The following is a 45,419-nucleotide window of genomic DNA, read 5'->3' as shown; positions in this document are numbered from 1 at the left end:
GGGCTCGGAGCGGTACCCGGGGGCGGCGGTCCTGGCCACGGCCGGGGCGCTGCACGGCGTGTGCGCACGTTCCGCGCCTATTTGGACTGGGGGGCGCTCCCCGGCGTGCGGATGCCCAGGGCGCGTGTGGTCGCCGGATTGACGAGCAGCACCAGGGCGGCGATCGCCACGGCGGCGAGGGCGATGCCGCCGGGGATGGCCACGCTGTTGGCCTGCAGCAACGTGTAGGCGACCGGCAGCGCCATGATCTGGGTGATGATCGCGGGTCCGCGGCTCCAGCTCCTGCGGGCCAGCAGGCCGCGTGCGGCCAGCAGCGGCAGCAGGGCGAGCACGAGCAGGGTCACGCCACCGGTGATCGCCTGCTCCGGGTCGTCGGGGTTCCCGGTGAGCCCGGCGACGAGCATGGAGGCACCGCCCGCGACGAGCGCGACGCCTTCGAGTCCGGCCAGGGCCGCCGCGGCGGTCAGCCGGCCGGGGCGCGGCCCGGTCTCTTCGGGGGTCTCGGGGGCGGGATTCTGCGCTGAGGTCACCTTGGCAGCGTAACGCCCGGCGCGCGCGACCCGGCAGGCCGCGTCCCGGGCCGGGGCCCGCCGGCGCCTGCCCGAGCCCTACCTCGGTCTGGGTTCGGTCCGAGGCGCTAGGTACCCTGCATCGCATGCGTGCACTTCTTGTGGTCAATCCGGCGGCAACCACCACCAGTGCGCGCACGCGCGATGTGCTGATCCACGCGCTGGCGAGCGAGATGAAGCTCGAGGCCGTCACCACGGAGTACCGCGGTCACGCCCGCGACCTGGGCCGGCAGGCCGCCGAGAGCAAGGACATCGAGCTGGTCGTCGCCCTGGGCGGCGACGGCACGGTCAACGAGGTCGTGAACGGGCTGCTGCACCACGGCCCCGACCTCGACCGGCTGCCGGGCCTGGCCGTGGTCCCCGGCGGTTCGACGAACGTCTTCGCCCGCGCCCTGGGCCTGCCGAACGAGCCCGTGGAGGCCACAGGACAGCTCCTGGACGCCCTGCGCGAGGGCCGCGAGCGCACGGTCGGTCTCGGTCTCGCCGAGGGCACTCCGGGCACGGAGGACGAGGCGGTGCCGTCCCGCTGGTTCACGTTCAGCGCCGGGCTCGGCTTCGACGCCGGGGTGGTGGGGCGGGTGGAGCAGCAGAGAGAACGGGGCAAGCGTTCGACGCATGCCCTGTACGTGCGGCAGGTCGTCCGGCAGTTCCTCGGTGAGGCCGACCGCCGGCACGGCACGATCACGCTCGAACGGCCGGGCGAGAACCCGGTCACGGATCTGGTCGTCTCCATAGTCAGCAACACGTCGCCGTGGTCCTTCTTGGGCAACCGTCCGCTGTATCCGACGCCCCAGGCGTCCTTCGACACCGGCCTTGACGTGCTCGGACTCAAGAAACTCTCCACCCCCGCGGTGGCCCGGTACGGCACCCAGCTCCTCACCTCCTCACCCGAGCGCGGACCGCACGGTAAGAACGCGGTTACGCTCCATGACCTCACCGACTTCACCTTGCATTCGAAGGCGCCCCTGCCCCTTCAGATGGACGGTGACCACCTGGGGCTGCGGACCAGCGTGGCGTTCACAGGCGTACGCCGTGCACTGCGTGTGATTGTGTGAGTGGAAGGGTCCAAAGTCCTTCATCTCGAACGTTTGGGCCAGGATCCACCCCATGGAAGTACGGCTGTGACCTAGCCGACACCGAGGAATCAAAAAAAACTTTCCAGAAGGGGTTGTATCCGCCGCCGAGGTTTGCGAATCTCTACATGGCGCTCGGGACGGCCCGCAACATCGGCCCCACAGAGAGCCCGAATCCCCTCCTCAAAGCAACGGACACTCGTCGCAGATGTGACGTTCGTCCCTACATTTGTTGAGGGATTCGTGAAAGCGTTCACATTCACAAGCAACCTGCACGTAATACCAAGGAGAGGTAGCAGCCATGGACTGGCGTCACAACGCCGTTTGTCGCGAGGAAGACCCCGAGCTGTTCTTCCCCATCGGCAACACCGGTCCCGCGCTGCTGCAGATCGAGGAAGCCAAGGCCGTCTGCCGCCGCTGCCCCGTCATGGAGCAGTGCCTGCAGTGGGCGCTCGAGTCCGGCCAGGACTCCGGCGTCTGGGGTGGCCTCAGCGAGGACGAGCGCCGCGCGATGAAGCGCCGCGCCGCTCGCAACCGGGCACGTCAGGCCTCCGCCTGATCCCCCACCCCGTTCGAGCCTGAGCCCGGCGGCGCGTACAGCGAGTACGCATCCCCCCGCCCCCCGAGCCGCAGCGCGCAGTACCCCCGATGCTCCCCAGGCTCAGCCCGGGACATGACCCGAGCAACGCGAGCAGTGAGCCCCGGACCGTACAACGGTCCGGGGCTCACTGCTGTGTGCGTCCACCCGGCGTCTACTTGTGGGAGCGCACCGGAATGTCGAGGACGACCTGTGTACCGCGTTCGGGAGCCGGCACCATGTCGAACGTTCCGCCCAACTCACCTTCCACCAAGGTTCGTACGATCTGCAGCCCCAGGTTGCCGGTGGACTTTGGGTCGAAGTTCGGGGGCAGGCCCACGCCGTCGTCCTGGACGGTGATCAGCAGCCGCACATCCTTGCTGGTGCCGCCCCGTACGGCGGAGACCTCCACGGTGCCGGTGTCCCCCTGCCGGTAACCGTGCTCCAGCGCGTTCTGCAACACCTCGGTCAGGACCATGGACAGCGGGGTCGCCACCTCCGCGTCCAAGATGCCGAAGCGGCCGGTGCGCCGGCCGGTCACCTGTCCGGGTGAGATCTCGGCGACCATGGCGAGCACCCGGTCGGCGATCTCGTCGAACTCCACCCGCTCGTCCAGGTTCTGCGAGAGCGTCTCGTGCACGATGGCGATGGAACCGACGCGCCGGACCGCCTCTTCGAGCGCCTCGCGCCCCCGGTCCGACCCGATGCGCCGGGCCTGGAGGCGCAGCAGCGCGGCCACGGTCTGCAAGTTGTTCTTCACCCGGTGGTGGATCTCCCGGATGGTGGCGTCCTTGGTGATCAACTCACGCTCTCGGCGCCGCAGTTCGGTGACGTCGCGCAGCAGGACCAGCGAACCGATCCGCACGCCCTTGGGCTTGAGCGGGATCGCGCGCAGCTGGATCGATCCTTCCTCGCCCTCGATCTCGAACTCGCGCGGCGCCCATCCGCTGGCCACCTTGGCGAGGGCTTCGTCCACCGGTCCGCGCGAGGGGGCGAGTTCGGCCGTGGTCCGGCCCAGGTCGTGCCCGACCAGATCGGCCGAGAAGCCCAACCGGTGGTAAGCGGACAGCGCGTTGGGGGACGCGTACTGGACGATGCCGTCGGCGTCGAGCCGGATCAGCCCGTCCCCCACGCGCGGGGAGGCGTCCATGTCGACCTGCTGCCCCGGGAAGGGGAACGAACCGGCGGCGATCATCTGCGCCAGGTCGGACGCGGACTGCAGATAGGTCAGCTCGAGGCGTGAGGGCGTACGGACGGTCAGCAGGTTCGTGTTGCGGGCGATGACTCCGAGGACCCGGCCCTCCCGGCGTACGGGGATGGACTCGACCCGCACCGGGACCTCTTCGCGCCACTCGGGGTCGCCCTCGCGCACGATGCGGCCCTCGTCCAGCGCGGCGTCCAGCATGGGGCGGCGGCCGCGCGGCACCAGGTGACCGACCATGTCGTCCTGGTAGGAGGTCGGACCGGTGTTCGGACGCATCTGCGCGACGGAGACGTACCGCGTGCCGTCGCGCGTGGGGACCCACAGGACGAGGTCGGCGAAGGAGAGGTCGGAGAGCAGCTGCCACTCCGAGACCAGCAGGTGCAGCCACTCGAGGTCGGAGTCGCCGAGGGCGGTGTGCTGGCGGACGAGATCGTTCATGGAGGGCACGGGGCTGAGCGTACCCGCCGGTCGGCGCGGCCCCGAAAAGACCGACGGGCCGCGGCGCCGGGGGGAGGGACCCTCGACCCTTTCCCTGGCACCGCAGCCCTTCAGGTGCATCGGCTGCCAGGTGTGCGGTGCCCGGCTGCCGATCGAGGAACCGCAGCAGTCAGGGCAGAGAGCGCGGTTCCTCTGTCCGTCCTCCTGTGCGGGGAGGGCGGAGGTCTGCAGTACGCATTGTGGACTAGACCATTCTCCCGTGTCTACGCGTCGGACCGGGTTTGTTGTCGTCTCTTCATCCAACCCCATAATGCGCCGCGACAGTGTCCGGCTCTACCCGCGGACGCCGGAGCGGGCCGATTCTCCGCCGGGCCAGGCGGTCATCGCGAGGCCGGCGATCTCCTCCAGCTCTCGCCGGCCGGCACCGTCCCGCGACTGCTGCGACATGCCCTGGAAGACCGCGCCCACGAAACGCGCGAAGGCCGCGGTGTCCAGGGATTCCGGCAGCTCCCCCGCGGCCACCCCCTGGCGCAGCCGGTCCTCGATGGCGGCGAGGCTGGCGCCACGCTGCTCGCGCAGGGCCTGCTCGACCTCGGGCGTCGTGCAGTTCGTCGCGGCGTGGATGACGAGGCAGCCGCGCGGGTGGCCGGGGTCGGTGAACTCGTCGGCCGCCTCCCGCAGCAGCCGCTCGACGGCGCCGCGAGCGGTGGGCTCCTCGGTCAGGGCGCGGGCGGGGCCTGCGCCGTGCGTCGTGCCGTAGACCCGCACGACCTCCTCGAACAGCGAGCGCTTGTCGCCGAACGCGGCGTACAGGCTGGGGGCGCCGATGCCCATCTCGCGGGTCAGCTCGGAGACCGAGGTCCCCTCGTACCCGTTCTCCCAGAAGGCCCGCATGGCCTTCTCCAGAGCGGTCTCCCGGTCGAAGGAGCGGGGCCGCCCGCGCTGCTTGGTCGCCATGAGGATGAATTCTATAACGCCCACTAGAAAACCGGCCCCGGCGTGCGCTACGGTCATTTCCATAACGACCGCTACAGATTTCGGGAGAGGTGTCACCATGAGCATCACGGGCGTACGAACTGGGGTACTCGCAGGCAAGACCGCACTGGTCACGGGCGCGAGCCGGGGCATCGGGCGGGGCATCGCCGAGCGGCTCGGAAGGGACGGCGCGCGCGTCGCCGTGCATTACGGCACGAACCACGCGGCGGCGCGGGAGACGGTGGCAGCGATCGAGGCGGCGGGCGGTTCGGCGTTCGCCCTCGGCGCGGAGCTAGGTGCGCCGGGCGCGGCGCAGGAGCTGTGGGAGAAGTTCGACGCGCGGGCGGACGGCGTGGACATCCTGGTGAACAACGCGGGCATCGGCACGTCGAGCGCCTTCGAGGAGATCGAGGAAGCGGAGTTCGACCGCCTCCTCACGGTCAACACCAAGTCCCCGTTCTTCCTCGCCCAGCTCGCGGTCCCGCGGCTGCGTGACGGCGGCCGCATCATCAACATCTCCTCCGGCGCCGCACGCACGGCGGTCCTGCCGGACCTCATGCCGTACGCGATGACGAAGGGCGCGCTCGATGTACTGACCCAGTACCTGGCGAAGGTGCTCGGCCCGCGTGGCATCACGGCGAACACGGTGGCGCCCGGCATCGTCGACACGGATGTCAACGCGGAGTGGCTGCGCGCTAGCGACGAGGCCTGGGAGGAGGCGGCGGCGCTGTCGACCTTCGGCAAGGTGGGGACGCCGGCGGAGATAGCCGACGTGGTGGCGTTCCTGGCGTCGCCGGACGGGCGGTGGGTGACGGGGCAGTGGGTAGATGCGACGGGGGGCTCTTTGCTCTGACGCGGGCCCGGGCCATGGGTCGGGGCGGCGGGGAGTATCCGTACGGGGGGGCGTTGGAGGCTTAGGCAGGTCTTGGTCGGAGGGGCCCGGGGCTGGGGGCTCGGGGCTCGGGGCTCGGGGTCTTGAAGGCTTCAGGGCTTGCGGGCCGGGGGCCTACAAGGGCCCGGCGGCACAGGGGCCCGCGGGCTCGGCGGCACAGGGGTCGGCAGGCTCGGGACCCGGCGCCTCGGAGGCCCGGGGGCCCGGCCCGGCGGGCTCGGGAACCCGGCGGGCTCAGGGGCCCGCGGGCCCGGCGGCTCGGCGGCACAGGGGTCGACAGGCTCGGCGGGCTCGGGGGAGTCAATGCCATCGGTTGCGGCGATCGGCTCGATCAGGCGCCCAACATGCCGAGACCTCGCCCACCCCCGAGCATGGACGACAGGGGACTCCGCCAATCGCGGGCTTACAGCCTGGGTCAGGGCAAGGCTCGCGGTCGGACCAGGGTGCTGGACCGGCTCAAGGCCGGGCCCGCTCAGCCCCTGCCCCGCAGGGACTCGCTCTGCTAGATTGGTCTATACCACATACAGCTAAGTTCCCTTTGACCAGAACGGCAGGCCCAGCGTGGAAGTTGTGATCGTTCCGGATGCCGCGGCAGGTGGCGAGCTGATCGCCGAGGCCATGGCCCAGCTGCTGCGGCGCAAGCCCGACGCGTTGCTCGGCGTGGCCACCGGCTCGACCCCGCTGCCCATCTACCAGGCGCTGTCGGCCAAGGTGCGCGCCGGTGAGGTCGACGCGTCGAGGGCCCGCATCGCGCAGCTCGACGAGTACGTCGGGCTGCCGACCGGGCACCCCGAGTCCTACCGCGCGACGGTGCTGCGCGAGGTCGTGGAGCCGCTCGGGCTGAACGCGGCGGCGTTCATGGGCCCGGACGGCAGTGCCGCGGACGTGCAGGCTGCGTGCGAGGAGTACGACAAGGCGCTGGCCGACGCGGGCGGGGTCGATCTGCAGCTGCTCGGGATCGGGACGGACGGGCACATCGGGTTCAACGAGCCGTGTTCCTCGATCGCGTCGCGGACCCGGATCAAGACGCTGACCGAGCAGACGATCACGGACAACGCGCGGTTCTTCGACGGTGACCTGAGCCAGGTGCCGCGGCACGTCATCACGCAGGGCATCGGCACGATCCTGGAGGCCAGGCACCTGGTGCTGCTCGCCACGGGTGAGGGCAAGGCGGACGCCGTGGCGGCGACCGTCGAGGGGCCGATCGCCTCGGTCGTACCGGCGTCGGCGCTCCAGCTGCACCCGCACGCGACGGTCGTCGTGGACGAGGCCGCAGCGTCCAAGCTGAAGCTCGCGGACTACTTCCGGCACACGTACGTCAACAAGCCGGAGTGGCAGGGACTGTAAGCACGGAGGTGCGGGCCCGCAGCCGGATCGGGCCGAGTCCGGCCAGCCGCCCTCAGCACCCAGCACCCAGCACCCAGCACCCAGCACCCAGACATGACGATGCCGGTCACCCCCGCTCGGGGCGACCGGCATTTTCATCTCTGAGCAACAACCAACCGCGCCGCAACCATCCGCGCGGCCGGCCGCCGCCCAGCACCTCTACCCGGCACCTCTATCCCCCGGCGATGACCTCCGCGGCAGCGACCCCGCATACCCGGGCCGCGCCGTGCGTGGCGATGTGGAGGGCGCCGCGCGGTGCGGCCCCCGGTACGCCCATCTCCACGATCACGGTGTCCGGGCGCGCCGCGAGCAGGGTGTCGAGGGCCTCGGACATCCAGGCGTGGCGGTGTTCGTCGCGGACGACGGCCACGACGCGGCGTTCGCCCGCCTCGGCCAGCGCGGTCGCGCCGGCGTCCGGGCCCGTGTAGGAACCGGTGGTGGTGCCGGGGAGCAGGCGTGCGAGTTCGGGGCCGACGCCCCAGGGGGTCTCGTCGCCGACCGCGATGTTGGCGACCGGGGAGAAGGCCGCGACGTGCACGGGGCCGGTCACCGCCGGGGCGTACTCACCCCGCGTGACCCTGAGGGCCCGACGGGCGGCGACCAGGCCGATCTCGGCACCGCCGACACCACCCGCACCACCGGCACCTCCAACACCCGCAACCGAGCCGACCTCAGCACCACCGGCACTACCAGCACCTCGCACCTCGATCCTCGCCCCCGGAGCCGGCATCGGCCCCGCCGACGTCCACTCCCCCAGCGCGCGGACCCGGGCCGCCGCGTCCGCGAGGCGTTCCTCGGGGAGTTCGCCGGAGCGGACCGCGGCGACGAGGGCGTCCCGCAGGCGGGTCACGGTTCCGTCGTCGTTGAGGCCGCCGCCGACGCAGATGGCGTCGGCCCCGGCGGCGATGGCGAGGACGCTGCCGCGCTCGATGCCGTAGGTCGCGGAGATGGCCTGCATCTCCATGCCGTCGGTGACGATGAGGCCGTCGTAACCGAGTTCCTCGCGGAGCAGGCCGGTGAGGATGCGGCGGGACAGGGTCGCCGGGCGCTCCGGGTCGAGGGCGGGGACAAGGATGTGGGCGCTCATCACGGCGCGGGTGCCGGCCGCGATGGCGGCGCGGAACGGGGCGAGGTCGCGGCTGCGCAGCACATCGAGGCCGACGTCGATCAGCGGCAGGTCGTGGTGCGAGTCGACCCCGGTGTCGCCGTGCCCGGGGAAGTGCTTGGCGCAGGCGGCGACGCCGGCGGCCTGCATGCCGTCGACGTAGGCGGCCGTGTGCCGGGCGACGAGCGCGGTGTCGGCGCCGAAGGAGCGGACGCCGATGACCGGGTTGTCGGGGTTGGCGTTGACGTCGGCGGAGGGCGCCCAGTTGAGGTTGACGCCGCACGCGGCGAGGCGGCGGCCGAGTTCGAGGGCGACGGCCCGGGTGAGTTCCACGTCGTCCACGGCGCCGAGCGCGTGGTTGCCGGGGAACGAGGAGCCCGTCCGCACTTCCAGGCGGGTGACGTCGCCGCTCTCCTCGTCGATGGCGACGAGGACGTCACCGTACTCGGCCCGCAACTGCGCGGTGAGGGCGGCCAGTTGTTCGGGCGACTGGACGTTGCGGCCGAACAGGCCGACGGAGGCGAGACCTTCGCCGAGCCGGCGCAGCAGCCAGTCCGGGGCGGTGGTGCCGTCGAAGCCGGGTTGCAGGACGGTGAGCGCGTCGCGGGTGAGCGTGGAGGAGGCGCGGGTGACAGTGGTCATCGGGTGGCGTTATCCCTTCACGGCGCCGGCGGTCAGACCCGCGGCCATCTTGCGCTGGACGAAGAGGAAGAGGATGACGATCGGCACGGCCATCATCGTGGAACCGGCCATCATCGGGGCGTACTCGGTGCCGTGCTTGGTCGTGAAATTGGCGAGCCAGACGGTGGCCGTCTGGTGCTTCTGACTCATCAGCATGAGGGCGTACAGGTATTCGTTCCAGGCCTGGATGAAGCCGTAGACCGAAGTGGCGACCATGCCGGGGGCGAGCAGCGGGAAGACGACGCGGATGAAGGCGCCGGTGCGGGTGCAGCCGTCGACCTGGGCGGCCTCCTCCAGCTCCTTGGGGATGTTGACGATGAAGCCGCGCAGCGTCCACACGGTGAAGGGGAGGATGAAGGTCAGGTACGTGATGATGAGGCCGGTGAGCTTGTCGTACTGACCGAGGTCGTTCAGGAGCAGGAAGACCGGGATGATCATGGCGACGAGCGGCACCATCTGCACGGCGAGGATGGCGACGATGACGATCTTGCGGCCGCGGAAGGCGAACCGGGAGATCGCGAGCGCGGCCAGCATGCCGACGGCGATGCCGATCACGACGACGACGAGCGAGACGACGAGGCTGCGGGCGACCGGGCCCCAGAAGTCCGCGATGTCCAGGGCGCGCCGGAAGTTGTCGAGGGTGAACCCGGTCGGCAGCAGGCTCGGATCGGGGTCGATGGCGTCCTTGGCGGGCTTGAACGCCGTGTTCACCATCCAGTAGACGGGGAAGCCGACGATCAGGAAGACGAGCAGGCCGAGGAGGTTCCAGCCGGCCCGGGGCCTGCGGGGCCGGCGCACGGGCGCGGCGGGCGCGCCGGTCGCGGCGGGGACCTTGGCGGGGGCGGTGGTGGCGGGGGCGCTCACTCGACCTCTCCGATCTTGAGCATCTGGCGCATGTAGACGGCGACGACGCCGAGCAGCAGGATCACCGTGAGCAGCGCGATGGCCGAGCCCTGGCTGTAGTCGTTGACCTGGAACGCCCGGTCGTAGGAGTAGGTGGTCAGCAGCTGGAACTCGTCCTCGGGGTGACCGTTGCGCATGACGAACACCTGCGGGAAGACCCCCATGTCCCAGATGACCGAGAGCGTCGCGAGCATGACGATGATGGGTTTGAGGATCGGCAGGGTGACGTAGCGGAAGACCTTCCAGGCGCCGGAGCCGTCCAGGCGCGCGGCCTCCTCCAACTCCTTGGGCACCTGGGTCAGGCCCGCGCTCAGGGTGATGACGACGAAGGGCACCGCTCCCCAGATCACCAGGAGCATGATGACGGCGAGCCCCTGGGTGCCGCTGGCGAACCAGTTGTGGCCGACCATCTCGACGCCGGGCAGTTTGCTCAGCAGCGCGTTGAGGACGCCGTAGTCGGAGTCGAAGAGCCACTTGAAGACGGTGGTCGCCACGATGATGGGCATGCCCCAGGTCGCCACCAGGGCGACGTTGATGAGCATCTTCACCCAGCCGGAGACCTTCTGCAGCAGCAGCGCGATCAGCATGCCGATGACCATGGTCAGGATCACCGCGCCGGCGGCGAAGACGATGGTGCGGACGACGACCTGCCAGAACTGGCTGTCGCCGAGGATCGCGGAGAAGTTGTCGAAGCCGACCGACTCGGGGTCCTGGAAGCCCCACAGCTGCGCCTGGCCGAACTTCTGGAAGGAGAGCGTGACCAGCCGGACCAGGGGGTAGCCGAGCACGAGGACGAGGATCAGCAGGCAGGGCGCGAGCAGCGCCCAGGGCGTCGCGGCCGAGCCGGCCGCCCGCTTCTTGCGTGGCATCTGCGGGGGCACGCCTCCCCCATCGGACGACGGGGCCGGCCGCGCCGGCGGCGTCTTGGCGGTCGTCGTGTCAGCGGCACTCATCCGCGCACTCCTCAGCGGTCCCTCAGGTTGTGCAAAGCAGCAAAGCCGAACGGGCGGCGGGACCCCGGCCCGGTGGGCGGGGTCCCGCTCTCAGGTCACTTGGTGTTGATGACCTTGTCGATCTTGGCGTCCGCTTCCTTCGCGGCGTCCGCGACCGACTTCTTGCCGGTGCCGATCGCCTGCAGCATGGTCTGCAGGACCTGGGCCTTCTCGACCTGGCCCCAGCCGGGGGCCATGGGGACGAACCAGTTGGACTCGGCGGCGGTGGCCGGGACCTCCGTCGCGGGGTCCGACTTCATCGTCGCGAGGTCCGTCTTGTTGTTGGGCAGGTTGCCCTTGGCCATCAGGCCCTTCTGGCCCTTTGCGCCGGTGAAGGCGTTGATCCACTCGGCGCTGAGCGCCTGCGCGTCGGACTTGACCGGGATCGCGAGGTCGGAGCCGCCGAGGAAGACGGGCATCGCCTTGCCGGACGGACCCGGCATGACGAAGTTCTCCAGGTTGTCCTTGAGCTTGCCGGTCTTGTCGTTCTTCGGGTCGGCGGAGGTCGCGCCCTCCCATGCCGCGGCGAAGATCATGTTCGACTTGCCCTGGCCGTAGACGATGTAGCGGTCGGCCTCGTCCTTGGTCTTGTCACCGTGCATGTACTTGTCGATGACGTTCTTGAACTCGGTCAGCCCCTTCTGGGACTCCGGCGAGGAGAGGTTGGCCTTCCATGTGCCGCCCTCCTCCTTGGCGATGGAGCCGCCGGCGTCGTAGACGAAGGACATGCCCGCGTACCAGTCACGGGTGGGCTGGAACCAGGCGTTGAACTTGTCGCCCTGCTTCTTCTGGACCTTGTCCAGGTCGGCGGTGAGCTCCTTGTACGTCTTCGGCGTCGTCTTGACCCCGGAGGCGGACGCGATGTCCTTGCGCCAGGTGGCGATGCGGCCACCGGCGTAGTACGGCACGCCGTAGACCTTGCCGTCGTACGTCACCGAGGTCTTGAGGCCGTCGAGCCACTGGCCGGAGTTGTCGAACTTGGCCGGGTCGACGGGGGCGAGCGCGCCCTTGACCATGTAGCTGAGCATCTCGGAGTTGCCCATCTCGACCACGTCCGGCACCTTGTCGGTGGCGAGGACGGCGTCGAGCTTGGCGGGCTTGTCCGGCCAGCCGTAGTACTCGTGGTTGATCTTCACGCCCGGGTGCTTCTTGGTGACCGCCGCGTCCGCGGCCTTGACCAGCTCGGGCCAGTTGTTCTGGGCGTCGACCGTCAGCCAGACGGTCAGCTCCTTGGCGTCCGCCCCCGCGTTGCCGGACTTGTCGTCACTGTCGCCCCCACACGCCGCGACCGAGACCATCATGCCCGCGATACCCATCGCCGCTATCAGCTTGCGCTTCACGCCACCCTCCTCAGGGATGCCAGCAACCCCCCTGCCCACCGGGTGACTTGAGACGAGTACGACCTGTGGGGCTGGGACCTGGTCGTTAATGGTGTAGACCAGTACGGGGAGCTTGGCCCAGACCAATAGAGGTGTCAAGGGCGGCCGAGAAGGGACCGTGCGTCCGTTATCGGAACGACACCCGCCCGGTGGCACACGGGTGTTGGGCCCCGCGCGGAAGCGCTCCCATGACCGGGCGCGTGGACTAGACCAGACCGTCACCGGGCGGTATAAGAAGGGATCACGGAGCGTATGGGGAGTGCCCCGGAGCGAGCCGTGCCACGATGTGAGCCGGGGCCGATGGGTAGGTCGGCCGCATCGGCACCGAAGCCGGGAAGGCGGAGCATGAGCACCGATGTGAGCAGTGCGGAGAACGAGAGCGGGGCACCCGTCCGCACCGCACGCGTGCCCAAGTACTACCGCCTCAAGAAGCATCTGCTCGACATGACGGAGACGCTGCCGCCGGGCACCCCGGTGCCGCCGGAGCGCACGCTCGCCGCCGAGTTCGACACCTCGCGCACCACCGTCCGCCAGGCCCTCCAGGAGCTGGTCGTCGAGGGCCGCCTGGAACGGATCCAGGGCAAGGGCACCTTCGTCGCCAAGCCCAAGGTCTCGCAGGCGCTGCAACTGACCTCGTACACCGAGGACATGCGGGCGCAGGGCCTGGAGCCGACCTCGCAGCTGCTCGACATCGGGTACGTCACCGCGGACGACACCCTCGCCGGGCTGCTCGACATCTCCGCGGGCGGCCGCGTGCTGCGCATCGAGCGGCTCCGGCTGGCCAGCGGTGAGCCGATGGCGATCGAGACCACGCACCTCTCGGCCAAGCGCTTCCCGGCCCTGCGCCGCTCGCTCGTCAAGTACACCTCTCTCTATACGGCGCTGGCCGAGGTCTACGGCGTCCACCTCGCCGAGGCCGAGGAGACCATCGAGACGTCGCTGGCCACGCCACGCGAGGCCGGGCTGCTCGGCACCGACGTGGGCCTGCCGATGCTGATGCTCTCGCGCCACTCGATCGACGGTTCGGCCCAGCCGGTGGAGTGGGTCCGCTCGGTCTACCGGGGCGACCGCTACAAGTTCGTGGCGCGGCTCAAGCGCCCGATGGACTGAGCCAGGGGCCGGACAACCGGAAGTAGCCCGTCCGTTATCCGGACAGGGGTTCCATAGATCAAGACTCTCGCCTAGATTTCCCGCACGTTAAACGTGAGATAAGTGGGACCAGCGAGGGGACGGAGCCCGACATGTCCGATGCGCCAACAGGTGCGCCACGCGCGCAAGAAGTGGGCAGACCGGTGGTGACACCGGTCCGCGTCGTGATCGGGCTCTGCCTGGTCGCCCCGTTCGTGGCCATGCTCTGGGTCGGCTCCTACGCCAAGATCGATCCGACCTTCATCGGCATCCCGTTCTTCTACTGGTACCAGATGCTCTGGGTGCTCATCTCGACCGGCCTGACGATGATCGCGTACAAGCTGTGGCAGCGCGACCAGCGCGCCCGTAAGGCTGCGGCCACGGCCCCGGGGAGCGCGCGATGAACGGTGGCGTCAACGGTGTCGCGCTCACCGTCTTCATCGTCTTCTTCCTGGCCGTCACGGTCATGGGCTTCCTCGCCGCGCGCTGGCGCCGCTCCGAGAGCGACTCGCTCGACGAATGGGGCCTGGGCGGCCGCTCGTTCGGCACCTGGATCACCTGGTTCCTGCTCGGCGGCGACCTCTACACGGCGTACACCTTCGTCGCCGTGCCCGCGGCGATCTACGCGGCCGGCGCGTCCGGCTTCTTCGCCGTGCCGTACACGATCCTGGTCTACCCGCTCATCTTCACGTTCCTGCCGCGCCTGTGGTCCGTCTCGCACAAGCACGGGTACGTGACCACGTCCGACTTCGTACGCGGCCGCTTCGGCTCCAAGGGCCTCTCGCTGGCCGTCGCGATCACCGGCATCCTCGCCACGATGCCCTACATCGCGCTCCAACTGGTCGGCATCCAGGCCGTGCTCGACGTGATGGGCGTCGGCGGCGGCGAGAACACGAACTGGTTCGTCAAGGACCTGCCGCTGCTCATCGCCTTCGGCGTGCTCGCGGCGTACACGTACTCCTCGGGGCTGCGGGCACCGGCGCTGATCGCGTTCGTCAAGGACGGCCTGATCTACCTGGTGATCCTGGTCGCCATCATCTACATCCCGATCAAACTCGGCGGCTTCGACGACATCTTCGCCGCGGCCGGCAAGAAGTTCGAGCAGCTGAATCCGGCGACCGGGAAACCCGTCGGCGCCCTCGCGCCCGGTGAGGCCGGGCACTGGACGTACGCGACGCTGGCGCTCGGCTCGGCCCTCGCGCTGTTCATGTACCCGCACTCGATCACGGCGACGCTCTCGTCCAAGAGCCGCAACGTGATCCGCCGCAACACCACGATCCTGCCGCTCTACTCGCTGATGCTGGGCCTGCTGGCGCTGCTCGGGTTCATGGCGATCGCGGCCGGGATCAAGGTGCAGAACGGGCAGCTGGCGATCCCGCAGCTCTTCGAGGACATGTTCCCCGACTGGTTCACCGGCGTCGCGTTCGCCGCCATCGGCATCGGCGCGCTGGTCCCGGCGGCGATCATGTCCATCGCCGCGGCGAACCTCTTCACGCGCAACATCTACAAGGACTTCATCAAGCCCGACGCGACCCCGGCGCAGGAGACCAAGGTCTCCAAGCTGGTCTCGCTGCTCGTGAAGGTCGGCGCGCTCGTCTTCGTCCTCACCATGGACAAGACCGTCGCCATCAACTTCCAGCTGCTCGGCGGCATCTGGATCCTCCAGACCATGCCGGCCCTGGTCGGCGGTTTGTTCACGCGCTGGTTCCACCGGTGGGCGCTGCTCGCCGGCTGGGCGGTCGGCATGGTCTACGGCACGCTCGCCGCGTACGGGGTGGCATCGCCGACCCAGAAGCACTTCGGCGGCTCCTCGAAGGAGATCCCTGGCATCGGGGAGATCGGTTACATCGGTCTGACCGCGTTCGTGATGAACGTGGTCGTGACCGTGGTCCTCACCTTCGTCCTGAACGCCGTGAAGGCCCCCGCGGGCGTCGACGAGACGTCCCCCGGGGACTACACCGCCGACGCCGGCGACAAGGGGGTCCAGCAGGACCTGCCCGTCGTCGGAGCGGGCGGTCACTAGCCGCACGCGTGGCACAACGGACGGGCCCCTCCCGCGCGGAGGGGCCCGTCCCTGTCTTCGGGCACCCCGTCGGAGACGCGGTCTCGACACCCGGCCGACACAAGATATGGGGCTGCCTCGCACACCCGGCACAACATGTATGCTCGCTCTCGCTGCCGCCGCAGGGGAATCCGGTGCAAATCCGGAACTGTCCCGCAACGGTGAACGTATGCGCCCATAGCGGCGCCCGCGTGAGTCCGACGACCTGCCGCAGCCCACCCGGACCGTCCGGCCCGGGTGGACAGACGTCCGGGCCTCGCGGAATGGGCCGGTGACGACGGCGCCCCCGTGTGCGCGCCCGAGCCACTCCTCCCCGCGGGCCTCGAGCCGAGCGAGGGAGAGCCCCCACGTGACCATCGCGCCGCCCGCCGAACCGGTTGCCGCCGCACCGGACGACGCTCCGGGCACCGCCCTGCTGCGCACCCTGACCGAGCTGACCGCCGATCTCCCCGGCACCGACGCCGGCCGGGTCGCCGCCGCCGCGCTGCGCGGCCGCAGCGCCCACGCCGACCTCGCCGAGCTGCGCGAACTCGCCACCGAGGCCGCGGCCGGCCTGATCTCCGACGACCCGGTCCACTCCCGGCTCGCCGCCCGCCTCCTCACGCTCTCCATCGCCGCCGAGGCCGCCTCGCAGGGCGTCACCTCCTTCACCGGCTCCGTCGCGACCGGCCATCGCGAGGGCCTGATCGCCGACCGCACCGCCGCCTTCGTGCGCACGCACGCGGCCCGGCTCGACGCGCTCATCGACCCCGCGGCCGACGACCGGTTCGGTTACTTCGGCCTGCGCACGCTGCACAGTCGCTACCTGCTGCGCCACCCGATCACCCGGCAGGTCATCGAGACCCCGCAGCACTTCATGCTGCGCGTCGCGGCGGGTCTCGCCGAGGACGACAGCGTCCGCGCGCTGGACGAAGTGGCGGCGCTCTACGGCCTGATGAGCCGCCTGGACTACCTGCCCTCCTCCCCCACCCTCTTCAACTCCGGCACCCGCCACCCGCAGATGTCGAGCTGCTACCTGCTCGACTCCCCGCTCGACGAGCTCGACTCGATCTACGACCGCTACCACCAGGTGGCCCGCCTCTCCAAGCACGCCGGCGGCATCGGCCTCTCGTACTCCCGCATCCGCAGCCGGGGCTCGCTGATCCGCGGCACGAACGGGCACTCCAACGGGATCGTGCCGTTCCTGAAGACGCTCGACGCGTCGGTCGCCGCGGTGAACCAGGGCGGACGCCGTAAGGGCGCGGCCGCCGTCTACCTGGAGACGTGGCACTCCGACATCGAGGAGTTCCTGGAGCTGCGCGACAACACCGGCGAGGACGCGCGCCGCACCCACAACCTGAACCTCGCGCACTGGATCCCCGACGAGTTCATGCGCCGCGTCGCCGAGGGCGCCGACTGGTCGCTGTTCTCCCCGGCCGACGTGCCCGAACTCGTCGACCTCTACGGCGCGGAGTTCGAGGACGCGTACCGCAGGGCGGAGGCCGCGGGCAAGGCGCAGAAAACCCTCCCCGCCCGGGACCTGTACGGCCGCATGATGCGCACCCTCGCCCAGACCGGCAACGGCTGGATGACCTTCAAGGACGCCGCCAACCGCACCGCCAACCAGACCGCGGAGCCCGGCCACACCGTCCACTCCTCGAACCTGTGCACCGAGATCCTGGAGGTCACGGACGACGGCGAGACGGCCGTCTGCAACCTCGGCTCGGTCAACCTCGGGGCCTTCGTGGTCTCCGACGCCCGCGACGGTCAGGACGCCATCGACTGGGAGCGGCTCGACGCGGCCGTGCGCACCGCCGTCACCTTCCTCGACCGCGTCGTCGACATCAACTTCTACCCGACCGAGCAGGCGGGCCGCTCCAACGCCCGCTGGCGCCCGGTCGGCCTCGGCGCGATGGGCCTGCAAGACGTCTTCTTCAAGCTGCGGCTGCCCTTCGACTCCCCCGCGGCCCTGGCCCTGTCCACGCGGATCCAGGAGCGCATCATGCTCGCCGCGTACGAGGCCTCCGCCGGCCTCGCCGAACGCAACGGCCCGCTGCCCGCCTGGGAGAAGACCCGTACCGCGCGCGGCGTCCTGCACCCCGACCACTACCCGGACGCCCAGGTGACCTGGCCCGAGCGGTGGGCCGCGCTGCGGGAACGTATCGCCGCGGTCGGCCTGCGCAACTCGCTGCTGCTCGCCATCGCGCCGACCGCGACGATCGCCTCGATCGCGGGCGTCTACGAGTGCATCGAGCCGCAGGTCTCCAACCTCTTCAAGCGCGAGACGCTGTCGGGCGAGTTCCTCCAGGTCAACGCCTACCTGGTCGACGACTTGAAGCGGCTCGGCGTCTGGGACGCGCAGACCCGGGAGGCGCTGCGCGAGGCCAACGGCTCGGTGCAGGGCTTCACCTGGGTGCCCGAGGAGGTCCGCGCCCTGTACCGCACGGCGTGGGAGCTGCCGCAGCGCGGCCTCATCGACATGGCGGCGGCCCGCACCCCCTTCCTCGACCAGGCCCAGTCCCTCAACCTGTTCCTGGAGACGCCGACCATCGGCAAGCTCTCCTCGATGTACGCGTACGCCTGGAAGTCGGGGCTGAAGACGACGTACTACCTGCGTTCGCGCCCCGCGACACGCATCGCCCGCGCCGCGCACCGCGCCACCGTCCCCGCCCAGAGCGCGCCGGAGACCGACGCGGTCGCCTGTTCCCTGGAAAACCCCGAGTCCTGCGAGGCCTGCCAGTAATGACGACTCCCGCCACGGAAAAGAACCTGCTCGACCCGGGCTTCGAGCTCACCCTGCGTCCCATGCGCTACCCGGACTTCTACGAGCGCTACCGGGACGCCATCAAGAACACCTGGACCGTCGAGGAGGTCGACCTGCACTCGGACGTCGCCGACCTCGCGAAGCTGTCGGCCGGCGAGCAGCACATGATCGGCCGCCTCGTCGCGTTCTTCGCGACCGGCGACTCCATCGTCGCCAACAACCTGGTCCTCACCCTGTACAAGCACATCAACTCCCCCGAGGCGCGGCTGTACCTCTCGCGCCAACTCTTCGAGGAGGCCGTGCACGTCCAGTTCTATCTGACGCTGCTCGACACCTATCTGCCCGATCCCGAGGACCGGGCGGCGGCGTTCGCGGCGGTCGAGAACATCCCCTCGATCCGCGACAAGGCCGAGTTCTGCTTCACGTGGATGGACTCGGTCGAGTCCATGGACCGCCTGGAGACCCAGGCGGACCGCCGCCGCTTCCTGCTCAACCTGATCTGCTTCGCGGCCTGCATCGAGGGCCTGTTCTTCTACGGCGCCTTCGCCTACGTCTACTGGTTCCGCTCGCGCGGGCTGCTGCACGGCCTGGCCACCGGCACCAACTGGGTCTTCCGGGACGAGACGATGCACATGTCGTTCGCCTTCGACGTCGTCGACACCGTCCGCAAGGAGGAGCCGGAGCTCTTCGACGACGCGCTGGAGCAGCAGGTCACCGACATGCTGCGGGAGGCGGTCGAGGCCGAGCTGCAGTTCGGGCGCGACCTGTGCGGGGAAGGGCTGCCGGGGATGAACACCGACTCGATGCGGCAGTACCTGGAGTGCGTCGCCGACCAGCGCCTGCAGCGGCTCGGCTTCGCGCCCGTCTACGGCTCCGAGAACCCCTTCTCCTTCATGGAGCTTCAGGGGGTCCAGGAGCTGACCAACTTCTTCGAGCGCCGGCCCTCGGCGTACCAGGTGGCGGTCGAGGGGTCGGTCGGCTTCGACGAGGACTTCTAGGAGACCCTAGGCGACCTTGGTGAATGCGGCGCGGCGGGCGAGGAGTTCGGCCTCCTGCTCCTGCCACGCCTGGCGGAGCTGCCGGTCGATCCGCCGGTCGTGGGCGGCCCCGTACAGGGAGGGGGCGGCGAGGAGGAGGAAGACGAAGAGGACGGTGAGGTAGTTCATCGCTGTGTTCATGTCCTCCACTCTCCCGCCGTCCGGGCCCCCGCGGCAGTGGCAGTCCTGTCACTGACCCTCGAATTACTGCCAGCTCTGCGGCAGACTGGCGGACATGCTGAAGAACGTGGCCGCGGTACTGCTCGACGGTGTGCACCCTTTCGAACTCGGCGTGGTGTGCGAGGTGTTCGGTCTCGACCGGAGCGAGGCCGGGCTCCCGGTGTACGACTTCGCGGTCGCCTCCGCCGAGGGGCCCGCGCTGACCACGCACGTGCCCGGGATGACCGTCTCGACCCCGTACGGCCTGGACCGGCTCGACGAGGCCGACCTCATCGCGATCCCGTCGGCGGGACGGCGGTTCGGCCAGTACCCGCCGGAGCTGCTCGCGGCGCTGCGCCGGGCCGTCGGCCGGGGCACGCGCGTGCTGAGCCTGTGTGCGGGCGTCTTCGTGCTCGGCGAGGCCGGACTCCTCGACGACCGCCGCTGCGCGGTCCACTGGCGGTACGCGCGCGAGCTCTCCGTCCGCTTTCCGCGCACCCGGGTCGACCCCGACGTCCTCTACGTCGACGAGGGCCCGGTGATCACCTCCGCCGGCACGGCCGCGGGCATCGACGCGTGCCTGCACATCGTGCGCACCGAGCACGGCGCCGAGGTGGCCAACGCTATAGCCCGCCGCATGGTCGTGCCGCCGCACCGCGACGGCGGCCAGGCCCAGTACGTGGAGCGCCCGCTGCCGGCGACGCGCTGCGACACCGTGGGCGAGGTGCTGGCCTGGATGGAGCGGAACCTGGACGCGCCGGTGACCGTCGAGGAGCTGGCGGCACGGGCGCACATGTCGCCGCGCACCTTCGCCCGCCGCTTCCAGCAGGAGACGGGTACCACGCCCTACCGCTGGCTGCTGCGCCAGCGGGTGCTGTTCGCGCAGGAGCTGCTGGAGCGCACGGACGAGACCGTGGACGCGATCGCCTTCCGCGCCGGGTTCGGCAACGCGGCGGCGATGCGCCACCAGTTCATGAAGGCGCTGGGCACGACGCCCAACGCCTTCAGGAGGACCTTCCGGGTGCGACTGGCCGGCTAGCCGCGGGCTTCTACTCTGAGCAGTCCGCGCCGGGGCTGGAGCGTGATCCCGATGCGGGCGGAGCCGTCCGTCTCGGGGGTCGGAACCAGCCGCCACCGGGCCACCACCGTGCCCAGGACGAGGGCCAGTTCGGCCATGCTGAAGTGGTCGCCCGGGCACTTGCGGTTGCCGACGCTGAACGGCGCGTGCGCCGCGGGCGTGACGTCCCCGGCCCGCTCCGGCAGCCAGCGGTCGGGGTCGAACGCGAGGTGGTCGGTGAAGGCGCGCGGGTCCCGCTGCATCGCCAGCGGGCTGTAGACGATGTCGGAACCGGCCGGAATGCGATACCCGCCGAGAACCGTGTCCACGACGGCCAGCCGCGTCAATATCCAGACAGCAGGCCGAATCCGCATGCATTCGGTGAGCAGATTCCGCATATATGTGAGTTTCTCGACGTCACCGAAAGCGACCGGACGTCCGGCCGTCACGGATTCAACCTCCGCGGCCAACCTCCTTTCCTGCTCGGGGTGTTCGGCGAGAAGCTGGAACACCCACGTCAGGGTCTTCGCGACATTCTCGGCGCCGGCCACGACGAGGGACACGACCTGATCGTGCACCTCCTGCTCGTTGACGGTTTCACCATTCTCGTCGCGGTCGTCGAGCAAAGCGGCCAGAAGGTCGCCCGGATTGGTTCCGGACGCCCTGCGCTCGGCAATGATCTCGTCGACCAGCCGATGCAAATCGGCCAGCGCGCGCTCGAATCGCCTATTGGCCGGCGTCGGCAGCCGGTACAGCGGCCCGAAAGAGAGGATCATCCTGCGGTACAGCCCCTCGAACACGGTGTGCAGCGCCGCGCTCAGCCGGTCGGCCCGCTCGTCGACGGACTCGACCTGGAGGACGGAGCGGGCCACGATGCGGGTCGCCGTGCGGAAGACCTCGGCCGCGATGTCGACGCTCTGCCCGTCGGTCCACCGCCCGGCCATCGCCCGGGCCTCCTCCTCCATGACGGCCGCGTACTCGTGGATCTTGTCCATCCGGAACGCCGGCTGGATGGCGCGGCGCTGGCGCCGGTGCAGCGGCCCGTTGCTGGTCGCCACCCCCTTGCCGAGCAGGACGCCCATCGTCTCCCAGAGCGGGCCTCCGACCAGGAAGTCCGGGCTCTTGAGGAGCGTGGCCACCAGCTCGGGATCGCAGACCGCGTAGGCCGTCTTCGGGCCCAGTTTCAGCCGGACAACCTCGCCGCCCTCGCGCAGCCGGGTCAGGAAGCCGAGCGGGTCGCGCAGCAGGTTCCAGGCGTGGCCGAGCAGGGGGGCGCCGCCGGGCGCGAGCGGCGCCGGTGCGCCGCCCGGCCGGTCCGCGCCGGGCACCGGCTCCACCGGCAGGGCCGATTCGACGGTCATGCGCACTCACCCACCTGATCCGGATGCCCGGTCGTCTCGTCGTCGCTGACATAGGGCGGAGTCGCCCGGTCGTCCCAGCTGTCCACGGCGTAGCGCCCGGACTCGTGGTGGAACCAGTACACGGAGCTGAACCAGTTCCGCATGTTTCCCACGCACAGCCGGAGCGCCTTCGCGAGTTCTTTCCCGTGTGCGCCGATATTCTCCGTGGCGATGGCGAGCCGCTCGACCTCCGCCTCCGCGACGAGGAATTCCTCGATGGTTCCCTCGACCCTTCTGCGGACTTCCGCGACCGCTTCCCGCAGCGATAATCCCTCGTGTTTGATGAGGCTTATCCCAAGGTTGTGCAATTCGTCTCCCGCGAGTTCCTTGGGCAACGAGCACAGGTCGTTGTACCAGGCGGCGAAATCCTGACAGGCGAGCGCCGCCCGCTGAAAGGACTCGTTCTTCCGCACCCACGCGGGGAGTTCGAGCTGCGCCGCCGGCTCCAGCAGGTCGAGCCATATCCAGTGCGCGAACGTATTCCTGCGCAGGGCTATGTACTCGTCGACGGTCGGGACCGTACCGGTGATCCGGTTGTGGAACTCCTGGTCGTAGGCGTCGATCACCACGTGGAAGTGGCGGGCGAACCGCGCGTTCCACGTCCGGCTCAGGGAGCCGTAGAGCCGGCTCACGCTCTCCGCGAACCCCGCGACCACGGGGTCCGCGTGGTTCAGGTGCAGGTGTGGTGCCTCCGTGGCCGCGTGGAGCTGGACGGCGAGCCGCCGCCAGCTGGCCGTCCGGCCGTGGATCACGTCGCGGTCGTGGCGGTCGTCCCAGACGAAGAACCACGCGCTGTAGTCACAGATCGCGGCCAGCACGTCGTCGGGCGCGCCAATGTAGTAGCCCGCCATCAAGTCCGTGTAGCACAGACCATCGGCATATTTCGCGACCTTGTCGGCGGGCATGAGCCGTTTTTCGAGCAGCCAGGAGCGCGTCCCCTCCTGGAGCTTCGGCCAATAGGGGTGCAGATTGCGAGGGAACGCGTCCTCGATCACCGGTAGCGCCAGCGCCGGTGGGACCGCTGTCTCTGGATAAGCAGGCACGAAACAAACCCCTCTCTGCCGCCTGGTGGCGTACGCCTCCCGCAGTGCCGGGCGCGCGCCGTTGCGTATCCCCGCGCTTTCTATTCAGCACTACAACTGACCGTTCTGGGAACGGATTTGCTCCCCTCACTCCCCCTTGCCGCCGGAATCGTCCCCTTACATGACTGAATATGGTTCACGATCGGCCGGTCCTGTTCGCACAGACGGCCTACGGCGGGCGGCCCGGGCGCAGACGAGAGCGGCGCCCGGCCGGAGAACATCCGTACCGGGCGCCGCTCGGCGCACAACTGCCCCGCGGGACTCAGTCGTTGGGGACCACGGGGTAGCGCGGCGTGCCCTCTTCCATCTGCTTCAGGGCGTTCTTGCGCTCCCGCTTCGAGAGGCGGTCGATGTACAGGTAGCCGTACAGGTGGTCCGTCTCGTGCTGGAGGCAGCGCGCGAAGTACCCGGTGCCGCGCACGGTGATGGGGGTGCCCTTCTCGTCCTGCCCGGTGACCACGGCGTAGTCGGGGCGGGCCAGCTCGGCGTAGGCGGTCGGGACCGACAGGCAGCCCTCGTTCGAGTCGTCGAGCCGGCGCTGGTCGGCCGGGAGCTCGCGCAGGACCGGGTTGACGACGACGCCGGTGTGGCGCACACCGTCGTCGTCCGGGCAGTCGTAGACGAAGACCTTGCGGTCGACGCCGATCTGGTTGGCGGCGAGGCCGACACCCTCGGCGGTGCGCTGGCTGGCGAACATGTCGTCGACGAGAGCGGCCAGCTCCGCGTCGAACTCGGTCACGTCCTTGCACTCCTTGTGCAGCACCGGGTTCCCGACGACGGTGATCGGCCGCGACGTCCCGCGCTCCCGGTACGCCGCCTCGCGCGCCTCGCAGTCCTCGGTGTCGATGACGAAGCCCTCGTCGTCCACGGGGAGCACGCCCGCGCGCTGCTGATCGGTGTCCTGCTGGGCCATGACCGAGGTAAGCCTTCCTGGAAGGTACGGAGAACCCTTACAGGGTACGGGGAACCCCACGACCGCCGGTCAGGAGCGCCCCGCCAGGCGCGCGGGGAACGGCGCGACCAGCCACAACGGACCCGCACCCGGAAACGCGTCTAACAGACCTCTTCAAGATCCCGCCAGTCCCGGGAATCGGGCGAATCCGCGACCCACCCGTCCAGCAACCCCCGGACCAGAGAAGCCGGCGCAGCCACCCCGCACTCCCGCTCCGGCACCCACAGCTGCCCGTCCGTCCGGTGCCCCAGCGGTCCGGGGTGCCCCGGCTCGCTGTGGTCGTGCGGGTCGAGGTGCTCGCCGTCGCCCTCGTCGGACGGCATCCGCGACTCCGAGCACATCCGGCACAGCAGCCGCACCGAGGACGACCAGTCCTCGGCGGCGAACCCGGCGTCGGCCGCGAGCCGCTCCAGCGCGTCCCGGTCCGACTCGGTGGCTGCCTCCAGGAGCACCACCCAGGTCGGCACCGGCGACGGCGCCCACAGCTCGATCTCGTCGAAGACGGGGTAGGACTGCCCGGCCGCGATGGTGCGCTCGCCGTGCGGCACCCCGTCGTGCAGGACGACCTCGCCCCAGCGCCGCCCGGAGGAGGGCAGCGGGATGGAGAGCACCTCGATGCGCGCGGGGTCCAGCCTGCGCCCCCACACGACCTCGGCCTCGCCCTCCGGGGAGAGCCGCACCGCGGCGCTGCCCAGGTCCATCCCGGTCGGCTCGCCCGCGGCGGTCGCGCCGCCGGGCACCTTGAGGCCGTACGCCTGCCAGGCCCGCCGGGCCAGCGGCCAGTCCTGCAGGGCGGTGGCGGCGATTCCCACGTTCCACCAGTCGGGGGCGCCGCTCTCGCGCTCCAGGAGCGCGACGGCGCGCAGACCCGCGGTGCGCGCCTGCTCCCAGTCGTGGCGGAACTTGTGCAGCAGCGCGAGGTTGAACCAGGACTCCGACAGCCAGGGCTCCAGGTCCGCGGCGCGGGTGAGCAGCGCCCCGGCGTCCTCGTAGCGACCGTCGCCGATCAGCGTGAACGCACGATCTGTGGCCTGCCGCCACGAGGCGGAGGGCCGGTGCCGTCCCTTGCCGAAGATCCTCACGATTCCCGCCTGCCGATACTCGAGGCCTGTGCCCCCCGGACACCCTCTTCTTCGCATCCAACCACGTACGGTCGGACGCTCGCTCATTACTCATGGGTTACCCAGCCGACCCTAGGCCCAGACCGGGGTGGGCGACCACCCTGGCCAGCGCCTCCACCACCTCGGGCTGGTAGTCGCGGCCCGTGCCCAGACGCAGTCCTTCCAGGGCCGCGAGCTGCCCCTGGGGGCCCTCTTCCCTGGTCATCTCGTCGTACGCGTTCGCTGTCCGCACAATCCGCGCGGCCAGCGGCTGTTCGCGGTACGGGTCGGCCTGCCGCTCGACGACCACGGCGACCTGGGCGTCCACCCCGGTCTGGCGGACGACGGCACCGCCGAGCAGGGCGATGCGCCGCTGCTGGGCGGTGCCGAGCCCGGCCGTCGCGCCCCGCTCGACCGGGTCGAGGAGCGAGAGCTGGCCGATGTCGTGCATCAGGGCCGCGTACTCCAGAACGGTCAGGTCCGGCTCGGACAGGCCCAGCTCCCGCCCGATCGACCGGCTCAGCGCGGCCACCCGGTGGGCGTGCCCGTGCGGGGTGTACCCGGCGATCTCGGTGGCGCGGGCCAGGGAGGCGATGGTCTGCCGGTAGGTGGCCCGCACGGCGGCGTAGCGCCGGAAGGCCAGCTGGGTGAGGAGCAGCGGCAGGCTGATGACGGGCAGCGCCCACAGTCCGGCCACGGCGACGGCGAGCGCCATGACGGCGCCCGTCGCGCAGACGGCGGAGCCGATCCCGAGCATGGCCCGCAGTTCGTCGCGGAGCAGCGGTCCGAACGGCCAGCGGGTGCGGGCGCGCGCCATGGCGGCGGCGAGCACGGCGTCGCAGAGCGCGGTGAGGACGAGCAGCCCGGCGACGAGCAGCGCGTAGTACGCCCCGTCGCCGAACCACTGCGTCAACCTGCCCCGGTTGTAGAGCGGTTGGAAGCAGACGGCGGCGAAGCCGACGGTCAGTACGCGGCGCGCGACGTGGTCGGGCGAGGGGCCCTTGCCGCGGGCCACGTGGGGCACGCACCCGATGAGCGTGCCCGCGACGACGATCGCGACGACCTGCGGCACCCCGTGCTGGGTGGGTGCGCCGGCGACCCCGCCGAGCAGGGCGTACGCGAGCGCCCCGGCGGCGCCCAGCGGCGCGGGCTCCCGGTCCCCGTGCCCGCCCCAGCGCGCCAGCTCCCCGACGGTGACGAGCAGGCCGAAGGCGAGGGCGGTCCCCGGGTCGTCGAGGCCGCGGCGGGCCGTGGAGCCGAGGGCGAGCAGGGTGAGGGCGCCCGCCACCGCGTAGACGGCGGCCACCGCGGCGGGCAGGCGGGCCGGGCCGGCGGGCGGGCCCGCGCCGGGCGCCCGGCCGGTCACCGGGGGGCCGCCCCCGGCACGGCCACGCCCGCGGGCCGGGGCGCGGGGAGCGGGGTCTCGTCGGCGGTGACCACGGGGTGCCAGCCCGCCCGCCGCACGGCGCGCGCGAAGGCCCGCACCATCGCCGGGTCGAACTGCGAGCCCGCGCACCGCTCCAGCTCGGCCAGGGCCACGCCGACCGGGCGGGCCCGCGAGTAGGTCCGCGTGGAGGTCATGGCGTCGAACGCGTCGGCCACCGCCACCACCCGCGCGAACTCCGGGATCTGCGCCCCGGCCAGCCCGTACGGATAACCGCTGCCGTCGAGCCGCTCGTGGTGGTGGAGGATCGCCGCCCGCGCCTCTCCGAGAAAGCCGATGCCGCGCACCATCTCGTGCCCGTACTCCGGGTGCAGCTGGATGATCTCGCGCTCGTCGGGGGTGAGGGGCCCGTCCTTGCGCAGCAGCCGGGTCGGCACGCCGAGCTTGCCCACGTCGTGCAGGATCCCGGCGAAGCGCAGGACCTCCACCCGCTCGTCGGCCATCCCCAGCTCGCGGGCGATCATCATGGACGCCTGTCCGACCCGCTCGCTGTGGCCGCGGGTGTAGCCGTCCTTGATGTCGACGGCCTGGACGAGGGCCCGGATGGTCGCCTGGTGGGCGGCCCGCTCGCGCTGGTACTGGGCGAAGACCCAGCAGGAGATGTACATGGGCAGCAGGACCAGCAGCGCGGCGACGGGCCCGTACGAGCTGGCCCACAGCACCGCCATCAGCAGCCCCGCGAGGCCGTGCACCGCCACCGGGGCCAGCGAGCGCGCGAAGAGGCCGCGCCAGGCGACCCGCAGCGGCACGCGCTCGGCCGCGGCGAGGATGCCGCCGTCGAGGACGGTGAGGACGGCACAGAAGACGAGGACGGCGGCGGCAGCGGGCCCGAACGCGTCCGGCAGCCGGGCGCCGGAGACGGCGCCCGCGCCGCCGAGCGCCGCGAAGGCCCGCGCGGCCGCCCAGCAGGCCAGGGCGAGCTGGGCCGCCCGCCACGAGCGGCGCAGCCCCGCCGGACGCCGTTCGACGCGGGCGAGGAAGGCGCCGGGCACGGCGACGAGCGCGGCGGCCGGAGCCGGCAGCAGAAACGCTCCTGCAAGGAGGACGGGAAAGAACGTCCCCATGCCCTTCGGGGCCCGCCGGCCGATGAGCCGGCAGCGGCCTACCTGCTCGCAGCCCGCGTACACGCACGCGAGCAGCGCGACAGCGGGCCAGGAGGCGGTGGCCGTGGCGGCGGGGGCGGCGCAGAAAAGAGCCCCGGCCACGGCCAGGAGGACATATGCGCGGGCCACCGGCGGAACCGACCGCATGCCCCACTCCCTCCCCGTGATGTTCGGTGCACGGAGAAAGGAGGATAGGACGCGCGCCACGCCACCAGGGCGGCATCACGGGGATTGCCGGGGCTCGGGCCCCTCGATTAGCACGATCGGGTGAACAGATCGGCGAACGGCACGAACTCCCGCTCCTGCTGCGGGAGTTGTTCGCACCGCGGGCAGCGCGCTCAGGCCAGCGGTGAGCCCTCGTCCGGGGCGGGCTGCCCGGAGCGGATCAGGTCGATGCGGCCCATGACCTTGGCCCGCAGGTCGCTCGGCACGTCGTCATGGCCGCAGCACCGCTTGACCAGCTTCTTCACGGCCTGCTCCAGACCGTACTTCTCCAGGCACGGGGAGCACTCCTCGAAGTGCACCTCGAACTTGGTGCAGTCGGAGTCCGGCATCTCATGGTCGAGAAACTCGTAGAGATGGTCGAGGACCTCACTGCAGTCCGTCTCGTGCGGCTCTCCGCAGCTCATGAGCCCGAGCCTTTCGCTTCGTTCGACTCTCCGGCGCCGGCCGGGACGAGCCCGCGGTCACGGGCGTAATCCTCGAGCATGCCGCGCAGCTGGCGACGTCCCCTGTGCAGCCGGGACATCACCGTACCGATGGGTGTTCCCATGATGTCCGCGATCTCCTTGTACGCAAAGCCCTCGACATCGGCGAGATAGACCGCGATGCGGAATTCCTCGGGGATCGCCTGGAGCGCGCGCTTCACGTCCGAGTCGGGCAGGTGGTCGAGCGCCTGCGACTCGGCGGAGCGCAGACCGGTCGACATGTGCGACTCGGCGCGCGCCAGCTGCCAGTCCTCGATCTCCTCGGCGGCGCTGCGCTGGGGCTCGCGCTGCTTCTTGCGGTACGAGTTGATGAAGGTGTTCGTCAGGATCCGGTACAGCCACGCCTTGAGGTTCGTCCCCTCGCGGAACTGGTGGAACGAGGCGTACGCCTTCGCATAGGTCTCCTGCACCAGGTCCTCGGCGTCCGCGGGGTTGCGCGTCATGCGCAGCGCGGCCGAGTACATCTGGTCGAGGAATTCCAGCGCGTCCCGCTCGAAGCGCGCGCTGCGCTCGGTGGCGGTCTCCGCGGGCTCCGGCCGCTCGTCCGCCTGGCCGTGCTCGGTCCCTGCGTCGGTCCCTGTGACCGGACCCACCTCCTCCAACGACGTCGCGAGACCCGAAGAAGTCCCACTCGAATCGGAGGATAGACGACGATCCGGTCCGCCCGCCGCCCGAATAGGGACGGTCTTGGCCGCGCTCAGCACGCTCCACTCCAGTTCAGGAGTGGTGGCGCGGCTCGGGCAGATGGTCGAACCCATGCGGCGGACTTCCTCTCGTACGCTCTGTCACCGACGCTTGCGACAACAGCCGTCCCGCGCTCGGCATTCCCCGCGCTCAGACGAGTGAGCGAGTCCACGCGAGCACGGCGTCCGTGAGGACGGCCATGGTCTCCTCCGGTCCGGCGCCGGAGCGCTTGGGCACGGCGAACCCGTGGTCCCCGTAGGGCACTTCGACGAGGTCGAAGTCGGGGCTGTCCGGGAACTCCGCCGGCTTCCCGAAGGGGTCGTTGCCGCCCTGCACCACCAGGGTCGGCACCCCGGCCCCCAGCAACTCCCCGACCCGGGACTTCTCCGGTTTTCCCGGCGGATGCAGCGGAAAGCTGAGCGCCAGCACGCCGACCGCTCCCAGCTCGGCGCCGGTGCGGCAGGCGACGCGGGCGCCGGCGCTGCGCCCGCCGGCGACCACCGGCAGCCCGGGCGCGGTCAGGGCGGGCCAGATACCGCGCCACCCCGCGTCCAGGGTCCTGGGCGCGGGCGCGAGCTTCTTCCCGGCGACGCGCCAGGGCTGTTCGACGAGGGCGACGGTCACGCCGTGGGCGGGCAGGGCCCGGGCGAGGGCCTGGAGGTCCCGCGCCTCGATGCCGCCGCCCGCGCCATGGCTCACCGCGAGGACGAGGCGGGCCCGCGCGGCGCGGTGCCAGGTGACGCGGCCGTCACCGGTCTCCGTAGGGACGACCTCCGTAGGGACCGTCTCCGTAGGCGTGGGCCCCATAGGCGTGGACTCCGTAGGCACGTTTTCGTTCACGCGATCATGGTGCCCTGTAGGTCCCCTGTGCGGTGCCCGGCGGACCTCAGAACAGGGTGACGTCCTCCGGGCCGTCCAGCTCCTTCAACAGTTCGGGCCCGTTGTTGCGCACATTGCTGACGGCGGTGGAGACGGGGTAGGCCCGCATCAGCCCTTCCGGCGGAGGCGCCAGCAGGGCCCGCAGGCCGTCCACGTCCGTGCGGCCGGGGTCGAGCCAGTCGTCCCAGCGGTCGGGCGTGAGCATGAGCGGCATCCGGGGGTGGATGTCGGCGAGCGCCTGCGGCCCGTCCGGGGGCGCGACCCCGAGCGGAGCGGTCTCGGCCTCCGTGGTGATGACCGAGCACGTCACCCACCAGGCCAGCGGATGCTCGTCGGGCAGCGTGCGGTCCCGCCAGAACTCGTAGAGCCCGGCCATGGCGAAGACGCCGCCGTCCGCGGGGGTGACGAAGTACGGCTGCTTGCGCGCCCGCTTCTTCTTCCCCTCGACCTCCAGCTCCCGCTCCCCGGCCCCGGTCACCCACTCGTAATAACCGTCGGCGGGCAGCAGGCACCGGCGCGCGGCGAAGGCCCGCCGGTACGACGGCTTCTCGTGGACCGTCTCGGCCCGCGCGTTGATCATCCGGGCGGCGCCCTCGGGCGTCTTGGCCCAGGACGGCACGAGGCCCCACCGCAGCTTGCGCAGCTGGCGAACCGGCCGCGGGTCCTCGGCGTCTTTCACGGGGCGGTCGAGGACGGCGTAGACCTCCTTGGTGGGCGCCACGTTGAAGTCCGGCTCATAGGCCTCCTCCGGCTCCCACTTCTCGATCTCGAAGATTCCCGCGAGATCCTCGGGTCCACGACTCGATGCATACCGTCCGCACATACGTGCCACAGTGCCAGAGCAAGAAGCCGGAACACCACCGAACGGAAGCAGCCGGAAACATGGACGCCAGCCTCTGGGACCGCCTCGTCGGCACCCAGCCGGACCCCGACCAGTGGGTGGTCATAGCCGCCGGCGTGCTCGCGCTCGCGGCCGTCGTCCCGCACCGCCTGTGGCGGCTGTCACGCAACGCCGTCACGATCGCCCACGAGGGCGGCCACGGCCTGGTCGCCCTGCTCATGGGCCGCAGGCTGGACGGCATCCGGCTGCACTCGGACACCAGCGGCCTCACGGTGAGCCGCGGCAAGCCGACCGGCCTCGGCATGATCCTCACGGCGGCGGCGGGTTACACGGCCCCGCCGCTGCTCGGCCTCGGCGCCGCGGCGCTCCTCGGCAACGGCCACATCACCCTGCTGCTCTGGCTGGCGACCGCCCTGCTGGTGGCGATGCTGGTGATGATCAGGAACGCGTACGGGGTCCTCACCGTGGTGCTCACCGGCGGCGCGTTCCTCCTGGTCTCCTGGCTGGCGGGCCCGCAGGTCCAGGCGGCGTTCGCCTACGTAGTGGTGTGGTTCCTGCTCCTGGGCGGGGTGCGCCCCGCCTTCGAGCTACAGGGCAAGCGTCGCCGGGGCGGGGCGGGCGACTCCGACGCCGACCAGCTCGCGCGCCTCACCCACGTCCCCGCGGGCATGTGGCTCTTCTTCTTCCATGCCGTCTCCCTGTGCGCCCTGCTGGGCGGAGGCCGCTGGCTGCTCGGCCTGTGAACGGGTGACCGGGGGCGAGCCCACCAGGGTCCTGGCAACAGGTGGCCGGGGGCGAGCCCACTAAAGTAAGGGCATGACCACGCACCCCGCGCCCACCGCCCTCTGGCCCGCCCCGCTCGCGAGCGGGGCCGTCGACGCGACCGTCCCGGTGCCGGGGTCCAAGTCCGTCACCAACCGCGCGCTCGTCCTCGCCGCGCTCGCCGCCGAGCCGGGCTGGCTGCGCCGCCCGCTGCGCTCCCGCGACACGCTGCTGATGGCGGGCGCGCTGCGCGCGATGGGCGTCGGCATCGAGGAGGGCGTGGGCCCGGACGGGACCGGCGAGGCCTGGCGCGTCATCCCCTCCGGCCTCCAGGGCCCGGCCACGGTCGACGTGGGCAACGCGGGCACGGTCATGCGTTTCCTGCCGCCGGTCGCGGCCCTTGCCGACGGGCCGATCCGGTTCGACGGCGACCCCCGTTCGTACGAGCGGCCGCTGCACGGGGTGATCGACGCGCTGCGGACGCTGGGCGCCCGGATCGACGACGACAACCGCGGCGCGCTGCCCCTGACGGTGCAGGGCGGCGGGGCGCTCGACGGCGGCCCGGTACGGATCGACGCGTCGTCGTCCTCGCAGTTCGTGAGCGCGCTCCTGCTGTCCGCGCCGCGCTTCAACCAGGGTGTGGAGGTCCGCCACACCGGCTCCTCGCTGCCCTCCATGCCGCACATCCGGATGACGGTCGACATGCTGCGGGCGGTCGGCGCCCAGGTCGACACCCCGGAGTCGGGCGGCGAGGCCAACGTGTGGCGCGTCACCCCGGGCGCCCTGCTCGGCCGGGACATCGTCATCGAGCCGGACCTCTCCAACGCCCAGCCGTTCCTGGCCGCGGCCCTGGTCACCGGCGGGCGGGTGACGGTCCCGGACTGGCCGGCGCACACGACCCAGCCGGGTGACGCGCTGCGCGAGATCTTCACGCGGATGGGCGGTTCCTGCGAACTGACCGAGCAGGGCCTGACGTTCACCGGTTCGGGCACGATCCACGGCATCGACGTGGACCTCGGCGAGGTGGGCGAGCTGACCCCGGGCATCGCGGCGGTCGCGGCGCTGGCGGACGGCCCCTCCACGCTGAGCGGCGTCGCGCACCTGCGGCTGCACGAGACGGACCGCCTGGCCGCGCTGACCAAGGAGATCAACGAACTGGGCGGCGACGTCACCGAGACGGCCGACGGCCTGCACATCCGCCCGCGCCCGCTGCACGGCGGCGTCTTCCACACCTACGACGACCACCGGATGGCGACGGCGGGCGCGATCATCGGCCTGGCGGTGGACGGCGTGCAGGTCGAGAACGTGGCGACGACCGCCAAGACGCTGCCCGACTTCCCCGACATGTGGGCCTCGATGCTCGGGACCGACAGGCCGTAGGGACGTAACGCGATGCGCCGCTACGGCAAGCACACCGACGAGGACGACATCCGCCAGCGCCCCAACCGCAAGGGGAACCGGCCGCGGACGAACATCCGGCCCAAGCACGAGGACGCGGCGGAGGGGATGGTCCTCACCGTCGACCGGGGCCGGTTGACCGTCCTCGTCGACGGGCTCCCGATCCACGCGATGAAGGCCCGCGAGCTGGGCCGCAAGGCGGCGGTCGTCGGCGACCAGGTGGCCGTCGTCGGCGATCTGTCCGGCGCGAAGGACACTCTCGCGCGCATCGTCCGGATCGCGCCGCGCACCTCGGTGCTGCGGCGCACGGCCGACGACGACGACCCGTACGAGCGGGTGGTGGTCGCCAACGCCGATCAGCTCGCCGTCGTCACGGCGCTGGCCGACCCCGAGCCGCGCCCGCGCATGATCGACCGCTGTCTGGTCGCCGCGTTCGACGGCGGCCTCACCCCGCTGCTGGTCCTGACGAAGTCGGACCTGGCACCGCCGGACAAGCTGCTCGAACTGTACGGAGATCTCGACATCCCCTACGTCGTGACCAGCCGCGAGGAGCTGGAGAACGGCACGGCGCAGGCGCGGGTGCGCGAGCAGCTCGACGGCCGGGTCACCGCGTTCGTCGGCCACTCCGGCGTGGGCAAGACGACGCTGGTCAACGCGCTGGTGGCGCAGGACCAGCGGCGTACGACGGGGCACGTCAACGCGGTGACGGGGCGCGGCCGGCACACGACCACCTCGGCGCGGGCCCTGCCGCTGCCCGGCGACGCGGGCTGGGTGGTCGACACTCCGGGCGTGCGCTCGTTCGGGCTGCACCATGTGGACCCCTCGCGGGTCATCCACGCCTTCCCCGACCTGGAGCCCGGGACCGAGAACTGCCCGCGCGCGTGCAGCCACGACGAACCGGACTGCGCCCTGGACGCCTGGGTGGCGGAGGGCCACGCGGACCCGGCCCGGCTGTACTCGCTGCGCCGGCTGCTGGCCACGCGCGAGCGCCGTGAGGGCGACTGACCTCTGTCGTGTTTGCCGCCCCCGCGCACCGGTGAAGGCATAATCGCACCAAGCCGGACGCAAGATCGAACCGTACGGGATCAGTGGAGCGCGGGAGGCACAACACATGGCGTGGCTGCTGGTCATCTTCGCGGGGTTTCTGGAGACGGGCTTCGCCGTCTGCCTGAAGCTCTCGCACGGCTTCACGCGGCTGTGGCCGACGATCGCGTTCGCCTCGTTCGCGCTGGGCAGCTTCGGCCTGCTGACGCTCTCCCTGAAGAAGCTGGACGTGGGGCCGGCGTACGCGGTGTGGACGGGCATCGGTGCGGCGGGCACGGCGATCTACGGCATGGTCTTCCTCGGGGACGTGGTCTCCACGCTCAAGATCGTCTCGATCAGCCTGGTGGTCGCGGGCGTGATCGGGCTCCAGCTGTCCGGATCGGCACACTGACGGCGGTCCGGGTTCCCGGCGGGACGGTGTTCCCGGCAATCTCGGGGCGTCAGGCGGAAGGCGCGGCCCGGATCGCCTCCCGCACCAGCCGTCCGACTCCGTCGCCCGCGGGCGGCACCATGACGCACGACAGCGCGATCCGCACCGCGAGTTCGCACTCCCGGGCCAGCTCCCGCTCCTCTGTCGCCGGCGTGTCCGCCGCGCCCAGGGCGGCCAGGGAGCGGTCGCGCACGGCGGCGAGGAAGTCGGCGGGAGCGGGCAGCGGGCTGTCCGCGCGGCGCTGCGCGGGCACGGCGGAGGTGGACGGTACGGCGGAGAGCGCCGGTGCGGGCAGGCGCTCGCTCCAGCAGCCGGTGAGCGCGGCGCGCACCAGCGGGCTGCGGCGGGCGCTGGCCACGGTCCACTCGGCGACCGTGTCGAGGCCGCCCTCCCGCAGGGCCCGGTCGACTCCCGCGAGATAGGCGTCGGCCTCCCTGCGGACCAGGGCGCGGGCGAGCCCTTCCTTGCTGCCGAACTCGTTGTAGAGGGTCTGCCGGGAGACTCCGGCGACCGCCGCCACGTCGACCATGCGCACCCCGGACCAGGGCCGCCGCGCCAGTGCCAGGTAGGCCGCGTCCAGAAGGGACTCCCGTGCTGCGGGCATCGTCGCCTCCCCGGGCCGCCGTGCCGGTACGGCTTGTTCCGTCAGAGTTGACGGGCTCCTCCCCGCTGTCAAGAGTCCGCGCGCGACCCCGTACGGGCCACCGCGCGCTCCGGGCGGGACGAGGCCGTGTGGCCGGGGGACGACCTCGATCGATACTGTGCAGGCATGCCCGACTACCACGATGATCTGCGTCTCGCCCACGTCCTCGCGGACGCCGCCGACGCCGCGACGATGGACCGGTTCAAGGCGCTCGACCTGAAGGTGGAGACCAAGCCGGACATGACGCCGGTGAGCGAGGCCGACAAGTCCGCCGAGGAGCTGATCCGCGGTCACCTCAAGCGGGCGCGGCCGCGGGACGCGATCCTGGGCGAGGAGTTCGGCGTCGAGGGCACGGGCCCGCGCCGCTGGGTCGTCGACCCGATCGACGGCACCAAGAACTACGTCCGGGGCGTGCCGGTCTGGGCCACGCTCATCTCCCTGATGGAGGCCGGCGAGGGTGGCTACCAGCCGGTCGTCGGTGTGGTCTCGGCGCCCGCGCTCGGCCGGCGCTGGTGGGCGGCGAAGGGCGCGGGCGCGTTCACGGGCCGCAGCCTGACCTCCGCCTCCCGGCTCCAGGTCTCCGGGGTGGGCCGCCTGGCCGACGCCTCGTTCGCGTACTCCTCGCTGAGCGGCTGGGAGGAGCAGGGCCGTCTCGACGGGTTCCTGGACCTGACGCGGGCGGTGTGGCGCACCCGCGGGTACGGCGACTTCTGGCCCTACATGATGGTCGCCGAGGGCGCGGTCGACCTGTGCGCGGAGCCTGAGCTGTCGCTGTGGGACATGGCGGCGCCGGCGATCGTGGTGACCGAGGCAGGGGGTTCGTTCACCGGGCTCGACGGCCGCCCGGGCCCGCACAGCGGCAACGCGGCGGCGTCGAACGGGCTGCTCCACGACGAGTTGCTCAGCTACGTCTCGGGCCGCTGACGGACCGCTGCCGGGCCGGCGCCGAGGCGGGCGGAGAGGGAGCTGGAGGCGCGGGCGGGGCGCGGTTCGCCCGTGGGCGCCCCTGAACTCACCTCTCGCGCCCTCTTGTTGGCACTCCCTTTACCTGTAACTCTGAGAGTCCCTCCACTTGTGAACTTGTGAACCGTTTCTCGTTCCGGGAGCGGTGGCGCAGGTACCTCCACAGGAAGGTGGCTCCATCCATGCTCGTCCGTGACGCCATGAGCACGATGGTCCTCACCATCGGCCCCACCCATACGCTGCGCCAGGCGGCCCGGCTGATGTCGGCGCGCCGCGTCGGAGCGGCCGTCGTCCTCGACCCGGACGGCTGCGGCATCGGCATCCTGACCGAGCGCGACATCCTCAACTCGCTCGCGCTGAACCAGAATCCGGACCACGAGACAGCCGGCACCCACACCACCACCGACGTCGTCTTCGCCGCCCCGACCTGGACCCTGGAGCGGGCGGCGGAGACCATGACCCACGGCGGCTTCCGCCACCTCATCGTGCTGGACGGCCGGGAGCCGACCGGCATCGTCTCGGTCCGGGACATCACCCGCTGCTGGACACCGGTGCGGCAGCCGGCGCCGACCCTGACGGCGTAGGGCGGTCAGGGCGCGTCGCAGGCGCGGAAAAACCGGGAGGGCCGGTCCCCCGGACGGGGAACCGGCCCTCTTCGGCCAGGATTCGGATCAGCCCTGGTGCACCAGGTCGAACCGGTCCAGGTCCATGACCTTGCTCCACGCCGCGACGAAGTCCTTGACGAACTTCTCCTTGGCGTCGTCGCTCGCGTAGACCTCGGCCACAGCGCGCAGCTCGGAGTTGGAGCCGAAGACCAGGTCGGCCCGGGTGCCGGTCCACTTCACCGCGCCGCTCGCGTCGCGGCCCTCGAACTCGTCCTGCGCCGAGGACGTCGACTTCCACGTCGTGCCCATGTCGAGCAGGTTGACGTAGTAGTCGTTGGTCAGCGTGCCCGGGCGCTCGGTGAGGACGCCGTGCTTCGACTGGCCGGTGTTGGCGCCGAGGACCCGCAGGCCGCCGACGAGGACGGTCATCTCGGGGGCGCTCAGCGTCAGCAGGTTCGCCTTGTCGAGCAGCAGGTACTCGGCCGGCAGGCGGTTGCCCTTGCCCACGTAGTTGCGGAAGCCGTCGGAGGACGGCTCGAGCGCGGCGAACGACTCGACGTCCGTCTGCTCCTGCGTGGCGTCCACCCGGCCCGGCGTGAAGGGCACCTCGACGTCGTGTCCGCCGTCCTTGGCGGCCTTCTCGACGGCCGCAGAGCCCGCGAGCACGATCAGGTCGGCCAGCGAGACCTGCTTGCCGCCCTGGGCGTTGAAGCTCTCCTGGATGCCTTCGAGCGTGCGCAGCACCTGCGCCAGCTCGTCCGGGTTGTTGACCGCCCAGGTGCGCTGCGGCTCCAGGCGGACGCGGGCGCCATTGGCCCCGCCGCGCTTGTCGCTGCCGCGGAAGGAGGAGGCGGAGGCCCAGGCGGCCGAGACCAGCTGCGCGACCGTGAGGTCCGAGGCGAGGACCTGCTCCTTGAGCGCGGCGATGTCCGCGGCGTCGACGACCTCACCGGTGCGCGCGGGCAGCGGGTCCTGCCAGAGCAGCTCCTCGGAGGGGACCTCGGGGCCGAGGTAGCGGACGACCGGGCCCATGTCACGGTGCGTCAGCTTGTACCAGGCGCGGGCGAACGCGTCCGCGAACTCCTGCGGGTTCTCGTGGAAGCGGCGCGAGATCGGCTCGTAGATCGGGTCGAAGCGCAGCGACAGGTCGGTCGTGAGCATCGTCGGGCGCTGCTTCTGCGTGGCGTCGTGCGCGAACGGCACGGTCGCCTCGGCGTCCTTGGCGACCCACTGGTTGGCGCCCGCGGGGCTCTGGGTCAGCTCCCACTCGAAGCCGAAGAGGTTGTCGAAGAACTCGTTGTCCCACGCGGTGGGGTTGCTGGTCCAGGTCACCTCCAGACCACTGGTGATGGCGTCGCCGCCCTTGCCGGTGCCGTGGCTGCTCGCCCAGCCCAGGCCCTGCGCCTCGATCGGGGCGGCCTCGGGGTCGGGGCCGACGGCGTCCGCCGGACCGTTGCCGTGGGTCTTGCCGAAGGTGTGGCCGCCGGCGATGAGCGCCACGGTCTCCTCGTCGTTCATCGCCATGCGGCGGAACGTCTCACGGATGTCGCGGGCCGCGGCGATCGGGTCCGGGTTGCCGTTCGGGCCTTCCGGGTTCACGTAGATGAGACCCATCTGGACCGCGCCGAGCGGGCTCTCCAGGTCGCGGTCGCCGGTGTAGCGCTCGTCGCCCAGCCAGGTGGTCTCGGGGCCCCAGTAGACGTCCTCCTCCGACTCCCAGACGTCGGGGCGGCCGCCGGCGAAGCCGAAGGTCTTGAGGCCCATCGTCTCCAGGGCCACGTTCCCCGTGAGGATCAGCAGGTCGGCCCAGGAGATGGACTGGCCGTACTTCTGCTTGACGGGCCACAGCAGACGGCGGGCCTTGTCCAGGTTGCCGTTGTCCGGCCAGCTGTTGAGCGGCGCGAAACGCTGCTGCCCCGCGCCGGCGCCACCGCGGCCGTCGCTGATGCGGTACGTGCCGGCGCTGTGCCAGGCCATACGCACCATGAGGGGGCCGTAGTTCCCGAAGTCGGCGGGCCACCAGTCCTGCGAGGTGGTGAGCACCTCGGCGATGTCCCGCTTCACGGCGGGGAGGTCCAGGGCGTTGAACGCCGCCGCATAGTCGAAGTCGTCACCGAGCGGGTTCGCCACCGCAGGGTTCTTGGCGAGGATCTTCAGATTGAGCCGCTCCGGCCACCACTGGGTGTTGCCGCCGCCCTGGGTCGGGTGCTTGGCACGGCCGTGCGCGACCGGGCAGCCGCCCGTCTCCTCCGTCTTCGCGTCCGTGACGATTGCTTCATGGTTCTCGGTCATGCGAACCCTTCCGGAGTCTGTCCTGTCGCTTGGCCGTAGCCATCGCTGATCCTACAATGGACAATGTCTAAGTCAAGCCACGCTCCAAAGTCACATCCGTTCGGGATTCAGGTCCCCTTGCTGTTAGGCTGGTTCTATGAGTGACCTTCTGGAACGACTGCGCGGACGAGGCTGGCGCATGACCGCGCAGCGACGCGTCGTGGCCGAGGTACTCGACGGGGACCACGTCCACCTGACGGCCGACGAGGTGCACCTGCGCGCTGTCGCGAAGCTGCCCGAGATCTCGCGGGCCACGGTGTACAACACGCTGGGTGAGATGGTGTCGCTCGGCGAGGTCATCGAGGTCGCCACGGACAAGCGGGCGAAGCGGTACGACCCGAACGCGCACCGTCCGCACCAGCACCTGGTCTGCGGCCAGTGCGGCCAGATCCGCGACGTCCACCCGACGGGCAACCCCCTGTCGACACTCCCGGACTCGGAGCGCTTCGGCTTCACGATCTCGGACGTGGAAGTGACGTACCGGGGCGTCTGCCCGACCTGCGCGACGTAATTCTCCTTACGACCACCAAGAAGGGCCCGCACCAGTGAGGTGCGGGCCCTTCTTGCCAGCTGCGCCGGACGACCGGGCGCCAAAAACGCCTCAAGGCCGGAACCAATGGTTCCGGCCTTGAGACCGTAGTAGCGGGGACAGGATTTGAACCTGCGACCTCTGGGTTATGAGCCCAGCGAGCTACCGAGCTGCTCCACCCCGCGCCGTTGAACACAACCTTACGGGACGCCCCCGACCAGCGCAAATCCGATCCCGCCACCCGGCGGCGGCCCTGTCACCGGGCCGCTCGGCCCGGTCGCGGGGCGGTGGACGCGCTTCAGGCCGACAGTTCCTGGCGCAGTGCGTCGCGCAGCCGGCCCGCCCGCTCGGCCACCTCGGCCGGACCGAGCTCGACCGCCCGGCCGGCCCACTTCTGGCCCTCGACCAGATCGCCGCGCCGCGCGCAGAGCAGGGCGAGCCGGAGCGCCGCCCTGCCGTGCCCGCCGTCGGCGGCCCGCGTCCACCACAGGGCCGCCTCCGGCTCGCTCCCCTCCCGGGCGAGCAGCAGCCCGAGGTTGAACGCGCCGTTGCGCGATCCGGCCTCCGCGGCCCGGCGGTACCAGCGCGCCGCCTCGACCACGTCACCGCGGACGGCGGCGAGCATGCCGACGCGGACCTGCGCGCGCCGGTGCCCGTGCTCGGCGGCCCGCTCGTACCACTCCTCGCACTCGCTCTTCACGGTCACGGGCTCGCCCAGCTCGTGCCGGACCGCGGGGGGCCGGCGCACGTCGAGCAGCGAGGCCAGCCGGTACGCCGCCTCGGGGCTGCCCCCGCCCGCCGCGCACCGCAGGTGCCGCTCGGCGCTCGGCTCGTCGCCCTCGCGCAGGCGCGCGATTCCGGCCTGCAGCGCGGCTTCCGTGTGGCCTCCGGCGGCGGCCCGCTCGTACCAGCGCAGCGCTTTCTGCCGGGCCTCCTCGTCGTCCCGGCCCGCGTACAGGATGCCGAGGTTGAAGGCGGCGTCGACGCTGCCCGCCTCCGCCGCCTTGGAAAACCAGGGCTCGGCGCCGACCGCGTCGCCGTTCTGCAGGAGCAGCACGGCCAGGGCGTTGGCGGCCTCGCGGTGGCCCGCGTAGGCGGCACGGCGGTACCAGCTCTCGGCCTGCGCGGTGCGCTTCTGCTCGGCGCAGAGCAGCCCGAGGTTGTACGCGCCGTTGTTGTCGCCCGCGTCCATGGCGGCCCGGTACCAGCGCTCGGCGGTCTGGGTCTCACCGCGCTGGGCGTGCAGCGCGCCCAGCGCGTTCGCCGCGTTGCCGTCGCCGTCCTGGGCGGCGCGCAGCCACCACACGGCGGCGCTCTCCTCGTCCCCGGCGTCGCGCAGCAGGAAGGCGAGGGCGCACGCGGCGCGCGGCTCACCGTCCTTGGCCGACGTCAGGTACCAGCGGCCGGCCTCCTTGAGCTCGCCGCGCTTCTCCAGGATCGCGCCGAGGTGCAGCGCGGCGCGGCGGTGCCCGCGGGCCGCGGCCTGCCGGTACCACTGCTCGGCCTCGGCGGCCGGCTTCTTGTTCTCGTCCGTGACCAGGACGTCCTCGGGGCCCAGGCGGGCGGCCTGCCGGTCCAGGGCGCGGGCGAGCCGGTACGCGGCCTCGCGGTGGCCGCGCTGGGCGGCGACCCGCATCCAGCGCTCGGCGCCGACGTCGCTGCGGTGCTCCAGGAGGTCGGCGAGGGCGTACGCGCCGAGCGTGTGGCCCTGCTCGGCGGACTGGCGCAGCCAGTACTCGGCGGCGGGTTCGTCGCCGCGCTCACGGAAGTGGCGTCCGAGCGCGTGTGCGGCGGGGGCCGAGCCGGCGACGGCGGCGACCCGCCACCAGCCGGCGGCCTCGTCCGCGTAACCGCGCTGGAGGAGCAGGACGCCCAGGTTGTTGGCGGCGGCGCGGTCGCCCTCGCCCGTGGCGCCGCGCAGCAGGGGCTCGGCTCCGTCGAGGTCACCGCGGCGCAGCAGCATGGCGCCGAGGACGCTCATCGCCTCGACGTCGCCGGCCTCCGCGGCCAGCCGCTGGCGTGCTTCTTCGCCCGCCTCGCCGGATTCGTCCCGGTCAGAAGGCTGCACAAACCGCCCTGTCTCCCACAGAGTTGCCTTGTCCCCCATAACGTCCATCGTCGCACCACCTGCAACCTGGGTACACCGGGTATACCGCAGCCATTGAGGTCACTACAGCGTTTTGTCGACATGCCCACAGGGCGACAAGTGAAACACAAAATACCGAACTCCCCCGAAGCGGAGCGCCGTTCGTTCTGACCTGATACAGACTTCGCACATGCCAGTGGCTCGTGACGCCCGGGGCCGTGACGCACCGAAGGCCCGGAAGCTGCTGCTTCCGAGCCTTCGATCATCAGTAGCGGGGACAGGATTTGAACCTGCGACCTCTGGGTTATGAGCCCAGCGAGCTACCGAGCTGCTCCACCCCGCGCCGTTGTGTTCAAACCGTACCACGGCGCGAGGGGAGCTCCCGAATCAGCCGTCGGCGCCGTTCTTGTCGGCGTTCTTGTCGGCGTTGTCGGCGTTGTCGGCGTTCTTGTCGCTGTTCTTGCCGGCGTTCTGCTTGGCGTCCTTGTCGGCCTGCGTCTGCGCCTTGTCGGCCCGCTTCAGCGCGTCCTCCAGCTTCTCCTGCGCCTCGCCGTAGGCGGTCCAGTCGTTCTCCTTGAGCGCCTTCTGGCCGTCCTCGAAGGCCTTCTCGGCGTCGGCCAGCGCGTCCTTGACTGTGGAGTTCGCCGGTGGCCGCGTCGTGTCCCCACCGGGCTTCTCCGGCTCCGCGGGCTCGGCCCCCTCCACTTCGAAGGCCTGGTTGAGCGCCTCCGACAAGGAGTCGGCGAAGCCGGTCCGGTCGCCGTAGGAGACCGCGACCTTGCGCATCAGCGGATACTCGGCGTTGCGCCCCTGGGCGTAGATCGGCTCGACATACAGGAAGCCCTTGTCCAGTGGCACGGTCAGCAGATTGCCGTAGAGGACCGTCGAGTCGGCGCCCTTCATGTCACGCACCCAGTTCGCCACCGGGTTCGAGGAGTTGAGCTTGTTCTGTACCTGCTCGGGTCCGTAGACCTTGTCCTCGGTGACTCTCAGGAGCCTTATGGTCCCGTAGTCCTTACTGGTGGCGTCGGCGTCCACGGCCATGAAGGCCCGCAGGTTCGGCCGCCCGGACGGCGTGAAGGTCGTCGTCAAAGAGAACTGCTGACTGGTCTGGCCCGGCATCTTCATGGACAGGTAGTACGGCGGGACCGCGCTGTTGTCCTTCTTGGTCGGGTCATTGGGGACCTGCCAGGCGTCGGACGCGTTGTAGAACTGGTCCGAGTTCGTGACGTGGTACAGGCTCAGCAGCTCGCGCTGGACCTTGAACATGTCCTGCGGATAGCGCAGGTGTTCCTTCAGGTCCGCCGGGATGGCGCTCTTCGCCTCCACCGTGCCGGGGAACGCCTTCTTCCAGGTCTTCAGGACCGGGTCGGCATCGTCCCAGGTGTAGAGCTTGACCTCGCCGGTGTACGCGTCGACGGTCGCCTTCACCGAGTTCCGGATGTAGTTGACCTGGTTCTGCTGGGTCACCACCGCGCGCTGGTTGTCCCCCTCGTTCAGGGAGTCGGCCGTGGTGTCGCCCAGCGTCGTACGGGACGCGTACGGGTAGCCGTTCGACGTCGTGTACGCGTCGACCACCCATTTGATCTTGCCGCCGACCACCGTCGGGTAGGCGTCACCGTCGATGGTCAGCCAGGGCGCGACGGCCTCGACGCGCTCCTTCGGTGTGCGGTTGTACAGGATCCGCGACCCGTCGCCGATGGCGCCCGAGTAGAGGATCTGCGGCTCACTGAAGGCCACCGCGTACGCGGCGCGGTTGATCGGGTTCGAGAGGTTGACGCCGCTCTTGCCCGTGTAGCTCGTGGTCTTCTGCGTGCCGTCGTCCTGCTCGTAGTCGAGCTCCTTCTGCGGCCCGCCGACGATCGAGTACTGCGTCGTCTTCTCGCCGTAGTAGACGCGCTGGTTGTAGTCGCCCAGGTCGCCCGTGGTCGGCAGACCCGACTCGGTGAACTGGGGAGCACCCTGCGCCGTCGACGTGCCCTTCGCGGTCACGGCGCCATAGCCGTGCGTGTACACGAAGTGGTCGTTGATCCAGTTGCGCTTGTCCAGCTTGCCGAGGTTCAGCTCGCGCAGGCCGACGACCGTGTCCACGCCCTTGTAGCGGTCCACGTCCAGGGTCGTCGGGAACTGGTAGTACTTCCGCTGCTGTTCGAGCTGCTGGAAGGTGGGCGACACGATGTTCGGGTCGTTCAGGCGGTAGCTCGCCGCCGAATCGGACTCCGTGCGCTGCTTCTTCGTGTCGTCCGAGCTCTTGCCGCTGTAGTCGACCGGGTTCGCCGTGTCGATGCCGTAGGCCTTGCGGGTCGCCTCGATGTTCTTCTCGATGTACGGGGCTTCCTTGGACTGCTCGTTCGGCTGGACCTGGAACTTCTGGACGATGGCCGGGTACAGGCCGCCGATCAGGATCGCCGAGAGCACCATCAGGCCGAAGCCGATGACCGGCAGCTGCCAGGTACGCCGCCACAGCGTGGCGAAGAACAGCACCGCGCAGATGACGGCGATGCAGAACAGGATCGTCTTCGCCGGCAGGTACGCATTCGCGTCGACGTACCGCAGGCCCGTCCAGTTGTCGGTCGCCTTGAAGTCACTCGACTTCACGGTGAGCCCGTACCGGTCGAGCCAGTACGCGACGGCCTTCAGGGCCACGAACACGCCCAGCAGGACCGACAGGTGTCCGGTCGCGGCCGCGGTGGCGCGCGCGCCCGGGCTGGTGACGCGCAGCCCGCCGTACAGGTAGTGCGTCAGCGCGGCGGCGACCAGGCCGATGACAGTGGCCGCGAACCCGAAGCCGAGCAGGAAGCGGTACCAGGGCAGATCGAACGCGTAGAACGACACGTCCATGTGGAACTGCGGGTCCTTCTGGTGGAACGGCACGCCGTTCACGAACATCAGCCACGTGCGCCACTGGCCGGCGGCCGAGGCGCCCGCGATGAGCCCCACCAGGGCGGTGACCCCGAGCAGCAGCCATCTCTTGAAGGGCGCGATGCCCATCCGGTAGCGGTCGAGGCTCTGCTGCTCCATCGACATGGCGCTGAGCGGCGGGCGCATCCGGTGCGCCAGCCAGATGTTCACGCCGACGACGAGCGCCATGAGCAGACCGAAGACGAAGAAGAGCCCGATCTTCGTCCACAGCGTCGTCGTGAAGACGGATGAGTAGTCGACCGATCGGTACCAGAGCCAGTCCGTCCAGAATCCGGCGAACATGACGAAGGCCATGCCGAGCACGGCCAGGACGCCCAGCGTCAACAGCAGCGTCCGGGCACGCCGGGACGGGCGGCCCACTCTGATCCGCGGCCCCGTGGGGCCTCCGCCGCGGTCCGGCATCTGGAAAGCCAAAGTGCGCACCTCGAAATTGAGTAATCGATCGGCCGGGCCCCCGAGATCGTGGACCCATCACCTATGCAACTTACTCACGCTTTACTCAGTTCCCGGTTCGGGGGAGGAACGAGGCAGGATTGTGACCATGTCCAACACTCCCATGGCAGCGAGCCCCCTCACCCGGGCCGTACTCGAGATCGACGAGTACGCCTCCGGCCTCGGCTGGGACCAGCCCGCCCGCCTCTTCGCCCTCGTCGACACCGCCGCGCTGCGCGCGCAGGAACCCGCTCTCGCCTCCCAGCTCGGCCTGGAGGGCGAGCAGGAGAGCACCGGCCTCACCCCGATCGAGCAGGAGGAGATTCCCGCCGGCAAGGCGCTCGACGAGTTCCTCGGCACGATCGCCTGGCCCGACGCCGTCGCGGGCTGCGCCCTGACGGTGGAGCGCCTGATGCTGCCGCCGTCGGCCGAGGCCGCCGTCCCGGAGGGGCTGAGCGACAAGAAGCTGGCGGCGTGGGTCGCCGAGCACCCGGACCGCCAGGAGGTCCGGATGACCGTCGCGGTGCTGCGCGACGGCTCGCGCGACTCGGCGCTGCGGCTGCGCGACAAGGATTCGCCCACCGAGGTCCTCACCGGTTCACAGCTCGTGCCCGGCCTCGCGGAGGCGTTGATGGCGACCTTCGCCGAGTGAGCTGCCCCGGACGGCGTCGAGGCCTCCTTGCGCATCAAGAAGTCCGCGCCGCACATCCCCGACGACGCCA

The 45,419-nt window shown here is 70.8% G+C and carries 40 protein-coding genes, 2 tRNA genes and 1 riboswitch; of the genes, 18 read left to right on the top strand and 24 right to left on the bottom strand.

Going from position 1 to position 45,419, the window contains the following annotated elements:
- Window positions 1-77 precede the first annotated feature (77 nt).
- Window positions 78-530, bottom strand: coding sequence for a hypothetical protein (locus ABZY33_RS29860; protein ID WP_356494807.1), 453 nt, complete (start codon window positions 528-530; stop codon window positions 78-80).
- Between the two features lie 125 nt (window positions 531-655).
- Between ABZY33_RS29860 and ABZY33_RS29855 the strand changes: the two genes are divergently transcribed.
- Together ABZY33_RS29855 and ABZY33_RS29850 are read left to right on the top strand one after the other, a co-directional pair.
- Window positions 656-1,624 carry a diacylglycerol kinase family protein gene (locus ABZY33_RS29855; RefSeq protein WP_356494806.1) on the top strand — a complete coding sequence of 323 codons (969 nt, stop codon included), beginning with the start codon at window positions 656-658 and terminating at the stop codon, window positions 1,622-1,624.
- A gap of 319 nt (window positions 1,625-1,943) precedes the next feature.
- The gene (locus ABZY33_RS29850) at window positions 1,944-2,201 is read left to right on the top strand and encodes a WhiB family transcriptional regulator (RefSeq protein ID WP_016639615.1); all 258 of its coding nucleotides are present in this window, start codon (window positions 1,944-1,946) and stop codon (window positions 2,199-2,201) included.
- Window positions 2,202-2,394: 193 nt separating this feature from the next.
- On the opposite strand, the gene ABZY33_RS29845 is transcribed toward ABZY33_RS29850, so the two are convergent.
- Window positions 2,395-3,861, bottom strand: coding sequence for a PAS domain-containing sensor histidine kinase (locus ABZY33_RS29845; protein ID WP_356494812.1), 1,467 nt, complete (start codon window positions 3,859-3,861; stop codon window positions 2,395-2,397).
- Window positions 3,862-4,194: 333 nt separating this feature from the next.
- Window positions 4,195-4,818, bottom strand: a complete 624-nt coding sequence (locus ABZY33_RS29840) for a TetR/AcrR family transcriptional regulator (protein WP_356494805.1) — start codon at window positions 4,816-4,818, stop codon at window positions 4,195-4,197.
- Between the two features lie 97 nt (window positions 4,819-4,915).
- Between ABZY33_RS29840 and ABZY33_RS29835 the strand changes: the two genes are divergently transcribed.
- Together ABZY33_RS29835 and nagB are read left to right on the top strand one after the other, a co-directional pair.
- A complete protein-coding gene (locus tag ABZY33_RS29835) occupies window positions 4,916-5,689 on the top strand; it encodes an SDR family oxidoreductase (protein WP_356494804.1) in 774 nt (257 codons plus the stop codon).
- A 600-nt stretch (window positions 5,690-6,289) separates the two neighbouring features.
- Complete coding sequence (gene nagB / locus ABZY33_RS29830; RefSeq protein ID WP_356494803.1) at window positions 6,290-7,075, top strand: glucosamine-6-phosphate deaminase; 786 nt, start codon at window positions 6,290-6,292, stop codon at window positions 7,073-7,075.
- Between the two features lie 211 nt (window positions 7,076-7,286).
- Here the strand turns inward: nagB and ABZY33_RS29825 are convergent, their stop codons facing one another.
- The 4 genes from ABZY33_RS29825 to ABZY33_RS29810 form a co-directional block, all read right to left on the bottom strand.
- Window positions 7,287-8,861, bottom strand: a complete 1,575-nt coding sequence (locus tag ABZY33_RS29825; RefSeq protein WP_356494802.1) for a glycoside hydrolase family 3 protein — start codon at window positions 8,859-8,861, stop codon at window positions 7,287-7,289.
- 9 nt (window positions 8,862-8,870) lie between these two features.
- On the bottom strand, window positions 8,871-9,698 hold the full coding sequence (locus ABZY33_RS29820; RefSeq protein WP_356494811.1) for a carbohydrate ABC transporter permease: 828 nt from the start codon (window positions 9,696-9,698) through the stop codon (window positions 8,871-8,873).
- 62 nt (window positions 9,699-9,760) lie between these two features.
- Window positions 9,761-10,756, bottom strand: coding sequence for a sugar ABC transporter permease (locus ABZY33_RS29815; RefSeq protein WP_356494801.1), 996 nt, complete (start codon window positions 10,754-10,756; stop codon window positions 9,761-9,763).
- 95 nt (window positions 10,757-10,851) lie between these two features.
- Window positions 10,852-12,135, bottom strand: coding sequence for an extracellular solute-binding protein (locus ABZY33_RS29810; RefSeq protein ID WP_356494800.1), 1,284 nt, complete (start codon window positions 12,133-12,135; stop codon window positions 10,852-10,854).
- 384 nt (window positions 12,136-12,519) lie between these two features.
- Here ABZY33_RS29810 and ABZY33_RS29805 point away from each other — a divergent pair, with 384 nt between their 5' ends.
- The 5 genes from ABZY33_RS29805 (at window position 12,520) to ABZY33_RS29785 (ending at window position 19,105) form a co-directional block, all read left to right on the top strand.
- Entirely contained in the window at window positions 12,520-13,284 is a 765-nt protein-coding gene (locus ABZY33_RS29805) for a GntR family transcriptional regulator (protein ID WP_356494799.1), read from the top strand.
- Between the two features lie 131 nt (window positions 13,285-13,415).
- Window positions 13,416-13,706 (top strand): DUF3311 domain-containing protein, encoded by a 291-nt coding sequence (locus ABZY33_RS29800; RefSeq protein ID WP_356494798.1) that lies wholly within the window; start codon window positions 13,416-13,418, stop codon window positions 13,704-13,706.
- The gene (mctP, locus tag ABZY33_RS29795; RefSeq protein WP_356494797.1) at window positions 13,703-15,325 is read left to right on the top strand and encodes a monocarboxylate uptake permease MctP; all 1,623 of its coding nucleotides are present in this window, start codon (window positions 13,703-13,705) and stop codon (window positions 15,323-15,325) included. The genes ABZY33_RS29800 and mctP overlap by 4 nt, the downstream gene beginning before the upstream one ends.
- A 132-nt stretch (window positions 15,326-15,457) precedes the next feature.
- Window positions 15,458-15,592: riboswitch (cobalamin riboswitch) on the top strand.
- A 121-nt stretch (window positions 15,593-15,713) separates the two neighbouring features.
- Window positions 15,714-18,086 (top strand): ribonucleoside-diphosphate reductase subunit alpha, encoded by a 2,373-nt coding sequence (locus ABZY33_RS29790; RefSeq protein ID WP_356494796.1) that lies wholly within the window; start codon window positions 15,714-15,716, stop codon window positions 18,084-18,086.
- Window positions 18,086-19,105, top strand: coding sequence for a ribonucleotide-diphosphate reductase subunit beta (locus ABZY33_RS29785; RefSeq protein ID WP_356494795.1), 1,020 nt, complete (start codon window positions 18,086-18,088; stop codon window positions 19,103-19,105). Before ABZY33_RS29790 ends, ABZY33_RS29785 begins: the two co-directional genes overlap by 1 nt.
- A 6-nt stretch (window positions 19,106-19,111) precedes the next feature.
- Here ABZY33_RS29785 and ABZY33_RS29780 read toward each other — a convergent pair whose 3' ends face one another.
- Complete coding sequence (locus tag ABZY33_RS29780; protein ID WP_356494794.1) at window positions 19,112-19,285, bottom strand: hypothetical protein; 174 nt, start codon at window positions 19,283-19,285, stop codon at window positions 19,112-19,114.
- 94 nt (window positions 19,286-19,379) lie between these two features.
- Between ABZY33_RS29780 and ABZY33_RS29775 the strand changes: the two genes are divergently transcribed.
- Complete coding sequence (locus ABZY33_RS29775) at window positions 19,380-20,342, top strand: helix-turn-helix domain-containing protein (protein WP_356494793.1); 963 nt, start codon at window positions 19,380-19,382, stop codon at window positions 20,340-20,342.
- Here ABZY33_RS29775 and ABZY33_RS29770 read toward each other — a convergent pair.
- The 10 genes from ABZY33_RS29770 to ABZY33_RS29725 form a co-directional block, all read right to left on the bottom strand.
- Entirely contained in the window at window positions 20,339-21,721 is a 1,383-nt protein-coding gene (locus tag ABZY33_RS29770) for a cytochrome P450 (protein ID WP_356494792.1), read from the bottom strand. The genes ABZY33_RS29775 and ABZY33_RS29770 overlap by 4 nt on opposite strands.
- On the bottom strand, window positions 21,718-22,755 hold the full coding sequence (locus tag ABZY33_RS29765; protein WP_356494791.1) for a multidrug MFS transporter: 1,038 nt from the start codon (window positions 22,753-22,755) through the stop codon (window positions 21,718-21,720). Before ABZY33_RS29765 ends, ABZY33_RS29770 begins: the two co-directional genes overlap by 4 nt.
- A gap of 349 nt (window positions 22,756-23,104) precedes the next feature.
- Complete coding sequence (gene def / locus ABZY33_RS29760) at window positions 23,105-23,755, bottom strand: peptide deformylase (protein ID WP_356494790.1); 651 nt, start codon at window positions 23,753-23,755, stop codon at window positions 23,105-23,107.
- 140 nt (window positions 23,756-23,895) lie between these two features.
- Window positions 23,896-24,876 carry a hypothetical protein gene (locus ABZY33_RS29755; protein ID WP_356494789.1) on the bottom strand — a complete coding sequence of 327 codons (981 nt, stop codon included), beginning with the start codon at window positions 24,874-24,876 and terminating at the stop codon, window positions 23,896-23,898.
- Window positions 24,877-24,973: 97 nt separating this feature from the next.
- Window positions 24,974-26,182, bottom strand: a complete 1,209-nt coding sequence (locus ABZY33_RS29750) for an HD domain-containing protein (protein ID WP_356494810.1) — start codon at window positions 26,180-26,182, stop codon at window positions 24,974-24,976.
- Between the two features lie 74 nt (window positions 26,183-26,256).
- Complete coding sequence (locus tag ABZY33_RS29745; protein WP_356494788.1) at window positions 26,257-27,588, bottom strand: HD-GYP domain-containing protein; 1,332 nt, start codon at window positions 27,586-27,588, stop codon at window positions 26,257-26,259.
- Between the two features lie 191 nt (window positions 27,589-27,779).
- Window positions 27,780-28,070, bottom strand: coding sequence for a mycothiol system anti-sigma-R factor (rsrA, locus tag ABZY33_RS29740; RefSeq protein ID WP_356494787.1), 291 nt, complete (start codon window positions 28,068-28,070; stop codon window positions 27,780-27,782).
- A complete protein-coding gene (sigR, locus tag ABZY33_RS29735) occupies window positions 28,067-28,741 on the bottom strand; it encodes an RNA polymerase sigma factor SigR (protein WP_356494809.1) in 675 nt (224 codons plus the stop codon). The genes rsrA and sigR overlap by 4 nt, the downstream gene beginning before the upstream one ends.
- A 241-nt stretch (window positions 28,742-28,982) precedes the next feature.
- Window positions 28,983-29,639, bottom strand: a complete 657-nt coding sequence (locus tag ABZY33_RS29730; RefSeq protein WP_356494786.1) for an alpha/beta family hydrolase — start codon at window positions 29,637-29,639, stop codon at window positions 28,983-28,985.
- 79 nt (window positions 29,640-29,718) lie between these two features.
- On the bottom strand, window positions 29,719-30,534 hold the full coding sequence (locus tag ABZY33_RS29725; protein WP_356494785.1) for an SOS response-associated peptidase: 816 nt from the start codon (window positions 30,532-30,534) through the stop codon (window positions 29,719-29,721).
- A gap of 59 nt (window positions 30,535-30,593) precedes the next feature.
- On the opposite strand from ABZY33_RS29725, the gene ABZY33_RS29720 reads away from it, so the two are divergent.
- The 4 genes from ABZY33_RS29720 to ABZY33_RS29705 all read left to right on the top strand — a co-directional run bounded on the left by ABZY33_RS29720 (window position 30,594) and on the right by ABZY33_RS29705 (window position 34,147).
- Complete coding sequence (locus ABZY33_RS29720; protein WP_356494784.1) at window positions 30,594-31,295, top strand: M50 family metallopeptidase; 702 nt, start codon at window positions 30,594-30,596, stop codon at window positions 31,293-31,295.
- Between the two features lie 73 nt (window positions 31,296-31,368).
- The gene (gene aroA, locus ABZY33_RS29715) at window positions 31,369-32,694 is read left to right on the top strand and encodes a 3-phosphoshikimate 1-carboxyvinyltransferase (protein ID WP_356494783.1); all 1,326 of its coding nucleotides are present in this window, start codon (window positions 31,369-31,371) and stop codon (window positions 32,692-32,694) included.
- Between the two features lie 12 nt (window positions 32,695-32,706).
- On the top strand, window positions 32,707-33,717 hold the full coding sequence (gene rsgA / locus ABZY33_RS29710) for a ribosome small subunit-dependent GTPase A (RefSeq protein ID WP_356494782.1): 1,011 nt from the start codon (window positions 32,707-32,709) through the stop codon (window positions 33,715-33,717).
- A gap of 106 nt (window positions 33,718-33,823) precedes the next feature.
- Window positions 33,824-34,147: a multidrug efflux SMR transporter gene (locus tag ABZY33_RS29705; RefSeq protein ID WP_356494781.1), complete on the top strand. Its 324-nt coding sequence runs from the start codon at window positions 33,824-33,826 to the stop codon at window positions 34,145-34,147.
- A 49-nt stretch (window positions 34,148-34,196) separates the two neighbouring features.
- Here ABZY33_RS29705 and ABZY33_RS29700 read toward each other — a convergent pair whose 3' ends face one another.
- Entirely contained in the window at window positions 34,197-34,790 is a 594-nt protein-coding gene (locus tag ABZY33_RS29700) for a TetR family transcriptional regulator (RefSeq protein ID WP_356494780.1), read from the bottom strand.
- Window positions 34,791-34,955: 165 nt separating this feature from the next.
- Here ABZY33_RS29700 and hisN point away from each other — a divergent pair, with 165 nt between their 5' ends.
- Together hisN and ABZY33_RS29690 are read left to right on the top strand one after the other, a co-directional pair.
- Window positions 34,956-35,753 carry a histidinol-phosphatase gene (hisN, locus tag ABZY33_RS29695; RefSeq protein ID WP_356494779.1) on the top strand — a complete coding sequence of 266 codons (798 nt, stop codon included), beginning with the start codon at window positions 34,956-34,958 and terminating at the stop codon, window positions 35,751-35,753.
- A 221-nt stretch (window positions 35,754-35,974) separates the two neighbouring features.
- Complete coding sequence (locus ABZY33_RS29690) at window positions 35,975-36,376, top strand: CBS domain-containing protein (protein WP_356494778.1); 402 nt, start codon at window positions 35,975-35,977, stop codon at window positions 36,374-36,376.
- A gap of 87 nt (window positions 36,377-36,463) precedes the next feature.
- Here the strand turns inward: ABZY33_RS29690 and katG are convergent, their stop codons facing one another.
- Window positions 36,464-38,689 carry a catalase/peroxidase HPI gene (gene katG / locus ABZY33_RS29685; protein WP_356494777.1) on the bottom strand — a complete coding sequence of 742 codons (2,226 nt, stop codon included), beginning with the start codon at window positions 38,687-38,689 and terminating at the stop codon, window positions 36,464-36,466.
- Between the two features lie 136 nt (window positions 38,690-38,825).
- On the opposite strand from katG, the gene ABZY33_RS29680 reads away from it, so the two are divergent.
- Window positions 38,826-39,239 (top strand): Fur family transcriptional regulator, encoded by a 414-nt coding sequence (locus ABZY33_RS29680; RefSeq protein ID WP_356494776.1) that lies wholly within the window; start codon window positions 38,826-38,828, stop codon window positions 39,237-39,239.
- A gap of 129 nt (window positions 39,240-39,368) precedes the next feature.
- Here ABZY33_RS29680 and ABZY33_RS29675 read toward each other — a convergent pair.
- From ABZY33_RS29675 to ABZY33_RS29660, 4 genes are all read right to left on the bottom strand, one after another.
- Window positions 39,369-39,442, bottom strand: a tRNA-Met gene (locus ABZY33_RS29675).
- Between the two features lie 113 nt (window positions 39,443-39,555).
- A complete protein-coding gene (locus ABZY33_RS29670; protein ID WP_356494775.1) occupies window positions 39,556-41,373 on the bottom strand; it encodes a sel1 repeat family protein in 1,818 nt (605 codons plus the stop codon).
- 239 nt (window positions 41,374-41,612) lie between these two features.
- A tRNA-Met gene (locus tag ABZY33_RS29665) sits at window positions 41,613-41,686 on the bottom strand.
- Between the two features lie 44 nt (window positions 41,687-41,730).
- On the bottom strand, window positions 41,731-44,667 hold the full coding sequence (locus tag ABZY33_RS29660) for a UPF0182 family protein (RefSeq protein WP_356494808.1): 2,937 nt from the start codon (window positions 44,665-44,667) through the stop codon (window positions 41,731-41,733).
- A 139-nt stretch (window positions 44,668-44,806) separates the two neighbouring features.
- Between ABZY33_RS29660 and ABZY33_RS29655 the strand changes: the two genes are divergently transcribed.
- Entirely contained in the window at window positions 44,807-45,349 is a 543-nt protein-coding gene (locus ABZY33_RS29655; RefSeq protein WP_356494774.1) for a PPA1309 family protein, read from the top strand.
- Window positions 45,350-45,419: the final 70 nt, after the last annotated feature.

The sequence above is a fragment of the Streptomyces sp. NPDC006552 genome, assembly GCF_040611655.1.
Taxonomy (GTDB): domain Bacteria; phylum Actinomycetota; class Actinomycetes; order Streptomycetales; family Streptomycetaceae; genus Streptomyces.
Note: the sequence above shows the minus strand (reverse complement) of the source record. Positions and strands in the feature narration are given on the sequence as shown.

What these genes read in the sequence shown, in the direction of transcription:
- aroA (WP_356494783.1), top strand. Translation starts at nt 31,369, where the DNA reads ATGACCACGCACCCCGCGCCCACCGCCCTCTGGCCCGCCCCGCTCGCG.
- ABZY33_RS29680 (WP_356494776.1), top strand. Translation starts at nt 38,826, where the DNA reads ATGAGTGACCTTCTGGAACGACTGCGCGGACGAGGCTGGCGCATGACC.
- ABZY33_RS29670 (WP_356494775.1), bottom strand. Translation starts at nt 41,373, where the DNA reads ATGGACGTTATGGGGGACAAGGCAACTCTGTGGGAGACAGGGCGGTTT.
- ABZY33_RS29825 (WP_356494802.1), bottom strand. Translation starts at nt 8,861, where the DNA reads ATGACCACTGTCACCCGCGCCTCCTCCACGCTCACCCGCGACGCGCTC.
- ABZY33_RS29805 (WP_356494799.1), top strand. Translation starts at nt 12,520, where the DNA reads ATGAGCACCGATGTGAGCAGTGCGGAGAACGAGAGCGGGGCACCCGTC.
- ABZY33_RS29775 (WP_356494793.1), top strand. Translation starts at nt 19,380, where the DNA reads ATGCTGAAGAACGTGGCCGCGGTACTGCTCGACGGTGTGCACCCTTTC.
- ABZY33_RS29800 (WP_356494798.1), top strand. Translation starts at nt 13,416, where the DNA reads ATGTCCGATGCGCCAACAGGTGCGCCACGCGCGCAAGAAGTGGGCAGA.
- ABZY33_RS29850 (WP_016639615.1), top strand. Translation starts at nt 1,944, where the DNA reads ATGGACTGGCGTCACAACGCCGTTTGTCGCGAGGAAGACCCCGAGCTG.
- ABZY33_RS29815 (WP_356494801.1), bottom strand. Translation starts at nt 10,756, where the DNA reads ATGAGTGCCGCTGACACGACGACCGCCAAGACGCCGCCGGCGCGGCCG.
- ABZY33_RS29855 (WP_356494806.1), top strand. Translation starts at nt 656, where the DNA reads ATGCGTGCACTTCTTGTGGTCAATCCGGCGGCAACCACCACCAGTGCG.
- ABZY33_RS29655 (WP_356494774.1), top strand. Translation starts at nt 44,807, where the DNA reads ATGTCCAACACTCCCATGGCAGCGAGCCCCCTCACCCGGGCCGTACTC.
- rsgA (WP_356494782.1), top strand. Translation starts at nt 32,707, where the DNA reads ATGCGCCGCTACGGCAAGCACACCGACGAGGACGACATCCGCCAGCGC.
- ABZY33_RS29720 (WP_356494784.1), top strand. Translation starts at nt 30,594, where the DNA reads ATGGACGCCAGCCTCTGGGACCGCCTCGTCGGCACCCAGCCGGACCCC.
- mctP (WP_356494797.1), top strand. Translation starts at nt 13,703, where the DNA reads ATGAACGGTGGCGTCAACGGTGTCGCGCTCACCGTCTTCATCGTCTTC.
- ABZY33_RS29660 (WP_356494808.1), bottom strand. Translation starts at nt 44,667, where the DNA reads ATGCCGGACCGCGGCGGAGGCCCCACGGGGCCGCGGATCAGAGTGGGC.
- ABZY33_RS29770 (WP_356494792.1), bottom strand. Translation starts at nt 21,721, where the DNA reads ATGACCGTCGAATCGGCCCTGCCGGTGGAGCCGGTGCCCGGCGCGGAC.
- hisN (WP_356494779.1), top strand. Translation starts at nt 34,956, where the DNA reads ATGCCCGACTACCACGATGATCTGCGTCTCGCCCACGTCCTCGCGGAC.
- katG (WP_356494777.1), bottom strand. Translation starts at nt 38,689, where the DNA reads ATGACCGAGAACCATGAAGCAATCGTCACGGACGCGAAGACGGAGGAG.
- ABZY33_RS29725 (WP_356494785.1), bottom strand. Translation starts at nt 30,534, where the DNA reads ATGTGCGGACGGTATGCATCGAGTCGTGGACCCGAGGATCTCGCGGGA.
- ABZY33_RS29780 (WP_356494794.1), bottom strand. Translation starts at nt 19,285, where the DNA reads ATGAACACAGCGATGAACTACCTCACCGTCCTCTTCGTCTTCCTCCTC.
- ABZY33_RS29690 (WP_356494778.1), top strand. Translation starts at nt 35,975, where the DNA reads ATGCTCGTCCGTGACGCCATGAGCACGATGGTCCTCACCATCGGCCCC.
- ABZY33_RS29700 (WP_356494780.1), bottom strand. Translation starts at nt 34,790, where the DNA reads ATGCCCGCAGCACGGGAGTCCCTTCTGGACGCGGCCTACCTGGCACTG.
- ABZY33_RS29785 (WP_356494795.1), top strand. Translation starts at nt 18,086, where the DNA reads ATGACGACTCCCGCCACGGAAAAGAACCTGCTCGACCCGGGCTTCGAG.
- ABZY33_RS29835 (WP_356494804.1), top strand. Translation starts at nt 4,916, where the DNA reads ATGAGCATCACGGGCGTACGAACTGGGGTACTCGCAGGCAAGACCGCA.
- ABZY33_RS29730 (WP_356494786.1), bottom strand. Translation starts at nt 29,639, where the DNA reads ATGGGGCCCACGCCTACGGAGACGGTCCCTACGGAGGTCGTCCCTACG.
- rsrA (WP_356494787.1), bottom strand. Translation starts at nt 28,070, where the DNA reads ATGAGCTGCGGAGAGCCGCACGAGACGGACTGCAGTGAGGTCCTCGAC.
- ABZY33_RS29840 (WP_356494805.1), bottom strand. Translation starts at nt 4,818, where the DNA reads ATGGCGACCAAGCAGCGCGGGCGGCCCCGCTCCTTCGACCGGGAGACC.
- ABZY33_RS29745 (WP_356494788.1), bottom strand. Translation starts at nt 27,588, where the DNA reads ATGCGGTCGGTTCCGCCGGTGGCCCGCGCATATGTCCTCCTGGCCGTG.
- ABZY33_RS29845 (WP_356494812.1), bottom strand. Translation starts at nt 3,861, where the DNA reads ATGAACGATCTCGTCCGCCAGCACACCGCCCTCGGCGACTCCGACCTC.
- ABZY33_RS29705 (WP_356494781.1), top strand. Translation starts at nt 33,824, where the DNA reads ATGGCGTGGCTGCTGGTCATCTTCGCGGGGTTTCTGGAGACGGGCTTC.
- def (WP_356494790.1), bottom strand. Translation starts at nt 23,755, where the DNA reads ATGGCCCAGCAGGACACCGATCAGCAGCGCGCGGGCGTGCTCCCCGTG.